Here is a 54,794-nt window from a genome sequence, read left to right as displayed (position 1 = left end):
ACCTGTGCCTGGTGCTGGAAGAAGACGGCCTGCTGTTCTCCGGCGACCACATCCTCAACGGCAGCACCACGGTGGTCGATCCGCCCGATGGCGACATGACGGCGTACCTCGATTCGCTCGACACGCTCGATGCGGCCTGCGAGGCCGGCGGGATCGACTTCATCCTGCCGGCGCATGGCTACGTGATCGGCTTTGCCCGCACCGCCATCGGCATGCTGAAGGCGCACCGCCTGAAGCGCGAAGCCAAGATCGCCGCCGCGATGCAGAAGCTGCCCGAAGGCACGCCCGAAGAATGGCTGCCGCTGGCCTACGACGACGTGCCCGAACGCATGTGGCCAGTGGCGGCCCGCTCGCTGGCCGCGCACGTGGCACGCATCCGCCAACTGGCGGCGCCCCGATGAACATGAAAACTGCTCCCGTCGAAGACGAAGGCATCCGCCTCGCCAAGCGCGTGGCCGCAATGGCTGGCGTGTCGCGCCGCGAAGCCGAGCTGCTGATAGAGAACGGCGCAGTGCGCGTCGATGGCGTGCCGCAGATGCTGCCGCAGTCGCGCGTGCTGCCGCACCAGCAGGTCGAGATCGAGGCGGGTGCCAAGCCCGAGCCGGTAGTGCCTGTCACATTGCTTCTGTACAAGCCTGCCGGCATGGCAACCGACACCGCGCACCGCCTGCTGGTGGCTGCGAATCATCACGAGCCCGAGCGCGCCGGACAGCGCTTTCTGCCGGCGCATGCAAAGGCGCAACGCTGCATGACGCCGCTCGAAACCGGCGCCAGCGGGCTGGTCGCGTACACGCAGGAATTCCGCATCGAACGCAAGCTGCAGGAAGACGCCGGCATCCTCGAACACGAGGTGATGGTGGACGTGGCCGGCCCGGTGAGCGCCGAAGTGCTGGCGCGGCTGGAACGCTCGCCCGCGCGCGTGAGCATCGGCCGCCAGAGCGACGAGCAGACGGGCCTGCGCTTTGCGCTCAAGGGCGCGCGGCCTGGGCAGATTGCCAACATCTGCGACGGCGTAGACCTGCGCATTCTGGCGATGCGGCGCATCCGCATCGGCCGTGTGCCGCTGGCGGGGCTGCAGCCCGGGCAGTGGCGCTACCTTGCACCCCACGAACGCTTCTGAAAAACAACAACGAAGAAATAAAGAAGAGAAGAGAAAGAGGACGACAACGACGATGCACCGCATGTTCGCGGCCTGCAATTTTCAGCCAGCGGCCCCGATGGGCCGCCGTCAGGGAGACTGAGCCATGAAGTTCGGACCACCGAGCACCGCCCTGGTCTGCACCGTGCCTTTGGCACTGGTAGCGGGCTGCACGCTTTTCGCGCCACCACCGCCGCCCGCGCCACCGGCACCACCGCCTGCCGTGGTCTCGAAGGACGGCCTGGCGCCCATCACAGAAGAACAGGTCGAGCGCATCCGCGAAGCCATCGGCGGCAAGCCGCCCAGCCCGGCCGTCGGCAAGGTAGTGCGCAGCGCCTCGCCGACCATCGAGTCCTTCGTGCGGACCGAGGGCTGCATCACCGCGCGCAACGGTGCGGTGCTCAACCCCTTTGCCGCGCCCGGCCGCCTGTTCGACGGCACGGGCTTCCAGGGCGGCCCGATGACGGAAATGCAGTACCACGACAAGACCGCCTGCGTGACCGTCAAGCGCATCCAGAACTGGAAGATGGTCACGCCGAAGCTGCTGCGCTTCGAGGTGGTCTACGTGGGCGACGACGGCGAGGAGCGCGCCGTGAAACGCCACGAGCTGATGCGCCAGCCCAAGGGGGGCTGGCTCTTCACGCGCTGACGTTTGCGGCTGCGCGCTTCTGCGCGCGCAGCGCCACCGCAAACGACAGCTGCGCCACGATGCCCGCCCCCGCCAGCACGATGGCCGATGCCAGCGCGGGGTTGCGGTGGCCCATGCCCGCGAGTGCCGTGCACAGCGCGCCCACGGCCATCTGCGTGAAGCCGTAAAGGCCCGAGGCCGAGCCGATGACCTGCGGGTTCACGCTGATTGCCTGCGTGAGCGCGGCCGGCGAGGCCATGCCGGCGCCAACGGTGAACAGGAACATGCAGGCGACGATGAGCGGCACTGAGAGGTAATCGGTCAGCGCCGCGCCCAGCAGCACGAAGGCCGCGGCCACGCTCAGCGCATTCGAGCGAACCATGAGACGGTCGACCCGCACGCGCGAGATCAGATGGCTGGTGAGGAAGCTGCCGAGCCACACGCCCGACACCAGGATGGCGAGGTAGATGCCCGCCTCGTGCGCCGGCCGGTGCAGCTGGTCCACGAAGATGAAGGGCGCCGAGGCAATGAAGGCATACATCGACGTGGTGGCGCAACCGCCGCCGACCGAGAAGCCGAGAAAGGCCGGCGAGGCCAGCAGCTTCCTGTAGTTGCGGGCGAGCTCACGCGCATTGACGGCCGCGCCGGGCGCGCCGGTTTCGGGCAGCAGGCGCCAGGTGAACAGGAAGCCGACGACGCCGAGGGCAAAGAGCGCGTAGAAGATCGAGCGCCAGCCCAATGCGGTGGCGAGCGCACCGCCGAGCAGCGGCGCGAGGCTCGGGCCGATGGTGACCATCAGGTTCATCAGCGCGAGGCGGCGCGTGGCCTCTTGCGGTTCGGCCGTGTCGCGCACGATGCTGCGGCCGAGCACGAGGCCGGCGCAGCCACCTACCGCCTGGAACAGGCGCGCCGCGATGAGCGAATGCACTTCAGGCGCGACCGCGGCCGCAAGCCCCGCCACGCAATACAGCCCCAGCCCGAACAGCAGCACCGGCCGCCGCCCGTAGCGGTCGGCCAGCGGGCCGTACACCAGCTGGCCCACTGCCAGGCCGAAGATGTAGAGGCTCACCGTCATCTGCATGGCGCCGATGCCGGCGCCAAGGCTCTTTGCGGCGATGGGCAGCGCGGGCACGAAGATGTGCATGGCGAGCGTGCCGCTGAAGGTGACCAGCGCCAGCAGCCACAGCGGCGCGTGCGGGCGGCGCTGCGGCGCGGAGGTGATGGCTGCGGTCATTGCTTGGTGGTGGTTGCGCCGCCGGTCAGGTTGCCTTGCGCAAGGTTCGTATCTTCAGGCTCCCAGCCGCCGCCCAGCGCCATGAAAAGCATGACCTGATCGTCGGACAGCTGCGCTTCGCTGGCGGCCAGCGCGGACTCGCTCGCGGCCAGCGCGCGCTCGGCGTCGAGCGAATCGAGGTAGCCGGTGCGGCCGTTCTGGTAGAGCTGGCGCGCCTGCCGCGCGACGATGGCGCTCTGGTCGCGCGAGGCTTCCAGCGCAGCGCGGCGGTCGAGTTCGCGGGCGTAGTTGCCGAGCGCGGTCTCGGTCTCGCGCAGCGCGGTGAGCACGGTGCCGTCGAACTTGGCGAGCGCGCCGCGCGTGCCGGCCTCGGCCTGCGCGATGCGCGACTGGACCACGCCGGTGTTCGGGATCGTCCACGAGATCAGCGGGCCGAGGCTGTAGCTCATGCTGTCCTTGCGCCCGAAATCGGCGGCGGTGCTGGCCGACATTGCCGACAGGCCGATCGACACGTGCGGGTACAGGTCGGCCGTGGCGACGCCGATGCGCGCGGTGGACGCGGCCAGCGTGCGCTCGGCCTGGCGGATGTCGGGCCGGCGGCGCAGCAGCTGCGCGCCGTCGCCCACGGGCAGCACGCCGGCCACACGCGGCGGCGTGGTGCAGCCGGCCACCTCGCGCGGAAAGTCTTGCGGCAGCGCGCCGGTGAGCGTGGCCAGGCGGTACAGCGCGGCCTGGCGGCTGGCCTGCAGCGGCGGCAGCGCGGCGTTGAGCGATTGCAGCTGCGCACGCGCGCGGCCCGCATCGATGGCGCCGGCGCGCCCGGCCTTTTGCAGGCGCTCGGTGACGTTCACCGCGTCTTTCTGCAGGTCGACGGACTTCTGCGCGATCTCCAGGCGCAAGCCGGTGGAACAGGCTTCGGCATAGGCGCGCGCAGTGCCCGCTGCGACGTTGACGCGCACCAGGTCGAGCGCGGCTTCGGCCGCTTCGGTGTTGGCGGCCGAGGCTTCGATGGCGCGGCGCAGCTGGCCGAACAGGTCGACCTGGTACGACAGCGAGGCGCCCAGGCCGTAGTTGAAGGTGCTCGGCGGCTCGTAGCCGCGCTGCAGCAACTGGATGCCCGACTGGTGGCCGAACGACGGGCCGCCGTTCACGCCGATGGTGGGGTACTTGCCGCCGGCCACCTCGTCGTCGATGGCGCGCTCGCGCTCGAGGTTGGCCACTGCCTGGCGCAGGTCGGTGTTGTGCGCGAGAGCCTGCTCGACGAGCCTGTCGAGCAGCGGGTCGTGGTACAGGCGCCACCAGTGCGCAGGCAGCGGCGCGGCGTTGGCGGGCGCCTCGGCAAAGGGCTTGCCGGCAGCGCTCTGGCTGGCGAGCGCCTCGGGCGGCTGCTTGTAGTCGGGGCCGACCGCCGCGCAGGCCGCGAGCCCGGCGGCGACGGCCAGCGATGCAAGGCGAAATGCGAAGCGGGTCATGCTGTTCATCCCTTCTGCGGCGCTGGGGTCGTTGCCGCCGTCTTCTGCGCCGCCTTGTTCTCCAGCACCTGCACCGTCACCGTCTGGCCCGCAACAAGGCGCGCGCCCTGCGGCAGCGGATCGAGCTTGATGCGCACCGGAATGCGCTGCGCGAGCCGCACCCAGTTGAAGGTCGGGTTCACGCTGGGCAGCAGGTTGGCGCTGGTGGAGCGGTCGTGGTCGGCGATGCCGGCAGCCACGCTGTCGACCGCGCCTTCGAACACCGCGCCGCCACCCATCGGCGTGACGCGCACGCGGTCGCCGAGGTGGATGCGGGGCAGCTTGGTTTCTTCGAAATAGCCTTCGACGTAGAACGACTGCGCATCGACCAGCGCGAGCACCGGGCGGCCCGCAGCGGCGTAGCTGCCCTGGCGCAGGTCGAGGTTGGTGACGAGGCCGTCAGTGGGCGCGCGCACCTCGGCGCGCTGCAGGTTGAGGCGGGCCGAATCGAGCGCCACTTCGGCCTGGGCGACGGCGGCCTGCATCTGCTCGACGCGCGAGCGGGTCTGTTCGCGCGACTCCTTCGAGATCAGGTCGTCGAGCCCGGTGTTGCGCGTGTTCTCGCGCTGCGCCTGGGCGCTCTGGGCGCGCTGCGCGGCGAGCACGGCCTGGGCCTGGCGCACGGCGAGGTCGTAGCGCGCGCGGTCCACCTCGAACAGCAGCGTGCCGGCGGCGACCGGCTGGTTGTCGCGGATCGGCACGGCGGTGACGAGGCCCGACACGTCGGGCGCGATCTGCACGACGTTGGCGCGTACGCGGCCGTCGCGCGTCCACGGTGCGAGTTCGTAGTGGTCCCACAGTCGCAGGCCGGCCCACACGGCGGCGGCCACCACGACCACGGTGAAAAGAACGCGCCCGAGGCGCTGGGCCCACGGGTTTTCTGCGGAAGGACTGGTGGCTTTCATGGAGATCTCGTTGTCTGTCTGTTTATTGGAGGTAGGAGGTGACGCGGCTCAGCGCATAGAGCAGCAGCAGGTAGAGCGCCATGTCGAACAGCGCCGGATGCCACACCCAGCGGTACACGCCGGTGGCCGCGAGCAGGCGGCGCACGCCCCACAGCGCGAGCAGCGCGCCGAGGGCCAGCACCATGATCCAGGGCAGGTAGAGGCCGTAGAAACTGGCTTCGCCGATCATGCGGAAGCTCCTTGCCTGGACGCGCCCAGCATCGGTGGCGCGTCGGGAAAAAGATTGCGGCGCAGGCCGACCAGTGCGGTAACGGCGGCGCGCGAAGTCGATGAAGCAGCGGTGTCGCGCGCTTCGAGCATTGCGTTCAGCGCCTCGTCGATCTGCGGCAGCAGGCCCGGCGGGCGCGGGTTCATGCGGCCTTCCGAACGCTGGCGGAAGAAGCGCGAGATGCCGCCCAGCAGCGCGGCCGATGTAGCCAGCGGCAGCTGGGCGCGCACGCGCTGCAGCACGGCGATGTCGGCTCCCATGCGCAGGTCGCGCAGCGCATCGTTGGCGGCCACGCCTTCGACGGTGCCGCCGGCCTGCGCGATGCGCGGCGCGAGCAGGCCGATGCGATCGAGCATGCGCACGGCATAAGCATCGCTCTGCGCGTACTGCGGTTGAGAAGACGCGGCCATGTCGCCGAGTTCGCGCCATGTGGCGCGCTGGATGCGGCGCGCGCTCCAGTCGGCGCCCACCGAACGCACCAGGCGGGTGACTCGCGCAGCAACGACCACGCCGACGATCTGGCCGATCATGCTGTTGAGGAAGCTCACGAGATCGGAGCTGGCCGTGTCGTGCAGCGCGAGCGTGCCGGCCACGCCGAAGATCAGCGCCATCGCGGGCATGAAATGCGTCGGGCGCGGCAGGTAGAGGCCCAGCAGCAGGAAGAGCGGCGCGCAGATGACCACGAGCATGCCGAAGTCCTGCACCGTGGGCATCAGCACCAGCACATAGAGCGCCGAGATCGGAATGGACAACAGCGTCCACTTCAGGAAGCCGTGGATCGCCGGCACGGGGTCGTCCATGGTGGCGAAGAAGCAGCAGAAGACGGCAGCCATCATGGTCGCGGCCGAGCCCATGGGCCAGCCGGTGACGATCCAGAACGCGCCGCACAGGCAGATGGCGATGACGGCCGCAAGCGCGGACAGCAGCGCCATGCCGTAGTCGCGGTGCAGCACTCGACTGCCGAGCGCTGCCGTGCGGCGCAGCGGCGCGGCGCCCTTCAGGCCTTCGTCGATGTCCAGGCGCAGCTGGGCGCAGGCGGTCCAGCCGTCGACGAGTTCTGCGAGACGGCCTGCGAGGCCGATGCGCAGGGCGCGGCCCCATGGAGTCTGTTGCTGCGCGCTCGCGGGTGTGGCGCTCAGTACGTCGATGGCGCGGCGCAGGGCTTGCAGGCGTTCGGCGCGGGTTGCTGCGTCGCCGGTGGGTTCGGCTTCTTCGCGCAGCCACTGAGCGGCCCGCGAGAGCACGGCAGCCACATCGGGTGCCAGCCGGCCTTCGGCCTGCTCCAGCGCCTGCAGGCGGTCTTCGACGGCCGACAGGGCCGGAGTGAGCGCGGCAACGCGGTCCTGCATGGCGCGGATGGCGCCCGCGGTCCAACGCAGGTGCGTGGTGTCGAAGGGCACATGGGTCGAGAGCAGGCGCAGCTGCGTGATGTCGCCGGCGAGGCGGCGGCGGTCGTCGTCGAGGCGTTTCGGATCGGCGTTGCTGCTGCGGCCGGCGGGCTGCAGCAGGTCGCCGAGCCACTTGCGCGCGTCCTGCAGCGTGCGGTCGAGCAGGCCCAGCACGGTCGGTGCAAGCCCCGCGGGCAGCACGAGGCTGTGGACCAGCGTGGCGCAGAAGATGCCGAGGCCGATTTCTTCCACGCGCGCCACGGCGGTGTCGAACAGCGCGAGCGGCGTCTGCACCGACGGAAAGCCGATCAATGCCGCCGTGTAGCCCGCGAGCATGAACACATACGAGCGCGGCGTGCGGTCGAGCAGCGAGATGCACAGGCACAGCCCGACCCACAGCGCGAGCACCAGCGTCAGCAGCTCGGGCGCGTTGGAAAGCGCGGGCACCAGCAGCACAGTGGCGGTGCTGCCGATGAGCGTGCCGAAGAAGCGGTACACCGCCTTCGAGCGCACGGCGCCGGCCAGCGGATGGGCAACGATGTAGGTGGTCATGAGCGCCCAGAACGGACGCGGCAGGCCGGCGCGGCTGGCAAGGTACATCGCCAGCATGGCCGCGGCGAAGCTCTTGCCGGAAAAGAGAAGCTCCGCGCGGCTGAAGCGCGGCAGGCTGAGCGCGGCCATTTACTTGCGCCCTTCTTGCGGTGGCTGCGCGGCGCGGCCCAGGCGCTCTTCGAGCACGGCAAACACGCGCAGGCAGGCGGCGATGTCTTCGTCCGGCACGCCTTCGAACATTGCGGTGCGCATCAGGCTCAGCGCGGCCTCGATGGGCGCGCAGGCGGCCTTGCCGGCTTCGGTGAGATGCAGGGTCTTGGCGCGGCGGTCGGACGGATCTTCGTGCCGCTCGACGAAACCGGCCTCGACCAGCTGATCGAGCGAGCGCACCAACGAAGGGCCTTCGATGCCCAGCGCCTCGGCCAGCACGCCCTGGCGCACTTCGCCGTTCATGCGGCCGAGCATCACGATCGGCCAAGCCAGCGATTGCGACACCCCGACGTGCGCCACCGCCTTGTCTGCATGGGCGCGGTAGCCGCGCTGCAGCACCGAAAGCGACATGCCGAGCCGCATCAGCGCGTTTTCGCGTGTCGGTTGGGAGTTGTCGGAGTCGGTCACGGTAGCCGCCTATTAATTAGCATGCTATCGATTGTACGGGTAACTACCAATCCCTGCTGGCGGCAAGGCTGTCGCCCGCCTTCAGGCCGAAGGCGCGAAAAAAGAAAAACGGGGAGAAGAAAAGTGTGAAGCCCGCCGATAAGCCGGATTCTGTGCATCGAGGGCCTCTTGCGAAGCCCTCGACGTGACCGCCATTACTCTGGGCCGCCTGTCGCCAGACGGCTCGATGCCACCTACCCGCCAGCTCAGCGGAACCACCTCAATACTGGCCTACTTGGTGTTGCTGCGCGCAGAGATTGCCCGTTTCACCCGAACTTAATCGGCTCGTCTCTGTTGCTCTGATCCTCACCTCACGGTGGAGAGTCGTTAACTCCTGCGCTGTCCTATGCAGTCCGGACGTTCCTCCAGTGCGCTCTTTCGAGACTTGCACCAGCGGCGGTCTGGCGTGCTTCACGGGGCGGATTATCGCCTCACGGGCGAAAGCGCCTTTTCAGGCGGTGCTGCGCCGCTATTTGTAACCCGCCGCCTCGTCGACCCGAACTAAGGGCATGACGCAAAACACCAGACGCCGCTTCGCCATTGCCGCCGGAACCTCCACGCTGGGGCTGGCCATTGCCCAGTTCTTCGGCTGGGGCACACGCCCTGCGCACGCAGCGGACAACGAGAAATTCGAAGTCACGCACACCGAGGCCGAATGGCGCAAGCTGCTCACCGCGAGCCAGTTCTCGGTGCTGCGCCAGGAAGGCACCGAGCGGCCCTACACGAGCCCGCTCAACGACGAGCACCGGGCCGGGCGCTTCAGCTGCGCGGGCTGCGCGCTCGACCTGTTCTCCTCGAAGACCAAGTTCGACAGCCGCACCGGCTGGCCGAGCTTCTGGCAGCCGCTCGACAAGGCCGTGGGCGAGCACCAGGACCGGTCTTTCGGCATGGCGCGCACGGAAGTGCACTGCCGCCGCTGCGGCGGCCACCTGGGTCATGTGTTCGACGACGGGCCCAAGCCCACCGGGCTGCGCTACTGCATGAACGGCGTGGCGATGACCTTCACGCCTGCAGCGGCATAGGGGCCGCAGGGGTCATGGGCTGGTCTCACAATGCGCGCTGTCCGTCCGACAAACGCATTGACCCAAGGAGACTCCGTCCATGAAGGCCCAGAACATCCTCGAGACCATCGGCAACACACCGCACATCCGCATCAACCGCCTGTTCGGCAATGCGAAGCAGCAGGTGTGGATCAAGTCGGAGCGCGCCAATCCCGGCGGCTCCATCAAGGACCGCATCGCGCTGTCGATGGTGGAAGACGCCGAGAAAAGCGGCGCGCTCAAGCCCGGCGGCACCATCGTCGAGCCCACCTCGGGCAACACCGGCATCGGCCTTGCCATGGTGGCGGCCGTCAAAGGCTACAAGCTGATCCTGGTGATGCCCGACAGCATGTCCATCGAGCGCCGCCGCCTGATGCTGGCTTACGGCGCCTCGTTCGACCTGACACCGCGCGCCAACGGCATGAAGGGCTCCATCGCCCGCGCCGAGGAAATCGTGGCCGGCACGCCCGGTGCGTGGATGCCGCAGCAGTTCAACAACCCCGCGAATGTCGAAGTGCACGTGCGCACCACGGCAGAGGAAATCGCGGCCGACTTTCCTGATGGCATCGACGTGCTGATCACCGGCGTGGGCACGGGCGGCCACATCACGGGCGTGGCGCAGGTGCTGAAGAAGAAGTGGCCGAAGCTGCAGGTGTTCGCGGTCGAGCCGGTGGCTTCGCCGGTCATTTCCGGCGGCGCGCCGGCGCCTCACCCCATCCAGGGCATCGGCGCGGGCTTCATTCCGAAGAACCTCGACACCTCGCTGCTCGACGGCGTGCTGCAGGTCGATGCCGAACCGGCGCGAGAAATGGCCCGCCGCTGCGCGCGCGAGGAAGGCATGCTGGTCGGCATTTCGTCGGGTGCCACGCTCGCTGCCATCGCGCAGAAGCTGCCCTCGCTGGCACCCGATGCGGTGGTGCTGGGCTTCAACTACGACACCGGCGAGCGCTATCTGTCGGTAGAGGGCTTCCTGCCCGCTTGATCTGGCTCGCCCCCAGGCTACGCGCACTTCGTGTCGCTTCGCCAACCCCCTACCGGGGGCAACACCAGCGGCCCGGCAAAGCCGGTTCCGCGGTGTTCCACGAACGACGAAGCTAAAATGGCCGGCTGCTTGATAGTCACAAGCCCCATGCCATGCTGAGAATCTCCGAACTCAAACTCCCGCTCGACCACGCGCCCGACGCGCTGGTCACCCTGATCGCCAGGACGCTCGACGTTCCGCTCGACGCGATCGCCTCCCACACCGTCTACAAGCGCAGCTTCGACGCGCGCAAGGTCGAACTGCTCACGGTCTACATCTGCGACGTGCAGCTGGCCGATGCCAAGCTGGAAGCCGCGCTGCTCGCCAAACACGCGGGCCATCCGCACATCCAGGCCGCTCCGGACATGCGCTACACGCCGCCGGCCAATGCGGCAGAAGGCACTGCCCGGCCGGTGGTGATCGGCTTCGGCCCCTGCGGCATCTTCGCGGCGCTGATGCTCGCGAAGATGGGCTTCAAGCCCATCGTGCTCGAGCGCGGCAAGACCGTGCGCCAGCGCACCCGCGACACCTGGGGCCTGTGGCGCAAGAGCGTGCTCAACCCCGAGTCGAACGTGCAGTTCGGCGAAGGCGGCGCCGGCACCTTCTCGGACGGCAAGCTCTACAGCCAGATCAAGGACCCGCGCTTCCTCGGCCGCAAGGTGATGGAAGAGTTCGTGAAGGCCGGTGCGCCGCCCGAAATCCTTTACGTCGCGCATCCGCACATCGGCACCTTCAAGCTGGTGAAGGTGGTCGAGAACATCCGCGAGCAGATCGTGGCGCTGGGCGGCGAGATCCGCTTCGAGCAGCGCGTGACCGACGTGCACATCGAAGACGGCCACCTTCGCGGCCTCACCGTGCTCGACCAGACGACCGGCCAAAGCAGCGAACTGCGCGCCGACCACGTCGTGATGGCGCTCGGCCACAGCTCGCGCGACACCTTCGAGATGCTGCACAAGCGCGGCGTGCACATCGAGGCCAAGCCCTTCTCCATCGGCTTCCGCGTGGAGCATCCGCAGGGCCTGATCGACCGCGCACGCTGGGGCCGCCATGCGGGCCACCCGCTGCTCGGCGCGGCCGACTACAAGCTGGTGCACCACGCGAGCAACGGCCGCTCGGTCTACAGCTTCTGCATGTGCCCCGGCGGCACCGTGGTCGCAGCCACCAGCGAGCCGGGCCGCGTGGTCACCAACGGCATGAGCCAGTACTCGCGCAACGAGCGCAATGCCAATGCGGGCATCGTGGTGGGCATCGACCCACGCGACTTCCCTGGTGACGCGCTCGCGGGCATCGCACTGCAGCGCGAACTCGAAAGCAACGCCTTCGTGCTCGGCGGCGGCGACTACCGCGCGCCCGGCCAGCTGGTGGGCGACTTCATCGCCGGCAAGCCCTCTACGGCGCTCGGCAGCGTGACGCCGTCGTACAAGCCGGGCGTGACACCGACCGACCTGCACAAGGCCCTGCCCGCCTACGCCATCGAGGCCATGCGCGAGGCCTTCCCCGCCTTCGGCCGCAAGATCAAGGGCTTCGACACGCACGACGCGGTCCTCACCGGCGTCGAGACGCGCACCTCGTCGCCCATCCGCATCACGCGCGGCGACGACTTCCAGAGCCTCAACGTGCGCGGCCTCTACCCTGCCGGCGAAGGCGCGAGCTACGCGGGTGGCATCCTGTCGGCCGGTGTCGATGGCATCAAGGTGGCCGAGGCCGTGGCGCACGGCGTGCTGGCCGAGGCCGAACGCGAACGCACCGCGAGCGTCTGATGCAAGTCATGCACTTCGAGCGCCCCACCCTCGGCCAGCTGACCGCCGCCACGTTCGCGATGGCAGCCGTGGTGCTGGCTTCCAACATCCTCGTGCAGTTCGCCATCAACGACTGGCTGACCTGGGGCGCCTTCACCTACCCGGTGGCGTACCTCGTGAGCGACCTCGTCAACCGGCGCTTCGGCCCCGGCATGGCGCGGCGCGTCGCATGGGTCGGCTTTGCCGTCGCCGTGGGCATCTCGCTGCTGCTCGCGCCGGTGCGCATCGCGGCCGCCTCGGGGCTGGCCTTCATCGCTTCGCAACTGCTCGACATCGGTGTGTTCGACCGGCTGCGGCGCGGCCTCTGGTGGCGTGCGCCGCTGGTGGCCACGGTGATCGCGGCGGTGCTCGACAGCATCGTGTTCTGGGGCATCGCCTTCGCGGGCACCGAAGGCCCATGGTTCACGTGGGCGCTGGGCGACCTCGCCGTGAAGCTCGCCGTCGGCGTGCTGATGCTGCTGCCGTTCCGGCTGCTGATCGGCCGGCAGGCGGCGCGGGCTTCGGCCCTGGGCCACTGAGGACATCGATGGCGAACGACGACTTCCACTTCTACGAGCCCACCAAGGGCCACGGCCTGCCGCACGACCCGTTCAACGCGATGGTCGGGCCGCGCCCCATCGGCTGGATTTCGTCGCAGGACGCGAACGGCGTGCTCAACCTCGCGCCCTACAGCTTCTTCAACGCCTTCAACTACACGCCGCCCATCGTCGGCTTCGCCAGCATCGGCGCCAAGGACAGCCTGCACAACATCCGCCAGACGCGCGAGTTCGGCTGGAACCTGGCGACCCGGCCGCTGGCCGAGCAGATGAACCGCTCGTGCGCCGCCGTGCCGCCCGATGTGAACGAGTTCGAGCTCGCCGGGCTCACGACCGCCGCCTCCAAAACCATCGCGGTGCCGCGCGTAGCCGAAAGCCCCGTGTCCTTCGAATGCAGGCTCACGCAGATCCTGCAGCTAGAAGGCGTGGACGGCACGCCCGTGCAAACCTGGCTGATCCTCGGCGAAGTGGTGGGCGTGCACATTGCGCGCCACCTGCTGAAGGACGGCATCTACGACACCGCCGCGGCGCAGCCCATCCTGCGCGGCGGCGGACCGGCGGACTATTTCGAAGTCAGCCCCGACAATCTCTTCAGGATGTTCCGGCCGCGCTGAAGGCGCCAAACCGGACTTCATTTCTTTCCCTTTCATTCCACCGCGACCCTCGCCGCGCCCCCCGCATGACCGACGCTTCCACCGCCACCCCGAAGACGAACGCGCGCCCGCCCCGGCGTCAGCAACTGGACATGGCCGATCAGCTGAAGCAGCTGCAGGCCGGCCCCGATGCGGATTCAGGCACGAGCAGCAGCGCGGAAACTCCCGCGCAGCAGCCTCGCCAGTCCCGCCCACCCCGCCAGAACAACCAGGGCGCAGGCAACCAGCGCCCGCAGCGGCAGCAACAGCAGCCGCGCAAGCAAGGTGCGCAAGGCCAGGCACAGGGCCAGGCAGCGGCTCAACCGCAGCGCGCACCGCGCAAGGTCAACCCGGTGCTCGAGCGCCTGTTCGAGCTGTACCCGCAGCTCTTCGGCGCGCGCTTCGTGCCGCTGAAGCTCGGCGTGTACGAGGAACTGCTCGCGCGCCACCCCGAAGACTTCAAGGCCGAAGACCTGAAGATCGCCATGGGCCAGCACGCGCGCTCCACGCGCTACCTGGAGGCCGTGGCCGCCGGCCTGGCGCGCCACGACCTCGACGGCAACGCGCTCGACCCGGTCGCGCCGGAGCACGTGCACCACGCCATCCTCGAGCTGCACCGCCGCCGCCTGCAACGTGCCAACGGCGAAGACCTGCGCCCGCAGCTGGTCGCGCGCATCGCCAAGGCCGTCGAGGCCTCGGGCCTGGATCGCGAGGCCTATGCAGTGCTGGTGCGCTCGCGTGACGAGAACAACAACGCCGTGGTGGACGAGGCCCTGGCCGAACTCGCCCAGCAGGCCGCCAAGCGCGAGGCGCTGCTGCGCGCCTTCGAGGCCAGCGGCCGCAGCGAGCAGGAGTTCGCCGACATGTACGGCATGAAGCACGGCGAGGTGACGCGCACGCTGCAACGCGCGCGCGCCGATCGCGAGGCACCTGCGGCGCCGGCCGTCGAAGCACCCGAAGCACCCGCAGCAGACTGAACACGCCACACAAACAAAAAAGCCGCCACAGCGATGTGGCGGCTTTTTTTCATGGCGCCGCGGACTTGCCGCGACCGACTCTGATCAGCGCTGCGCGTTCTGCAGCGCTGCAATGCGCTCTTCGATCGGCGGGTGTGTGGCAAACAGCTTGCCAATGCTGCCGGTGATGCCCATGGCTTCCACGGCCTTCGGCAGTTCGCCGGCCGGCAGGCCACCCAGGCGCGCGAGCGCGTTGATCATTGGCTGCTTCTGGCCCATCAGCGCGGCCGCACCGGCGTCGGCGCGGAACTCGCGATGGCGCGAGAACCAGGCCACCACCATCGCGGCGGCAAAGCCGAGCACGATGTCCAGCACGATGGTGCTCACGTAGTAGCCGATGCCGGGGCCCGACGAACGGTCGTCGCCGCGGCGCAGGAAGCTGTCGACCGCGTAGCCGATCACGCGCGACAGGAACACGACGAAGGTGTTCATCACGCCCTGAATGAGCGTCATCGTGACCATGTCGCCGTTGGCGATGTGGGCCACCTCGTGGCCGATGACGGCCTCGACCTCTTCGCGCGTCATGCCCTGCAGCAGGCCGGTGGACACCGCCACCAGCGACGAGTTCTTGAACGCGCCGGTCGCAAAGGCATTGGGCTCGCCTTCGAAGATGCCGACCTCGGGCATGCCGATGCCGGCCTTGTCGGCGAACTTGCGCACCGTGCCGACGATCCAGGCCTCGTCGGGCGACTGGGGGTTGTCGATCATGTGCAGGCCGGTGGTCCACTTGGCCATGGGCTTGCTGATGAGCAGCGAGATGATCGCGCCGCCGAAACCCATCACCAGCGCGAAGCCGAGCAGCGCGCCCAGGTTGAGCCCGTTGGCCGTGAGGAAGCGATTGACGCCGAGCAGGCTGGCGACCACGCCGAGCACCGCGACGACCATCACATTGGTCAAAACGAACAGAAGGATACGTTTCAAGTTGAATTCTCCGTGGGGAAATCTGCCACCTAGATGAGGACCCCGGGGCCCTCTTCAAGCCGTGCGCGGCATGGAGGCCCTGGGTGTTGTAGTGCGTCTGGGCGCTCCGGTCGGCGGCAGCCGGTAGAGCCATGATAGGAGCAAAAGTTCTATGCCCCTGGTATTCCCCGGCCCGGCAAGGGCCTGAAAACCTGCGGATCGGCATAGAACGCCGCCGCCTCGTTGCCGCTCCACCAGCCGGGCACGCCGAGCACCGGCAGAGGCACGAAGGGCTTGCGTTCGAGCTGCCGCGCGTCGAGCGCCTGCGCCATGCGCGCGTCATCGAACGCCGCCGGGCCGCTCGCGTCGTGCGTCAGCAGCACGTGCGCGGTGATCGGCTTACGCGGCGTGACCAGTTTTTCGAGCAGCGCATGGCCGAAGAGCAGCAGGCGGGCTTCGCTCCACAGCCCGCGTTGCGTGACGAACAGCGTGTGCCAGTCGCGCGCGATCAGCGCCTGCCAGAGCGCGGGTGGCGCATCGAGCACTGCGCCGTTCTCGTCGAGCAGCGTGAGCGCATCGCGCAGCGGGCCTCGCACGGCGGCAACGCCGCTTCGCGCGATCTCGGCCGCCTGCAGTTCGTTGAGCCGGCGCTTGGTCTGCGGAAAGGCGAGCCAGACGAGGCCGTTGAAGAAATCGTGCAGGTTGTCGCGCGTGGGGACGGTGCGGGTCTGGAAGATGTGGGCTTCGTAGGCCTGGCCTGCGGGCAGCGCGTCCTGATGTACGAAATCGGGCGCCTGGGCGGGCTTGACTGCCTGCAGGGCGGCAGCCACCCCGGCGTGCCGCGCGGCCTGCTCTACCGCGCCGCCGCTCGAACGATAGGGCGCCAGCCAGGGCTGCGCCCAATCAACCGCCGGCAGGGTCAAGGCGCGGACGCGCCCGTCCAGCGGATGCGGTCAGGGTGCTGCATCACGGCGAACTCCGACGTGAGTTTGTCGAAAAGCTTGAGCGAGCTGCCGTGCTTGCCAAGCAGGCCGGCCGTGCGCAGGGCCTTTGCCACGTCGTTGAGCGGCACGTCGTTGCCGCTGCGCAAGGCCGGTGCAGCCTGCAGGATGAATTCGGCCGCTTCGGAGATTTGCGGTTGCTGCTGCGGTGGCGGCGCGGCCTTGACGGCCTTCGCCGTCTTGCGGGCCGGCGTCTTGGCCGCGGCCTTCTTGGCAGCAGGCGTCGCCTTGGCCCGCGCGGTCTTCGCGGGTGCAGACTTGGCCGCAGCCGCCTTCTTCGCCGGCGCGGTGCGCACCGCGGGCTTCGTGCTGGCGTGGTGCGCGAGGTCCATGAAGGCGTCGTACACGCCGACCGTCTCTTCGCCCGTCTTGCCCTGCTGGCCGATGCCGCAGACGCGGCAGCCCTTTTCGCGCAGGCGGATCACGAGCGGCGCGAAGTCGGAGTCGGAAGACACCAGCACCACCACGTCGGGCCGCTCGTTGATGGCCAGGTCGATGGCGTCGACCGACAGCGCGATGTCGGTGCTGTTCTTGCCGGCCGACAGGTTCACCATCGGCCGCACCGACAGCCGCTTGAACATCGCCTGCCGGTTCACCGCCATCTCGGCGTTGCAATACGCGCGGCGCACGTGAATGGCGCCGTATTCATCCATCGTGCGCTGCACGGCCTGTTCGATCACATCGGCCGAGACGTTGTCGGCGTCGATCAGCAACATCACGCGCAGCGTCGGTGTCATGAGAGCTTCCAGTTGATCGTCTCGCCGCCGCGCAAGGGCTTGAGCGTGGCGTCGCCGTAGGGCACGGTCTCCGGCACGGTCCAGCTTTCGCGCTTGAGCGTGATGGTGTCGGTGTGGCGCGGCAGTTCGTAGAAGTCGGGGCCGTGGAAGCTCGCGAAGCCTTCGAGCTTGTCGAGCGCGTTCACGCTGTCGAAGGCCTCGGCGTACAGCTCGATGGCCGTGAGCGCGGTGTAGCAGCCGGCGCAACCCAGCGCATGCTCCTTCAGGTGCGCCGGGTGCGGTGCGCTGTCGGTGCCCAGGAAGAAACGGTCGCTGCCGCTGGTGGCTGCCTCGACCAGCGCCACGCGGTGCGTCTCGCGCTTGAGCACGGGCAGGCAGTAGTAGTGCGGGCGAATGCCGCCGGTGAAGATGGCGTTGCGGTTGTACAGCAGGTGGTGCGCCGTGATGGTGGCTGCCGTGAAGCGATCAGCGTCGCGCACGTAGTGGGCGCCTTCCTTCGTGGTCAGGTGCTCGAACACCACCTTCAGCTCGGGAAAGTCGCGGCGCAGCGGAATCATCACGCGGTCGACGAACACGGCTTCGCGGTCGAACAGGTCGATGGCGGGGTCGGTCACCTCACCGTGCACCAGCAGCAAGAGGCCGTGCTTCTGCATGGCTTCGAGCGTCTTGTAGGTCTTGCGGATGTCGGTCACACCGGCATCGCTGTTGGTGGTGGCGCCGGCCGGGTAGAGCTTGAGCGCGCGCACGCCGGCTTCGGCTGCCAGCGCGATCTCTTCGGGCGGCAGCTTGTCGGTGAGGTAGAGCGACATCACGGGCTCGAAGGCCGTGCCTTCGGGCACGGCGGCGCGGATGCGGTCGCGGTAGGCCACGGCCTGTGCGGCGGTGGTCACGGGCGGGCGAAGGTTGGGCATGATCAGCGCGCGGCCGAACTGGCGAGCGCTGTGGGGAACGACGGCTTCGAGGGCGGCGCCATCGCGCACGTGCAGGTGCCAGTCGTCGGGGCGGGTGATCGTGAGGGTGTCTGTCATGGCGCTGGGATTGTCGCATCGCCCCCCTGGCGCCCTCCCACCGGGCTACGGATGCGAGAACACGCGACAGGCGTTCCGGGGCACCTGCTGGCTCCACTTGACGTGGTTGACCGAACTGCGCGCCCCCTTGCCCGGCGGCCAGGGGTCGAAGATTCGCAGCGTGGTGCCGCGCCCGCCGGGATCGTCGTCGCCGCGAATACCCACGACAAGCACCATGTGGCCCGGACGGCCGACACCGGCGGCATACCCCCTCGCACCCCACGGCAGATCGAACATCAGCGGCCCGTGCTGCAGTGCGGCACGCAGCTGGCCGACCGACCAGGGCGCCGGCGGGCGCACCGCCAGGCCGTGCGCGGACGCAAAGAGCGCATCGGCCGTCATGGCGTCGTCGGCATTCGCGAAGGTGCGCAGGCCGCCGTCGTCGGCGATCAGCTCGGTGGGCGTGCGCGCTACCACCGCCTGCACGTTGGAGCGCGTGATCATTGCCGTGCAGGCGGCCCAGCACTGGCCGGGCGTGGGCTGCGGAATCAGCGCAACGGGGTGCAGGATCGGCGCGTGGCACTCATTGCCGAACACCAGGTTCTGCGTGCAGGGGCCGGCCTCGCCGTCTTCGGCGAGCCAGTTCGCGGCCTGCAGGCGGCGCACCGCAATCCGGGTAATCGGGCCGTAGTCGCCGTCGAGCACGAGCCCGGGGTTCGGCTGGAGCTTCCGGTTCAATGCCTCCTGCAATCTGCGAACGTCGGCGCCACGTGCACCCTGCGTCAGTGTTGTCATCGGTTCTGTTCCCTTCGCCCCACAGACTGTCGGTGCAAACGGTTGCATTGTCAAAAACGGGCTCCGCCGCGTCCATCGGTCGGACGGCATATACGGGATGGCGACCCCGCTTGGCCCGGGGCACGCCCGTTGCTTGACGTGCTGCGCCATTCGGCCGAAGGTTCGGCCGGCCCAGGCCTTGCGAGAACAAGAAAACAGGAAACCGCCATGCTGTCCACGGCAATGCTTTACTTTCGCGAGACCGCCAAGGCCGGCTCGCTGCGCCGCGCCGCGGAGCAACTGGGCGTGGCGCCGAGCGCCATCAGCCGCCAGATCGCCAAGCTCGAAGGCGAACTGCAGACCGCCCTGCTCGACCGCCGCGCCAACCGCACCACCCTCACGCCGGCCGGCGAGCTGGTGCTCGCACACGCCGACCAGGTGCTGCAGAACAGCGAGGCGCTGCGCGGCGCGTTGCAGGAGCTGATCGGCCAGCCCGTCGGCACAGTGCGCGTCGGCAGCATCGAGGGCATGGTCAGCCACTTCCTTGCGAACAACCTGGCGCGCTTCCAGAAGCGGCATCCGCAGGTGAAGCTGCAGGCCTCGGTGGTGGGCTCGCGCGCGGTGCTCGAAGCGCTGCAGGAAGGCCGCATCGACATCGCGCTGGCCTTCAACCTGCCCGAGCGCCATGCCTTCCGCGAACATGCGCGGCTGGAGCAGCCGCTGTGCGCCATCGTCGCGCCCACGCATGCGCTGGCGCGGCGGCGCAGCGTGTCGTTCCGCGAACTCGAAGGCCACCGCGTGGCGCTGCCCGACCGCTCGTTCCAGATCCGCCACCTGGTCGACCGCATCGCATCGAAGACGCAGGTGTCGCTCGACCTGGTGATCGAGACGAGCACGCTCGACATGGCCAAGGGCGTGGTGCGCAACAGCGATCTCATCACCTTCCTGCCGCGCTATGCGGCGCTGCACGAGGTGTCGAACGGAGACCTGTGCGCCGTGCCGCTGCAGGAGCGCGACTTTGCCGCCACCGCGACCAGCCTGCTCACGATGCCGGGGCAGCGCCAGTCGCCGGCGTCGCGCGCACTGCTCGAAATGCTGGCCACCAGCATGGGGCGCTACGGCTCCAACGCGGTGCCGCGTTCTGATTCCGGCAACACGCGCGTGCAGAAATGAGCCTTCCCGCCGGCCTCGTCGCTCCCTACATTGGGCGCTGACGAGGAAAGACGGCATGACAACCACAAGCACCGAAACCATTGCGTTCCCCGAAGGCGGCTACCGCTACGCGAAGGGCGTGTTCCAGTATTCCGCCGGCGTGGCGGCGCTGCCCGGCTTTGCCATCGAGCGGGTGCGCTTCCAGCAGGCCGTGCCGCTTGCCGACGGCTTCGACGCCATCGCGGCGCACCTGCGCGCCATCGGCCGGCCGCTCACCGCGCTGTGCGCCTGCGAACTGCGCTCGCCCGCGCCGTTCTCCGAACGCGGCTTTCACGACTTCAACCGCATCTATGCCGGCACGCTCGAGCGCTGGCAGCTGCTGCGCGGCGACCACAACCCGGTGGCGCGCACCAACGTGTGCCCGCGTGTCGGCGCACCGGCCACGCCGGCCTTCCAGGCCTTCTCGTACACCGTGCCGGCCGACGACGATGCCGGGCCGCCGAGCTTCGTGGTCTCGGGCGGCGGCGAAGCGCCCGACGGCCACGCCAGCTACCGCGAGGTGATGGTCCGCCTGGGCGACACCAGCCCCGACGGCCTGCGCGCCAAGCTCGGCTACGTGATGACTGAAATGGAACGCCGCCTGGCCGTGCTGGGCTTCGGCTGGCGCGATGCCGCGGCCGTGCAGGCCTACACGGTGCATGACATCGGCGCGCTGGTGTTCGACGAGATCGTGCAGCGCGGCGCACTCACCACCGGCCTGACCTGGCACCTCGCGCGCCCGCCGATCGTGGACATGGAAGTCGAGATGGACCTGCGCTGCGCAAGGCGCGAGATCGCGCTGTCATGGCCCTAGGCCCACAAGGGACTGATCGCCTGCTGGCACATGTCGTGCTTGAGAGTTTCCTTTCGTCCTTTTCGCCATTCCACCCAACGGAGTTCCATGTGAAGCGTGCTGCCCCTGCCCTGTTCCTGAAGCCCCTGGCCGCCTGCGCGGCACTCGCCGTCCTGGCCCTGGCCGCGCCCCATGCGATGGCCCAGGAAAAGACGCTGCGCATCGCCATGACGGCAGCCGACATTCCGCGCACGCTGGGCCAGCCCGACCAGGGCTTCGAGGGCAATCGCTTCACCGGCATTCCGATCTACGACTCGCTCACGCAGTGGGACCTGTCGAAGGCCGACGCACCGAGCGTGCTGATTCCCGGCCTCGCCACCTCGTGGGCGGTGGACGCCAAGGACAAGACCAAGTGGGTCTTCAAGCTGCGCCCCGGCGTGAAGTTCCACGACGGCTCGGCCTTCACCGCCGACGCCGTGGTGTGGAACGTGCAGAAGGTGCTCGACAAGGAAGCCGTGCAGTTCGACCCCAGCCAGGTCGGCGTGACGGCTTCGCGCATGCCCACGCTCAAGTCGGCGCGCAAGATCGACGACACGACGGTCGAGCTCACCACCAGCGAGCCCGACGCCTTCCTGCCGATCAATCTCACGAACCTGTTCATGGCCTCGCCCGCGCACTGGCAGAAGAAGTTCGACGCCGCCGCCGCCGCCACGCCCGCCGACAAGGCCAAGGCCGCCTGGACCGCCTTCGCCGCCGACCCCGCCGGCTCGGGCCCGTTCAAGGTCACGCGCTTCGTGGCGCGCGAGCGGCTGGAGCTGGCCGCCAACAAGACCTACTGGGACGCCAGGCGCGTGCCGAAGATCGACAAGGTCGTGATGCTGCCGATGCCCGAGGCCAACGCGCGCACCGCTGCGCTGCTGGGCGGCCAGGTCGACTGGATCGAGGCGCCCGCGCCCGACGCCATGGCGCAGATCACGCAGCGCGGCTTCAAGATCTATTCGAACGCCCAGCCCCACGTGTGGCCGTGGCAGCTCTCGTTCGCCGAAGGCTCGCCCTGGCTCGACAAGCGCGTGCGCCAGGCCGCCAACCTGTGCATCGACCGCGGCGGCATGAAGCAGCTGCTGGGCGGCATGATGGCCGAGCCCAAGGGCACGGTGCCGCCGGGCCACCCGTGGTTCGGCAAGCCCACCTTCGATATCAGGTACGACGTGAAGGCCGCGCAGGCACTGATGACGCAGGCCGGCTACTCGGCCGCCAAGCCGATCAAGGTGAAGGTGCAGATCTCGGCATCGGGCTCGGGCCAGATGCAGCCGCTGCCGATGAACGAGTTCGCGCAGCAGTCGCTCAAGCAGTGCTACTTCGACGTGCAGTTCGACGTGATCGAATGGAACACGCTGTTCACCAACTGGCGCAAGGGCGCGAAAGACCCGTCGGCCAACGGCGCCAATGCGGTCAACATCAGCTTCGCGGCCATGGACCCGTTCTTCGCGATGGTGCGCTTCGTGAGCACCAAGGCCTTCCCGCCGGTGTCGAACAACTGGGGCTACTACGGCAGCCCCGAGGTCGACAAGCTGGTGGCCGATGCGCGCACCAGCTTCGACGACAAGGCGCGCGACGTCGCGCTCGCGAAGCTGCACACGCACATCGTTGACGACGCGCCCTTCGTGTGGATCGCGCACGACGTCGGTCCGCGCGCCATGTCGGCCAAGGTCAAGAACGTGGTGCAGCCCAAGAGCTGGTTCATCGACATCGCCACGATGACGATGGACTGAGCGTTTTTTCCAGCCAGCCACGAGCCAGCCAATGTTCGCCTACCTCCTGCGCCGCGTGATCTACGCCGTGCCGATCATGATCGGCGTGGCCCTCGTGTGCTTCCTGCTCGTGCACATCGCGCCGGGCGATCCGCTGGTGTCGATATTGCCGCCCGACGCTTCGGCCGACCTGCAGGCGCAGCTGCGGGAGCTCTACGGCTTCAACCGCTCGCTGCCCGAGCAGTTCGTGATGTGGCTGTGGCGCGCAATGCACGGCGACCTGGGCGTGTCCATCGCCAGCAACCGCGCGGTGGCCGGCGAGGTGTTCACCGCCGTGGGCAACACGCTGCGGCTCGCGGTGGTGGCAACCTTCATCGGCTTCGTGCTGGGCTGCCTGTTCGGCTTTGTGGCGGGCTACTTCCGCAACTCGTGGGTCGACCGCCTGGCCTCGATGTTCTCGGTGCTGGGTGTGAGCGTGCCGCACTACTGGCTGGGCATGGTGATGGTGATCGTGTTCTCGTCGCAGCTCATGTGGCTGCCGGCCACCGGCGCGGGCCCCAGCGGCTCCGACGACTGGGCCTGGGACTGGGAGCACCTGCAGTTCCTGCTGCTGCCGGCGCTCACGATGTCTGTGATTCCCATGGGCATCATCGCGCGCACCGTGCGCGCACTGGTGGCCGATATCCTCGACCAGGAGTTCATTGTCGGCCTGCGCGCCAAGGGGCTCACGCACCTCGGTGTGTTCCGCCACATGGTGAAGAACGCGGCGCCCACGGCGCTGGCGGTGATGGGCCTGCAGCTGGGCTACCTGCTCGGCGGCTCGATCCTCATCGAGACCGTGTTCTCGTGGCCGGGTACCGGCTTCCTGCTGAACTCGGCCATCTTCCAGCGCGACCTGCCGCTGCTGCAGGGAACGATCCTGGTGCTGGCACTGTTCTTCGTGCTGCTGAACCTGCTGGTCGACGTGCTGCAGACCTTGCTCGATCCGCGCATCGCGCGCGCCTGAAGAAGAAAGCCGCCAAGCCATGTCCACCGTGCTTCCCGCCTCTTCATCTTCCGCCATTGCAGTCGAACCCTTGCCGGCCCAGCGCTCGCGCGGCTACTGGGCCTCGGTGTGGCTGCGCTTCCGGCGCGACCCGGTCGCCGTCGGCGCGGCCATCGTCGTTTTGCTGCTGATCGCGCTCGCAGTCTTCGGCCCCTGGCTCGCGCCGTCGGATCCATACCAGTCGTCGATGCTCAAGCGCCTGAAGCCCATCGGCACCGAAGGCCTGCCCTTCGGCAGCGACGAGCTGGGCCGCGACATGCTCTCGCGCCTCATCGTCGGCGCGCGGCTGTCGCTGTTCATCGGCATCACGCCGGTGCTGTGCGCCTTCGTGCTGGGCACGATCATCGGCATCGTCGCGGGCTACGCGGGCGGGCTGACCAACACGCTGATCATGCGCACCATCGACGTGTTCTACGCCTTCCCATCGGTGCTGCTGGCCATCGCGCTGTCGGGCACGCTGGGTGCGGGGGTGGTCAATTCGCTGATCTCGCTGACCATCGTGTTCATTCCGCAGATAGCGCGCGTGGCCGAGAGCGTGACCACGCAGGTGCGCACCCGCGACTACGTGGAAGCGGCGCGCGCTTCAGGCGCCAGCCCCTTCACCATCGTGCGCGTGCACGTGTTGGGCAATGTGCTCGGCCCGATCTTCGTGTACGCCACCAGCCTGATCGCGGTGTCGATGATCCTGGCTTCGGGCCTGTCGTTCCTCGGTCTCGGCGTGAAGCCGCCGGAGCCCGAGTGGGGGCTGATGCTCAACACGCTGCGCACCGCCATCTATGTGCAGCCATGGGTCGCTGCGCTGCCGGGCGCGATGATCTTCATCACTTCGATCTCTTTCAACATCTTGTCCGACGGGCTTCGGTCCGCCATGGACAACAAGGGGTGAGCATGGAAGTCTGTTCTTCGATGCAGTGCGTTTCAGGGCGCGCTCACGCCGACGGGGTACCTTGCTCCGCGAATGTCCCCCGGCCTTTGGCCTCCTCCTTTATTTCGCTGCGCAAGGCACCCCATCGGCGTGATCGTTGTTCGCAGCGGTGGTTGATCGGCCAGCACCACAGTCGCGCCCATGTGCGAATGGCACCGGGTGCTCCCCGCAGCGAAAAAAAGGAGGAGCCGAAGGCGGGGGACATTCGCGGAGGGGAGTACCCGGTGTCATTCGCACGCACCCCGAACGCAGTGGACAGGAGCTAACAAAAATGGACGCACCCAAAGACATCGGCGGCCCAGCCCAACCGCTCCTGACAATCAAAGGCCTGGTCAAGCACTTCCCCCTGAAGAAAGACCCACTGGGCCGCGGCGGCGGCGTTGTGCGCGCAGTCGACGGCGTGGACTTCGAAGTGCTCAAGGGCGAAACGCTAGGCGTGGTCGGCGAGTCGGGCTGCGGCAAGTCGACCACCGCCCGCCTGCTCATGCAGCTCATCGAACCCACACGCGGCGAAGTCGTGTTCGACGGCCGCGAAGTCGGCAGCCGCGACCTGCCGCTGAAAGAATTCCGCCGCCAGGTGCAGATGGTGTTCCAGGACAGCTACGCCTCGCTCAACCCGCGCCTCACCATCGAAGACTCGATCGCCTTCGGCCCGCAGGTGCACGGCGTATCGCGACGCGAATCGGTGGAACGGGCGCGCGACCTGCTGGCTCGCGTGGGCCTCTCGCCGCAGCGCTTTGCCGAACGCTACCCGCATGAGCTCTCGGGCGGCCAGCGGCAGCGCGTGAACATCGCGCGGGCACTGGCACTGCAGCCGCGCATGGTGATCCTCGACGAAGCCGTCTCCGCGCTCGACAAGTCGGTGGAAGCACAGGTCATCAACCTGCTGCTCGACCTGAAGACCGAGTTCGGGCTGACCTACGTGTTCATCAGCCACGACCTCAACGTGGTGCGCTACGTGAGCGACCGCGTCATGGTGATGTACCTGGGCCAGGTGGCCGAGATCGGCCCGGCCGATGCGCTGTACGACGCGCCCGCTCACCCCTACACGCGTGCGCTGCTGTCCTCCATGCCGTCGATGGACCCTGACCACCGCACCGAAGAAGCGGCGCTCGCGGGCGATCCGCCGAACCCCATCAACCCGCCCTCGGGCTGCCGCTTTCATCCGCGCTGCGCGCTGGCCGCGCCGGTGTGCGCCAAGGTCGTGCCCGAACGCATCGTCACCGGCTCGCAGCATGCGGTGAGCTGCCTGATCCACGAAGCCGGCAGCGGGCATCCGATGGCCATCGAAACGCAGAGGCAGGCAGCATGAGCGCCGCGCCGGGCCGCCCCAAGCAAGCTCGCACCGCAGTGCGAAGCACGAAGGTACCCCAATGAGCGACAACAACGAACCGATGGTCCGCCTGCGCGACCTCAGCGTTACCTTCAGCGGCGGACGCAAGCCGGTGCACGCCGTCAGCGGCGTGAGCCTCGAAGTGCAGCGCGGCGAGGTCGTCGCGCTGATCGGCGAATCCGGCTCGGGCAAGAGCGTGACCATGCGCACCCTGCTGCGCCTGCACCCCGAGCGCCGCACCCGCATGGGCGGCACGGTGCAGGTGGCCGGCCGCGACGTGCTCGCGATGTCGCAGCGCGAGCTGGCCGACTTCCGCGGCAAGGTCGCGTCGATGATCTTCCAGGAGCCGCTGCTGGCGCTCGACCCGGTGTATTCGGTAGGCGCGCAGATCGTCGAGTCGATCCGCCGGCACGAATCCGTCTCGCAGGCCGAGGCGCAACAACGTGCGCTGGCGCTGTTCGAGCGCGTGCGCATTCCAAGCCCCGAACGGCGCCTGCAGGCCTACCCGCACGAGATGTCGGGCGGCATGCGCCAGCGCGCCATGATTGCACTGGCACTCGCCTGCAAGCCCCAGCTGCTGCTGGCCGACGAGCCCACCACTGCGCTCGACGCCACGGTGCAAATTCAGATCCTGCTGCTGCTGCGCGAGCTGCAGCGCGACCTGGGGCTGTCGGTGATCTTCGTCACGCACGACATCGGCGCCGCCGTCGAGGTGGCCGACCGCATCGCGGTGATGTATGCCGGCCGCATCGTCGAGGAAGGCACTGCGCGCGAGCTGATCCGCTCGCCGCGCCATCCGTACACGATCGCGTTGCTCAAGAGCCGCGCGCACGGTGCGCTGGCGCGCGGCACGCGGCTCGAAACCATCGGCGGCGCGCCGCCCGACCTGTCCGCGCTGCCGCCCGGCTGCGCCTTTGCCGAACGCTGCGCGCTCGCAAGCGATGCCTGCCGCACCGCGCAACCACCGGTGGTCGAGCTCGCGCCGAACCACCGCGTGCGCTGCATCCACACCGATGCCGCGGCGGCCATTGCGCCGGTGCTCGTCGCCTGACTGACAACCTCCACAAACCGTTCACCGCCATGCCTCTGCAAGACCCCGCCCACGCCTTCGTTCCGTACCCCGATGCGCCGGTGCCGCGCGCTGCGACCGGTCCGCTGGCCGACCTGAGCTTTGCGGCGAAAGACCTGTTCGACGTGGCCGGCTACCCCACGGGCGGCGGCAATCCCATCGTGCTGGCGATGTCGGGCATCAAGACCCGCACCGCGCCGACCGTGCAGAAGCTGCTCGATGCCGGCGCCCGCTTTGCCGGCAAGACCGTGACCGACGAACTGGCGTTCTCGATGAACGGCAACAACGCGCATTTCGGCGCGCCGATCAACGGTGGAGCGCCGCTGCGCATCACTGGCGGTTCGTCATCAGGCTCGGCTTCGGCCGTGTCGTCGAACCTGTGCGACTTCGCGCTGGGCACAGACACCGGCGGTTCGGTGCGCGCGCCGGCCAACCACTGCGGCCTGTACGGCCTGCGCCCCACCCACGGCCGCGTGAGCCTCGAAGGCGCGCTCGACCTCGCACCCAGCTTCGACACCTGCGGCTGGTTCGCGCGCGACATCGGCACCTTCGCGCGCGTGGCCGATGTGCTGCTGGGCGCCGACGCCACGCCCCTGCCCGAACGCGTGCGGCTGCTGCGGCCCGACGACGTCTGGGCGCTGGCCGTGCCCGCCGCAATCGAAGCGCTGAAGGGCGCTGCCGACCGCGTGCAGGGCCTGCTCGGTGCCGCCAAGGGCACCACGGTGGCGCTGGAATCCTTCGACACGATGTACTGGAACTTCCGCTACCTGCAGTCGCGCGAGGCCTGGCTCACCGATGGCCCACTCATCGAACGCTACGCGCCGCCGCTCGGCCCGGGCGTGGCCGAACGCTTTGCGTGGTCGCGCGAAGTGACCGATGCGCAGGTTGCAGCGGGCCGCACCTTCCGCACCGCATTCCGTGAGCACCTGGCCGCGCTGCTCGGCACCGACGGCGTGCTGCTGATGCCGACCATGCCCGACATCGCACCGCTGCGCAGCGACAGCGAAGCCGCGCTGGAGGACTACCGCAACCGTGCGATCCGCATGCTGTGCATCGCGGGCCTGGCGGGCTTTCCGCAGCTCTCGATGCCGCTGGCTTCGCGCGACGGTGCGCCGCTGGGCATTTCGCTGCTCGGACCGGCGGGGTCGGACCGATCGCTGGTTGCGCTGGCGCAGCGCATCGTGGGCTGAGGCCGGGGCGGCATCTTTCGGCCACCGTTAAAGTCGCCCCGAAAGCCCACCTCGGGCTCGGGAGCATCCATGCTGAGCTGGCAAGAAGCCGACATCCTTTCCGTCCTCGACCAGTGTTGCGAGAACTATGTGTTCCCGATGCTGGACAACGGCTATGTCTATCTCGCGGCCACGCGCATGTCGCTGTACCGGTCGCCGCACGATTGGGCCATGGTCATCGAAGTGTTTGGCTTCTCGCCAAGGTCAGGTATTCCCGACACACACGTGCACACCTTCGCCAGCCGGCTGCACGACCGCGCCCCGGGGACGAACTACGTCAACCGAGAGGCCTACGACAACTATCTTGCGCACAACCCGCACAACGAATCACGCTTCGTCTACCCCATCGAGGAAGGCGGATGGCAGGATGCCGAGAACCTCGAATGGGTTGCCGCCGGTGACAGGCACGAATTGACCCTGCGAGGCCAGACGATTCCAACGCCATCTCTGGCGGATTGCCGCGCCCACCGAATCGTCCCGCTGGACGAGGGTCGGCTCCACACCTTCGAACTCTGCCGCATCCTCGCAGCCACCCACCGCGACGACGTGCTGGCCACCGCAGCGGAGCGCCGCGCCAACGTGCTGCCGGAGATGGCTCAGATCCTGCAGCTCGAAGAATGGCATCACCCCGATGTCGTCGATGCACAGCACCGGCCCAGCAACTCGGCAACTTTCCAGCGGCTGGTCAGGGCGCTGGTGACCGGCGACACCGCGCACTACGAGCCCACGCTCAATCCGAACACCCATTGGATCAACTGGCCAGAAGGTGGCACCCTCTAGCCAACTTCTGCGTCGTCGCCTAACCAGGCAGGCTCGCCAGTTGCACGCTGCCGCTCTGCCGAAGAAAGCAGACGTCGCAATCGACGCCGCCTCCCGCGCGCTCGATCACCACGAAGTCGCCCGCATCTACCGCCAGCAGCGCGTGATGCCAGGTGCCGGGCGCGAGCACCACGCCCTGGCGCCCGTCGGTGACGAAAGCCGCGAGTTGCTGTGCCGAGGTGGGCGCCTCGCCCGCGCGGGCGACCACGATCACGAAGCGCCTGTCGCCCAGCGGCACGAAGGTCTGGCTGCCGAGCGCGTGGCGCTCCATCTCCGACACCTCGTGCGGAAAGCGCCGCGCCTGCGCGCGGAACAGCGCGAGCATCGGCCGTCCGCCTTCGGCGTCTAGCCGCAGGTCGCCGAGCAGGTCGAAGCGCTGTGCATTGCCTCCGTTGATGGGCCGGCCCTCGCCGGTGGGTGCCTCGATCACGGTGCCATACGGGGCAAAGGCATGGGAAGTCAGCGGCTGCGCGACGAGCAACGCTGCGCTGGCGGGAGAAAAATCGTTCATGCCGCAATTGCAGCAGAAAGCATGCCTTCCGCCACGCGAGGGATACTGTTCGCCATGAGCACGACAGAGCCCCAGTTGATCGCCCCGGCGCTTGCCGACGGCGGCCTCGCCGCCATGTTCACGGCACCGGGCGGCGCCCAGGCCTTTGCCGTACGCTGGCAAGGCGGCGTGCACGGCTATCTCAACCAGTGCCCCCATGCAGGCGGGCCGCTTGATTTCGAAGGCCAGGTGCTGGAAAGTTCAGGCCGCTTCCTGATGTGCGCGCGGCACGGCGCCATCTTCGAGCCCGACACCGGCAAATGCGTCGGCGGCCCCTGCCGCGGCGCACGGCTCACGCCGCTGGCGGTGCATGAAAAAGCGGACGGCAGCGTGTGGCTCGGCCAGGCCGAATGAAGACGAAGACAACCCTCCAGGAGAAAAAGATATGCGCAGCAACAACAGGCTTCACCCCCTCACCCTGTCGGTCACGGCCCTCGCCTTCGCCGGCCTCATGGCGGGCTGCACCGGCATGTCGCCCGGCAGCGGCAAGGCCTTCACGGGCATGAAGGTCACGTCGAGCGCCTTCGGCGACAACGGCGTCATTCCGGCCGACTACGCCGGCGCGGGCGACTGCGGCGGCAAGAACGTGTCGCTGCCCGTGGCGTGGAGCAACCTGCCGGCCAAGACCAAGTCGGTCGCCGTGCTGGTGTTCGACCCCGACGGCGCGGCCGGCCTCGGTGTGTCGCACTGGGTGGCCTACAACATCGCGGCCGAGCGTGGCGAGCTCAAGGCGGGCGAAGGCCAGGCGGGCTCGAACTTCAACTTCACCATGGGCCCGAACGTGGCCGGTGCGCCTGCCTATCGCGGCATGTGCCCGCCGGTGGGCGACCGGCCGCATCACTACGTGATGACCGTGGTTGCCACCGACTTCGCACCGGGCAGCCTGCCGGCAGGCCTTGCGCGCGACGCCCTGCTGGCCGCGCTCAAGGGCCATGCACTGGGCGGGCAGAGCGTGGTGGGCCTCTACAGCCGCTGAATGCAGCGGGTGCGCGAGTAATAATTAAGGCTTCAGTTCGCCGGCATTCGTCAGCCATGGCTGCAGCCGCTTCTTCGAAAGCTTCATCGATGGCCCAGCCCGCTGCCGCGTCTTCCCCCTCTTCGGCCCCACCGTCCATCGGCGACCTCGACGCCATGTTCGACCTGGCGCCCGTCTCGCTCTGGATCGAAGACTACGGCGACCTCAAGCGCAAGCTCGACGGCTGGCGCGCCGAGGGCGTGACCAACCTGGTGGCGCACCTGCATGCAGACCCGCAGCGCGTGAGCGACTGCATGGCGCTGCTGAAGGTGCTGCGGGTCAACCAGCACACGCTGAAACTCTTTGCCGCCGACAGCCAGGAAACCCTGCTGGGCGCGCTGGACCGCGTGTTCCGCGGCGACATGTCGGCCACCGTGGTGCACGAGCTCGACCAGCTGTGGCACGGCCAGCTCACCTTCGAGAGCGAGACCGTCAACTACGCGCTCGACGGCCGGCGGCTCGACGTGCGCGTGCGTGCCCGTGTGCTGCCGGGGTACGAAGACAGCTGGAGCCGCGTGCTGGTGTCGCTCGACGACGTTACCGAGCGCGTGGCCGCGCAGCGCCTGCGCGACGAGAGCGCCATGTACGCGCGCAGCCTGTTCGACCGCTCGCCCGTGTCGCTGTGGGTGGAAGACTTCAGCGCGGTGCGCTCGCTGCTCGAGAGCATCCGCGCACGCGGCATCACCGACTTCGCCACCTTCATCAAGGTGCACCCCGACTTCGTCGCGCGCTGCATGCAGGAGATTCGCGTCATCGACGTGAACCACGAAACGCTGCGCATGTTCGGCGCGCCCGACCTGCCCACGCTGCTGGGCAGCATCTCGCGCATCTTCCGCGACGAGATGCGCGAATCGTTCGCCGAGCAATTGCAAGACCTGTGGAACGGCAAGACCGTGCAGCATCGCGAGGTGCTCAACTATTCGCTGTCGGGCGAGGTGCTGAACATCCACATGCAGTTCGCGGTGCAGGAAGACCGGCAGGGCACCTGGGACCTGGTGCTGGTGTCGCTGGTCGACATCACCGCGCGCAAGAAGGCCGAGGCCTATCTGGAGTACCTCGGCAAGCACGACGTGCTCACGCAGCTGTGCAACCGCACCTACTACACCGAGGAGCTGAACCGCCTGTCGCGCAAGGGCCCCTGGCCGGTGTCGATCGTGGCCATCGACCTCAATGGCCTGAAGCAGATCAACGACCATGAAGGCCACGCCGCCGGCGACTCGCTGCTGCGCCGCATGGGCGAGGTGCTCGACAAGGCCGTCGACCCGCCGGCCTGGCCCGCGCGCATCGGCGGCGACGAATTCGCGGTGCTGCTGCCGATGACCGACGAGCGCGGCGCCGAGGCAATGCGCGAGCGCATCCTCACGCTGCTCGAAATGAACAACCAGTTCCACGCGGGGCAAAGCGGCCACGCCTTGAGCCTGGCCATCGGGCTCGCAACCTGCCATGGAGACGAGTCGCTGGAGGTTGCGCTGCAGCGGGCGGACCGGGCGATGTATGTCGACAAGTCACGGCATTACGAGAGTACAGCGGCAGAGCGGCGACAGCTGTAGCCATCAACACCAGGATGGCCAGACCGACAGTGTGTGAAAGTTGCGATTGCTGAAAAGAACCGATGCCCATTGAAGGCCTTGCCGAAGCCCTGATCCGACCCGTGATCGAACTGGTGCTGCAGCCCGTCGCGGAGGCCGTACTGCACCTGGCCGGCTACGTCACCGGATTCATCGTCGTTCCGGTCGCCACACTGGGACTCGTTGTCGTCGAGCAGCCCGAGGAAGGCGTCGACGCGATGACCTCGCGCTGGCTCAGAGCGCCCAGCGGGCGCATCGTGCTCAGCATGGACTGGGGCAGCGTAGTCGGCTTTCTTACCTGGCTGTTGATCGGCGTAGTGGCTCTATTGATCTACTTCACGTCCGGGCCTTCATAGCCAGGCACCCGAACCCGCTCCAGAATGAAATCGATGAACGTCCGGATCGCCCGCGTGTGCTGGCGGTTCGGCATGTAGAGCATGAACATCTGCGTGCCGAAGATGCTCAGGCGCCAGTCGTCGAGCGTGGTCACGACGTCGCCTTTGCGCACGTCTTCCTGCACCACGTAGTCGGGCACGAGCCCGATGCCCAGCCCCGCGAGGATGGCCTGGCGCAGGAACAGGAAGTTTTCCGAGATCAGCGTCGGCTCCAGGATCACTTCGCGCCTCGTCTCGCCTTGGTAGGCCGACACGCGCAGCTGTCGCCCGATGACGGCGGCGGTGACCACCGGCGCGCCCTGCAGTGCGTCCAGCTGCACCGGCAGCGGGTTCTTCGCCGCGTAGTCGGTTGAAGCGCAGGCCACATAACGCACCGGCCCCATCTCGCGCGCCACCAGGTTCTGCGGCGGCTCGGGAATCACGCGGATCGCGATGTCGACTTCGTCGCGCAGCAGGTCTTCGATGCGGTTCTCGAACACCACGTCGAGCACGATGCCGGGGTACTGGCGCTTGAAGTCGATCAGCCAGTCGGCCATCACCAGCTGGCCGTAGCCGCTGGGCACGCTCAGGCGCACGCGGCCCTGCAGGCCCTGCCCCAGCGTCGTTACCGATTCGCGGGCCGCCAGCAGCTCGCCCTGGATGGCCACGCCGTGCTGGTAAAGCCGCAGGCCGATTTCGGTCGGCTCGGCGCGCCGGGTGGTGCGCCGCACCAGCTGCGCGCCCACCGAGCGCTCCAGCTGGTTCAGGTGATAGCTGACGTTGGCGCGGCTCATCTTGAGCCGGCGGGCCGCCGCGCTCAGGTTGCCGGCGTCAAGAATTTCCACCAACAAAGTGAGCGACTGGAGGTCCATGGGCCGATTGTGTCAAAAATTCTTTGACAGTCTGTCAACCGCCTATGCAATTGTCAAAGCGGCGCAGCGGGCAAAGAATGCTGGGTTCACCCCCAGAGCCTCGAACCACACGGTTCGCAACGCAAAGAGACAAGCAAGCACATGGCCACCACAACTCCCAGCCCCTCCACGTCCAACGGTCCCGTCACCTTCCAGCGTCGAGGCGACGTGTTCGTGGTCACCATCGACAACCCGCCCGTCAACGCCCTGGGCGTGGATGTGCGCCGCGGCCTCGTGGGCGCCATCGACGCGGCCGAGGCCGACAGTGCTGCCGCGGCGGTGCTGATCGTCGGCGCGGGCCGCAACTTCATCGCCGGTGCGGACATCCGCGAGTTCGGCAAGACGCCGCAGCCGCCGTCGCTGCCCGAGGTCTGCCTGAAGATCGAGAACTGCACAAAGCCGGTAGTCGCCGCCATCCACGGCGCCGCACTGGGTGGCGGACTCGAAGTGGCGCTGTCGGCGCACTACCGCCTCGCCTCGCCCACCGCCAAGCTCGGCCTGCCCGAAGTGGCACTGGGCCTCTTGCCCGGCTCGGGCGGCACGCAGCGTGCGCCGCGCCTCATCGGCGTGAAGCCCGCGCTCGAGCTGATGCTCAGCGGCCGCCATGCGGGCGCGAAGGAAGCGCTGTCGCTCGGCCTCGTCGACCGCCTCGGCACCGATGCCGACGCGCTGGCTGAAGGCCTTGCCTATGCGCAGGAGTTGATCGCCGCCAAGGCCCCGGTGCGCCGCACGCGCGAAGCCGGCGCGCTGGCCGACAAGGAAGCCAGCCGCGCCGCCCTAGAAGCCGCGCGCGCCGACACCGCGAAGAAGAGCCGCGGCCTGTTCTCGCCGATGAAGATCATCGAAGCCGTCGAGGCCGCGCTCACGCTGCCCTTCGACGAAGGCATGGCGCTGGAACGCAAGCTGTTCCTGCAGTGCATCGACAGCCCGCAGCGCGCCGGCCTGATCCACGCCTTCTTCGCCGAGCGCGAAGTGCTGAAGGCGCCCGAGACCAAGAGCGCGAAGCCGCGCGCGCTGGAGTCGGCCGGCATCATCGGCGGCGGCACCATGGGCGCGGGCATCGCGGTGGCGATGCTCGACGCGGGCATGCCAGTGACCATGATCGAGCGCGACGACGCCCAGCTCGCGCGCGGCCGAGCCAACGTGGAGAAGGTGTACGACGGCCTCATCAAGAAGGGCCGCATGACGCCCGAGGCCAAGGCCGCCGTCATGGCGCGCTTCTCGGGCTCCACGTCTTATGACGCGCTCGCGCAGGTCGACATCGTGGTCGAGGCCGTGTTCGAGGAAATGGGCGTCAAGAAGGCCGTGTTCGCCGAGCTCGACCGCGTGTGCAAGCGCGGCGCGGTGATCGCCACCAATACCTCGTACCTCGACATCGACCAGATCGCTGACAGCATCTCGCGCCCGCAGGACGTGGTGGGCCTGCACTTCTTCTCGCCCGCCAACATCATGAAGCTGCTGGAGATCGTGGTGCCCGCCAAGGTGAGCGCCGACGTGGTCGCCACCGGCTTCGAGCTTGCGAAGAAGCTCAAGAAGGTGCCGGTGCGCGCCGGCGTGTGCGACGGCTTCATCGGCAACCGCATCCTCGCGGTGTACCGCCAGGCCGCCGACCACATGATGGAAGACGGCGCCTCGCCCTATCAGATCGACGAAGCGGTGCGCAACTTCGGCTACCCGATGGGCCCGTTCCAGGTGTCCGACCTGGCCGGCGGCGACATCGGCTGGGCCACGCGCAAGCGCAAGGCCGCCACGCGCGACCCGCAAGCGCGCTACGTGCAGGTGGCCGACCGCATCTGCGAGCGCGGCTGGTTCGGCCAGAAGACGCAGCGCGGCTACTACCTGTACCCCGAAGGCGCGCGCACCGGCGTGCCCGACCCCGAGGTGCTGGCCATCATCGATGCCGAGCGCGAACGCGCGGGCATCAAGCCGCGCGCCTTCACCGAGGAAGAAATCATGCGCCGCTACATGGCCGCGATGGTCAACGAAGGCGCCAACGTCGTGCTCCAGCGCATCGCCCTGCGCCCGCTCGACGTGGACGTGACCTTCCTCTACGGCTACGGCTTTCCGCGCCACCGCGGCGGCCCGATGAAATACGCCGACACCGTGGGACTGCCCAAGGTGCTGGCCGACATCCGCGAGTTCGCCAAGGAAGACCCGATCTTCTGGAAGCCCTCGCCGCTGCTGGTCGAGCTGGTCGCGCAAGGCGCCGATTTCGCCAGCCTCAATCAATCCGAGTAATCAGAGTCCATTCCAGTCAGCCGTCCAGGAGACATTCCCATGCGTGAAGCCGTCATCGTTTCCACCGCCCGCACCCCGCTCACCAAGGCGCACCGCGGCGAATTCAACATCACCCCCGGCCCCACGCTGGCGGCCTTCGCGGTGAAGGCTGCGGTCGAGCGCTCCGGCCTCGATGCGGCGCTGATCGAGGACGCGATCCTCGGCTGCGGCTACCCCGAAGGCACCACCGGCCGCAACATCGCGCGCCAGGCCATCATCCGCGCGGGCCTGCCGATCAGCATCGCCGGCACCACGGTCAACCGCTTCTGCGCCTCGGGCCTGCAGGCGATTGCAATGGCCGCGGGCCGCATCGTGGTGGACGGCGCGCCGGCCATGATCGCGGGCGGCGTCGAAAGCATCTCGCAGATCCGCTCGCGCAGCGCCACCGACAGTGGCGACAGCGGCATGGACCCGTGGATCGTCGAGCACAAGCCCGAGCTGTACATGGCGATGATCGAAACCGCCGACATCGTGGCAAAGCGCTACGGCATTACCCGCGAGGCGCAGGACCGCTTCTCCGCCGAGAGCCAGCGCCGCACCGAAGAAGCGCAGATCGCCGGCCGCTACAAGGACGAGATCGTCGCCTGCACCACCACGATGGCCGTGACCGACAAGGAGACGAAGGAGGTCACCTACCGCGAAGTCACCGCCACCGAAGACAACTGCAACCGCCGCGGCACCACCTACGAGGCGCTCGCCAAGCTGAAGCCCGTGATGGGCGAGGACAAGTTCGTCACCGCAGGCAACGCCTCGCAGCTGTCGGACGGCGCATCGGCCTGCGTGCTGATGGAAGCCAAGGACGCCGAGCGCGCCAACATCAAGCCGCTGGGCGCCTTCCGCGGCCTCGCAGTTGCCGGTTGCGAGCCCGACGAAATGGGCATCGGTCCGGTGTTCGCAGTGCCCAAGCTGCTCGCGCGCCACGGCCTCAAGGTGCAGGACATCGGCCTGTGGGAGCTCAACGAAGCCTTCGCCTCGCAGTCGATCTACTGCCAGGACAAGCTGGGCATTCCGTCAGAGCTTCTGAACGTGAACGGCGGCGCAATCTCCATCGGCCACCCCTTCGGCATGACCGGTGCGCGCCTCACGGGCCACGTGCTCATCGAAGGCAAGCGCCGCGGCGCAAAGTACGCCGTGGTCACGATGTGCATCGCCGGCGGCATGGGCGCGGCCGGCCTGTTCGAAATCTATTGAGGAGCCTGCGATGGACCTGAACTTCACCCCCGAAGAAGAAGCCTTCCGCAGCGATGTGCGCGCCTTCCTGGCCGACAAGCTGCCCGTGCGGCTGTCGGAGAAAGTGCGCGGCGGCAAGATCCTTGAGAAGGCCGACATGCAGGAGTGGCACGCCATCCTCAACGAGCGCGACTGGCTGGCCAACCACTGGCCCGAGCAGTACGGCGGCCCGGGCTGGACGGCAGTAGAGAAGTTCATCTTCGAGAACGAATGCGCTCTGGCCTTCGCGCCGCGCATCGTGCCCTTCGGCGTGAACATGCTCGGCCCGGTGCTCATCAAGTACGGCAACGAGGCGCAGAAAAGCTACTGGCTGCCGCGCATCCTGAACGGTGCCGACTGGTGGTGCCAGGGCTATTCGGAACCCGGCGCAGGCTCCGACCTGGCAGCCGTGAAGACCTCGGCCGTGCGCGGCATCGACGCGCAAGGCGACCACTACATCGTGAACGGCCAGAAGACCTGGACCACGCTGGGCCAGCACGCCAACATGATCTTCTGCCTGGTGCGCACGAATCGCGAGGCGAAGAAGCAGGAAGGCATCAGCTTCCTGCTGATCGACATGAACTCGCCCGGCGTGGAAGTGCGCCCGATCATCACGCTCGACGGCGAGCATGAAGTCAACGAGGTGTTCTTCTCCGACGTGCGCGTGCCCGCCGAGAACCTCGTGGGCGAAGAGAACAAGGGCTGGACCTGCGCCAAGTACCTGCTGACCTACGAGCGCACCAACATCGCGGGCGTGGGCTTCTCGGTGGCCGCGCTCGAACAGCTCAAGGGCATTGCCGCCACGCAGACGAAAAACGGCAAGCCCCTGGCCGAAGACCCGGCCTTTGCAGCGCGCATGGCGCGCGTCGAGATCGACCTGGAGAACATGAAGACCACCAACCTGCGCGTGATCGCGGCGGTGGCCGGCGGCGGTGTGCCCGGCGCGGAAAGCTCGATGCTGAAGATCCGCGGCACCGAGATCCGCCAGGAAATCTCTTCGCTGGCCCGCCGCGCGATGGGCGTGTACGGCCGCCCCTTCATCGCAGAAGCGCTGAAGGACGGCTTCACGGGCGAGACCTTCGGACCAGCTTATGCATCGGCTGCCGCCTCGCGCTACTTCAACAACCGCAAGCTGTCGATCTTCGGCGGCTCGAACGAAATCCAGAAGAACATCATCAGCAAGATGATCCTGGGCCTGTAAGGAGACATGCAATGAACTTCGAACACACCGAAGACCGGCGCATGCTCGCCGACAGCCTGAACCGCTTCATCACCGAGCAGTACGCGTTCGACGCGCGCGACCGCATCGCGAAATCGGAGCACGGGTTCAGCAAGGAAATCTTCCAGCAGTTCGCCGAACTGGGCGTGATTGGCGCGCTGTTCAGCGAGGCCGATGGCGGCTTCGGCGGCGGCGGTTTCGACATCGCGGTGGTCTTCGAGGCACTGGGCCGCGGCCTGGTGGTAGAGCCGCTGCTGGGCGCGGTGATGGTCGGCGAGGCGATCAGCGCCACCGGCACCGACGCGCAGAAGGAAAAGCTCGGCGACATCATCAACGGCGTGACCGTGGCAGCCTTTGCGCACGACGAGGCCGACACGCACTACGAGCGCACGCGCGTGGCCACCAAGGCCGAGCGCAGTGGCGATGGCTGGGTGCTCCACGGCGCCAAGGCTGTCGTGCCGCAGGGCGAGCAGGCCGACCTGTTCCTCGTCTCCGCCCGAACCTCGGGCAAGGTGGACGACGAAGCCGGCATCTCGCTGTTCCTCGTGCCCGCGAAGACGGCAGGCCTCACGGTGCGCGGCTGCCCCGCCATCGACGGTGGCCGTGTCGCCGAACTCTCGTTCGACGGCGTGAAGCTGGGCGCCGATGCACTGCTGGGCACCGAAGGCCAGGGCCACGCTACGCTGGAACGCGCCATCGGCCGCGGCGTGCTCGCACTGTGCGCCGAAGCGCTGGGCGCGATGGAGGCGGCCAAGACCGCGACGCTGGAGTACCTGCGCACGCGCAAGCAGTTCGGCACGCTGATCGGCAGCTTCCAGGCCCTGCAGCACCGCATGGCCGACCTGCTGCTGGAGATCGAACAGGCCCGCTCGGCCGTCATCAACGCCGCGGCAGCCATCGACACCGGCGACCGCCTGACGCGCGAGCGTGCGCTGTCGGCCGCCAAGTTCAGCATCGGCCGCATCGGCGCGCTGGTGGCGGAAGAAAGCATCCAGATGCACGGCGGCATCGGCATGACGTGGGAGCTGCCGATGCCCCACTACGCCAAGCGCCTCGTGATGATCGACCACCAGCTGGGCGACGAAGACCATCATCTGCAGCGCTACATTGCCCTTGGCAAAGAGTCCGGCAAGGAGCTCGCGGCATGAGCGAAAACAAGACCGTGCTGATCTCGCAGGAAGGCGCCGTACGCATCCTGACCAACAGCAACCCCGGCGCACGCAACGCGATCACGCCGACGCTGTACGCCGAGCTGTCGGTCGCGCTTGCCGACGCACAGAACGACCCCGAGGTCGGCGCCATCGTCTTCACCGGCGCGGGCGACTTCTTCTGCTCAGGCGGCGACCTCAACCTGCTGGCCAAGCGCCGCGAGCTGCCCGCCTCGGAGCGCCGCGAGAAGCTCGAAGGCCTGCACGACCTGATCCGCGCGATCCGCGATTCCGGCAAGCCCGTGATCGCGGCGGTCGAAGGCGGCGCAGCCGGTGCTGGACTGTCTATGGCGCTGGCCTGCGACATGCTGGTGTCGGCGCGCGACGCCTTCTTCACCGTCGCCTACGTCAAGGTCGGCCTCACGCCGGACGGCGGCGCCACGGCCTTCCTCTCGGAGTTCGTCTCGCGCCAGGTGCTGACCGAGATGTGCCTCACCGGCGACCGCATGCCGGCCGAGCGCCTGCACGCGCTGGGCGCGGTCAACCGCCTGACCGACAAGGGCGCGGCGCTGGCCGAAGCCATCGCGCTCGCAGCCAAGGTGGCAAGCGGCCCGCAACGCGCGAGCGCCCGCATCAAGACGCTGTGCCGCCAGGCACACCGCGCCACGCTGGAAGAGCAGCTCGACGCCGAGGCCGTGTTCATGGTCGAGTCGCAGGCGGATGCTGAAGCGGCCGAAGGCATCGGCGCGTTCCTCGGCAAGCGCAAGGCCGACTTCGTCGCGCTGCGCCGACAGAAGCAGGACGCGTCCTGACACGCGCCGTGCTCACCCTTCCAACCTCTTGCACGCAGGTGCGGAGGTTTTTCGTCTTTCTGGAGCTGCCATGTCTTCGCTGAATTCCTCGCTGCCGCTTGCCGGCGTGCGCGTCCTCGATCTGTCCCGCATCCTCGCGGGCCCCTGGTGCGGCATGGTGCTGGCCGACATGGGTGCCGAAGTCATCAAGGTGGAGCACCCCGGCCGCGGCGACGACACGCGCGACTGGGGCCTGCGTGTCGGCAAGACCGAGACCGCCTACTTCAACAGCGTGAACCGCAACAAGCGCTCGGTCACGCTCGACCTGCAGACGCCCGAAGGCCAGCAGCTCGCGCGCGACCTCGCGAAGCAATGCGACGTGGTGATCCAGAACTTCAAGTTCGGCGGCATCGACAAGCTGGGCCTGGGCTACGAACAGCTGAGCAAGGAGCAGCCGGGCCTCATCTACTGCTCGATCTCGGGCTACGACCGCACCGGCCCCGAAGCCGCACGGCCGGGTTATGACCTCGTGGTGCAAGGCGAAGCCGGCCTGATGGCGCTGAACGGCGAAGCCAACCAGCCGCCGCTGAAGTTCGGCGTGGCTGCCGTCGACCTGTTCACCGGCATGTACTCGGCGCAGGCCATCCTGGCGGCGCTGTACCAGCGCGAGAAGACCGGCAAGGGCCGGCATGTCGAGATGGCGCTGTTCGACTGCGGCCTGATGATCACCGCCTACTACGGCCTCGAAGCGCTGCTGATGGGCGAAGACCCGCCGCGCTACGGCAACTCGCACCCGTCGATCGTGCCCTACGGCGTGTTCGATGCGGCCGACGGCCCGCTGGTCATCACGGTGGGCAACAACGCGCAGTTCGCACGCTTCTGCACCGACGTGATCGAACGGCCCGACCTCGCTGCCGACGAGCGCTTCAAGACCAACATCCTGCGTTCGGCCAACCGCGCGGTGCTGCTGCCCGAGCTGCACGCCGAGCTGGCGAAGCGCCAGCGCGCCGACCTGCTCGCGAAGCTCACCGCCTCGGGCATTCCGTGCGGCGAAGTGCTGGGCCTGCTCGAAGCGCTGCAATCGAAGCGGGCGACCGATGCCGGCCTGGTCACCACGCAGCCGCACCCGGTGGCCGGCACGGTCAACGTGCTGGCGCCGCCCTACCGTTTCGACGGCGAGCGCCTGCCAGTGCGCAGCGCGCCGCCCACACTGGGCGAAGGCACGCACGACGTGCTGCAGTCCCTGCTCGGCCTGTCGGATGAAAAGCTGGCCGCGCTCAAAACAAGTGGCGTCGTCTGAAGAAGACAGACGCCCGCATTTCCAAAGTAGACAAGACCCAATGGCATCCTTTTCTTCCCTTCGCAGTTCCCTTCGCAGTCCCGTTCGCCGCGCCCTTCTCGCACTCGCCTTGCCCCTGGTGGCCGGCACCGCCTTCGCGCAGGCCTGGCCCGCCAAGCCGATCACGCTGATCGTGCCCTTCCCGCCCGGCGGCCCGACCGACGTGGCCTCGCGCATCGTGGCGCAGAAGATGTCGGTCGCGCTCAAGCAGAGCATCGTGATCGACAACCGCAGCGGCGCATCGGGCACCGTGGGGGCTGCTGCCGCGGCCCGCGCCGCGCCCGATGGCTACACCTTCGTGATGCTGGCCACGCCCACGCTGCTGGCCTCGCACCTGTACGGCCCCACCGGCTACGACATCTTCAAGAACTTCACGCCCGTGGGCTCGGTGTACGACCTGCCGATCGTGCTGGTGGTCAACCCCAAGTCGCTGCCCGACGTGACCGGCGTGCAGGGCCTGATCGCCAAGGCCAAGGCCGAAGGCGGCAAGCTCAACTACACGAGCGCGGGCGCCGGTAGCTTCGGCCACCTGACGACCGAGCAGCTGAAGACCATCGGCAAGTTCGACATGCAGCACGTGCCCTACCGCGGCAGCGCGCCGGCCGTCACCGACCTGATCGGTGGCCAGGTGCCCGCGATGTTCTCCGACCTCGTGGGCGTGCTGCCGCACATCAAGGCCGGCAAGCTGCGCGCCATCGCGGTCGGCTCGGGCCAGCGCGTGAGCCTGCTGCCCGATGTGAAGACGGTGGCTGAGCAAGGATTCCCCGGCTTCGACGCAACCTCGTGGGGCGGCCTGCTGGCGCCGGCCGGCACGCCCAAGGACGTGATCGACCGCATGAGCGCCGAACTCAAGACCGCGCTGGCCGACAAGGAAGTGCAGGACAAGCTCCAGAGCGTCGGCACCTTCTCGGCCTACCGCACGCCCGAGCAGACGGGCGTGCGCATGCGCGAGGACTTCGAGCGCTGGGGCAAGGTCATTCGCGACAACCACATCACGAACCAGTAAAACTGGCCGGGCCGGCAGGGCGACAACACCAAGGAGACAAGACATGACAGACAAGCACGACAACAACTACAGCACCCCCGTCGGCGCGCCCTTCCGCCCCGCCCTTCCCGTTCGCAGCCTCGCCGACATCCGCAAGCTCGAAGAGACGCCGCTGGAGCAGGCGCTCACGGTGCGCAGCACCTACGAGATCTTCCGCAACGCGGGCCACGCCTTCGGCGACAAGACGGCGCTGACCTTCCTGCGCACCGGCAACCCGGCCGACGAACCCATTCGCTGGTCGTACGCCGAACTGCTCGCGCGCATCCACCAGACCGCGAACATGCTGCACACGCTGGGTGTGGGGCCTGACGACGCGGTGGCGGTGCTGCTGCCCGGTTGCCTGGAGTACCACCTCGCGCTGTGGGGCGGCGAGGCGGCCGGCATCGTGCAGCCGCTGAACCCGCTGCTCACCGACGAGAAGCTGGTCGCACTGATGACCGCGGGCCGCGCCAAGGTGCTGATCGCCTACGGCTCGGACAGCGAATCGGGCATGTGGTCGAAGGCGATGCGCCTGCGCGGCCAGGTGCCGACGCTGACCACGGTGCTGCGCGTGGCGCCGCACGACGAGGCACCCGGCACTGCCGGCACGCTGCCTGGAGCAGGATCGGACAGCGCGACCGCGCTGCCGGGCGTTGCCGAGTTCGACGTGCTGCGCGCCGCGCAACCCGACGACCGCCTCGTGAGCGGCCGCGACATCGCGCCTTCCGACATCGCCGCCTACTTCCACACCGGCGGCACCACGGGTGCTCCGAAGCTTGCGCGCCACAGCCACGGCGCGCAGGTGTTCACGGCCTGGGCCAGCGTGCAGGTCGCGGGCATGAACGAGAACGGCATCTCCATCAACGGCTATCCGCTGTTCCACGTGGCGGGCGTGCTGCCGGCCTCGCTGTCGTCGCTGTCGGCCGGTGTGGAAGTGATCATTCCGACGCCCTCGCTGCTGCGCAACAAGGAGGTGCTGGCCAACTACTGGAAGCTGGTGGCGAAGTACCGCCCGACCTCGCTGTCGGCCGTGCCTACCGTGCTCGCGGCGCTGGCCAACGTGCCGCTAGCCGGCGCGGACATTTCATCGATCACCTACTGCCGCACCGGCGCCGCCGTGCTCGCGCCCGAGCTGGCCGCGCGCTTCGAGCGCCTGTTCGGCCTGCACGTGCACGAGAGCCTGGGCATGACGGAGATGGCCGGCATCTCGACCATCACACCGCCGGGCGTCGACGGGCCCGCCGGCTGCGTGGGCTTTCGCCTGCCCTACATGCAGATGCGCGTGGTGGCGCTCGACGAGAACGGCAACGCCAGCGACCGCGAGGTGGCGCCCGGCGAACAGGGCATGGTGCTGTTCAAGTCGCCCAACGTGTTCTCCGGCTTCGTGGACCCGGCCGACAACGCCAAGGCCTTCACGGCCGACGGCTGGCTCGCGACCGGCGACCTGGGCTGGATCGACAGCGAAGAGCGGCTCAACCTCACGGGCCGCTCGAAGGACCTGATCATCCGCAGCGGCCACAACATCGACCCCAAGACCATCGAGGACGCGCTGGGCGCGCATCCGGCCGTGCAGCTGTGCGCCGCGGTCGGCGCGCCCGATGCCTATGCGGGCGAACTGCCGGTGATCTTCGCGACGCTGGTGCCCGGCGCCTCGGCAACGGAAGAAGAGCTGCTGGCCTTCACCGCCGAGCGCGTGGACGAAGCGCCCGCAAAGCCCAAGTGGGTGTCGGTGATCGAGACCATGCCGATGACCAACGTCGGAAAGATCTACAAGCCCGAGCTGCGCGCGATGGCCGCACGCCAGGTGGTGAGCGCGACAGTCGTCGAGGTGTGCGTTTCGCTCGGCCTGCCCGAGGCCGCGCGCCCCGTCGTCAAGACCGAAGGCGAGAGCCTCGTGCGCGTGCTGATCGACAACGCGGCAGCGGGCGCACTGGCCGCATCGCTTCAGGAGCGGCTGCAGAAGGCGCTGGAGCCGCTGCCCTTCAAGACGCGCATCGGGGCGCAGTGATTTTTGAAACCAAGACAGAGAGACAGAGACAAGCCATGACCATCCGCCTTCCGAACCGCCGCGCCCTGCTGTGCGCCGCCGCTTCCGTCGCCACGCTGTGCGCGCTGCCTGCGGCAAATGCCCAGACCGCCTACCCCAACAAGCCGATCCGCATGGTCGTGCCCTTCGCCGCCGGCGGCGCCACCGACGTGCTTGCGCGCGTGATCGGCCAGAAGATGTCGGCCGGCCTGGGCCAGCCCGTCATCATCGACAACAAGCCCGGCGCGGCCGGCATCATCGGCACCGACGCGGTCGCCAAGGCTGCGCCCGATGGCTACACCATCGTGCTGGGGCTGAGCAATTCGCTGATGACCAACGAGTTCTTGTACGAGAAGCTGCCCTACGACACACAGCGCGACCTCACGCTGGTCTACCAGATCGCGATGGCGCCGCTGGTGCTGGTGGTGCACCCGAGCGTTCCCGTGAAGACCGGCCCCGAGCTGCTGAAGTACGTCACCGCCAACAAGGGCAAAGTGGCCTACGGCTCGTACGGCGTGGGCGCATACCCGCACCTGGCTGGCGCGCACATGAGCCTGGCGACGCAGTCCGACATGAACCACGTCGCCTACAAGGGCGAGGCGCCGATGATGCAGGACCTGATCGGCGGCCAGATCCAGATGGCTTATGCCAGCGCGCTGGTGGCCAAGCCGCACATCGACTCCGGGAAGATCCGCGCCATCGGCGTGAGCGGCGAGCGCCGCATGAGCACGCTGCCCAACGTGCCTACGCTGGCAGAGCAGGGCCTGAAGGACGAGGCCTACCGCGTGACGGGCTGGCTCGCCATCGCAGCTCCTGCAAAGACACCGAAACCCATCGTGAACCGCATCGCCGAAGAAGTGCGCAAGGCCACGCAGCAGCCCGACGTGCGCGAACGCGTGGCAGCCATGGGCTTCGAGATCAAGGACAGCTCGCCCGAACTCTTCGCTACCGCCTGGAAGGCGGAGCGCCCGGTGTGGGAGCGCCTCATCAAACAGTCGGGCGCCAAGCTCGAGTAATCCATTTCTTCGTCATTCAAAGGAACAGCCATGAAAGTTCTTGTGCCCGTGAAACGGGTCGTCGACTACAACGTGAAAGTGCGCGTCAAGAGCGACGGCACCGGAGTGGACATTGCCAACGTCAAGATGAGCATGAACCCCTTCGACGAGATCGCCGTTGAAGAAGCCGTGCGCCTGAAGGAAAAGGGCGTGGTCACTGAAGTGATCGCAGTCTCCTGCGGTGATGCCAAGTGCCAGGAAACCCTGCGCACCGCCATGGCCATCGGTGCCGACCGCGGCATCCTCGTGGAAACCACCGAAGAACTGCAGCCCCTGGCCGTCGCCAAGTTGCTCAAGGCGCTGGTGGACAAGGAGCAGCCGTCTCTCATCATCCTGGGCAAGCAAGCCATCGACGACGACGCCAACCAGACCGGCCAGATGCTGGCGGCTCTTGCTGACCTGCCCCAGGCCACCTTCGCCTCCAAGGTCGAAGTCGCTGGCGACAAAGCCACCGTCACCCGCGAAGTCGACGGCGGCCTGGAAACCATCTCCCTCACGCTGCCGGCCGTCATCACCACCGACCTGCGCCTGAACGAGCCGCGCTACGTCACCTTGCCCAACATCATGAAGGCCAAGAAGAAGCAGCTCGACGTCTTCAAGCCCGAAGATCTGGGCGTCGATGTGAAACCCCGCCTGAAGACCCTGAAGGTCTCGGAGCCCCCGAAGCGCGGTGCCGGCATCAAGGTGCCTGACGTTGCAACGCTGGTGGACAAACTGAAGAACGAAGCGAAGGTGATCTGAACATGACCGCACTTGTTATTGCCGAACACGACCACGCGACCGTCAAGCCCGCGACCCTGAACACCGTGACCGCTGCACTCGCCTGCGGCGGCGATGTCCACGTGCTGGTGGCCGGCGCCAATGCCGCCGAAGCCGGCAAGGCCGCCGCGCAAATCGCCGGAGTCTCCAAAGTCATCGTGGCCGACAGCCCCAGCCTCGCTGAAAACCTGGCCGAGAACGTCGCCGCTCAAGTGCTGGCGATCGCATCCAACTACAGCCACATCCTGTTCCCCTCGACCGCCAACGGCAAGAACGTCGCTCCGCGCGTGGCTGCCAAGCTCGATGTGGCCCAGATCAGCGACATCACCAAGGTCGACAGCCCCGACACCTTCGAGCGCCCGATCTATGCAGGCAACGCCATTGCCACCGTGCAGAGCAGTGATGCAACCAAGGTGATCACGGTTCGCACGACCGGCTTCGACGCCGCAGCCGCCACGGGTGGCAGCGCTGCAGTTGAAACGGCCGAAGGCGTCGCAGACAGCGGCAAATCGAGCTTCGTGGGCCGTGAAGTCACCAAGAGCGAACGCCCCGAGCTGACCGCAGCCAAGATCATCGTCTCGGGTGGCCGAGCCCTGGGCAGCGCCGAGAAGTTCACCGAAGTGATGGCCCCTCTGGCCGACAAGCTCAACGCAGGCCTTGGCGCCAGCCGCGCAGCCGTCGACGCAGGCTACGCCCCCAACGACTGGCAAGTGGGCCAGACCGGCAAGATCGTCGCCCCGCAGCTGTACATCGCAGCAGGCATCTCCGGCGCCATCCAGCACTTGGCCGGCATGAAGGACTCCAAGGTGATCGTGGCGATCAACAAGGACGAAGAAGCCCCGATCTTCTCGGTGGCCGACTACGGCCTCGTGGCCGACCTGTTCACGGCTGTGCCGGAACTGGTGAAGGCGCTGTAAGGGGTCTTCGACGATGAAGACCCGCATCACCGAACTGCTCGGCATCCGCTACCCAATCATCCAGGGCGGCATGCAATGGGTGGGCCGCGCCGAGCTGGCCGCGGCCGTGTCGAACGCCGGGGGCCTCGGCATCGTTACCGCGCTGACGCAGCCCACGCCCGACGACCTGCGCAACGAAATCGCGCGCACCCGCACGTTGACCGAAAAGCCCTTCGGCGTGAACCTCACGATCCTGCCGGCGGTAAAGCCGCCGCCGTATGCCGAGTACGTGCAGGCCATCATCGACAGCGGCATCAAGATCGTGGAGACCGCGGGCAACAGCCCGAAGGACTTCATCGAGGCGTTGAAGCGCCATCACGTGAAGATCGTGCACAAGTGCACCTCCGTGCGCCATGCGCTGTCGGCAGAGCGCAATGGCGTCGATGCCGTATCGGTCGACGGCTTCGAATGCGCGGGCCATCCTGGCGAGGACGACGTGCCCGGCCTTGTGCTGCTGCCCGTGGCGGCGCGCAAGCTGCGCATTCCGATCATCGCGTCGGGTGGCATTGCCGACGGGCGCGGCATGGCGGCTGCGCTGGCGCTAGGCGCCGAGGGCGTGAACATGGGCACGCGCTTCTGCGTGACGAAGGAAGCGCCGATCCACGACAACATCAAGCAAGCGCTGGTCGCTGCAACCGAGCGCGACACGAAGCTGATGTTCCGCACCCTGCACAACACGGCGCGCGTGTTCCGCAACGCCATCTCCGAAGAGGTGGTGGCCACGGAGAACCGCCCGGGCGGCTGCGAGTTCGAGGACGTGCGCCCGCTGGTGGCTGGTGCGCGGGGCCGTGCGGCGCTGGAGTCTGGCGAGGTGCACAACGGCGTGGTCTCGGCCGGGCAGTGCATCGGGCTGATCGACGACATTCCGACTTGTGCCGAGCTGCTCGAGCGCATGGTGCGTGAGTGCCGGGAGCATCTGGAGCGGGCGCGGGCCTGGATGGACTGAAGCTTTTGGATTGCATCGGGGGGCGCTCACGCCGACGGGGTACCTTGCTCCGCGAATGTCCCCCGGCCTTCGGCCTCCTCCTTTATTTCGCTGCGCAAGGCACCCCGCCAGCGTGAGCGGTCAGTGCCGCTGCGGAAGCTGCATTTGTTGGCGGTCGCTGGGACTTCATGCTGCATTGAGCGGCTGCTTTGCCCAGTTCTTCTCTAGAGTGGATGCCCCTGTCACTCGATACCCCACCAAGGGAAGAAGAAAGGCGCAACACACCAAGCCACCACTGAGATGTTTGAAGGCTGCTTGCCTCGCGGCAGGTTGTCGGTGCGAAAGCAGCGATGCAAATGCGAGGTATCAAAAGGCGACGGCCAAGGTGTTACTAGCACCCCAGCCGTCTAACCAAGTTCGTGCACACCCCCTAAAGGAACCGCACAAAAATGGCTACCAAGACTATAGCCCGGCCTCACACGCCGGTAGCTTCCGAAGACAACGCCCAAGACCCGGCGGATCTTCTCGAAAACACCCTCTCTCAACTCGAAGCTCTACTGTGGGTCTGCCACGGGGAAGACATCGACTGGTGCAGCGGGGATGGGCCTCGACGATTGGACAACCTGCTTTGGCTTGCGGCTGAACTGGCTCGCAAGGCGGGGGAGCTGTTTCAGATGAGCGAGAAGGCGCGGCGCGGGGCGCTTGAGACCGGCAGTTAGTGGCTGGTCTGCGGGCTGCGGGTTCGCGGCCCGCCTAACGAACGAGGGCTTTGGGGTGCCACCCGAGGACGAAGTACTTCCCGCGGCGCTCGCGCGATCGGCACAATGCGGCCACAACAGGACTATTACGTTGTTCACGCTAGGAGCACTCATTGAGCCTGCCTGATACGAAAGAGGCCATTCGCCGTCGGCTCTTCATCGCAGCTGTTCGCAGCGGCAACCAGACGCCGCAGTTTGGCTTTCAGCTCTGCCCCAACTGCGGCGGCCGAGGCTCCATTTGCATGGAGCGAGAAGTGGGTGAGCGTTGGAGTGCGGCATTCGAGGAGTGCCCGGAATGCCAAGGTGAGACCATAGTCCCTACATAGCAACTCAAGTGATAGAGCCGATCTAAAAGCCCCGCGGCGCGTCTGCTTTTGAGTCGCTGCTACTTCCGCTCAGGGCCCTTCGCGACGACAACGCGTCCGGCTACAGTCGGCCAGAAGCGGACCTTCCAACGAACCTTGCCCAACCTAGCCTCTCGTAACGACCCTTCATCGAATGGAAAACATCACATCACTATCTCTGAAGAACATTTCTGAGTTCGTGCCGCTGTATCGCTCAGTGTTTAATGCGCCCCCTTGGAATGACGGCTGGACGGAGGAAGCAGTTGCAGAGCGGCTTACAAGTTTTGCGCAATCCCCCGCGTTTCAAGGCATGGGCCTGTCAATGCATGGAGAAGCCATCGGCCTTGTTCTCGGCTGGGGCGAGCGTTGGGTGCAGAGTTGGGTTTTTCACATCAAAGAGATGTGTATCCATGAACGTTACCAACAGCAAGGATTCGGAGCGAAGCTTATGCGCGGCTTCGAGGAACACCTTCAAGCGCGCGGATTCATGAGTGCGAATCTTCAAACAGGCGAATCAGCTCCTGCGAGGAAATTTTACGAAAGCCTCGGCTACAAGCAGTGCGGATACGTAAGCCTACTCAAGAAGCTCGGTTGAAGCTGTACGTCGGCACAGGGCCCGTTCTCGACGGTTGCGCGACCGGCTACAGTCGGCCAGAACCGGGCATTCACCGCGTCGGGCAAAATTCGGCCAGGAACAGTCGTTGAAGGCGGTGGCACTGATACTGGAGCAGTTGATTGCAAAAGCACCAGAGAAAGAAGCGCGGCATGCCACGTGATTTGGTTGCGGCTCTCGTCGTCGTCACATTTGGCTTAGCTGGCGTACTTTTCACCCTCTATGGCGACAAGTGGTTCGGCTCACCTGCGCAGCGATGCCATGATTCTTGTGCTACTCAAAACAAGGAGGGTGTGATGGCTCTTGTGTATCCAAGGACAATGACAGGCTCTAAGGATGGCCCTCGCGAATGCCATTGCCGTTGAGATCAACCGTAGCTGAGCCACTGCTTTCTGGTGTCGTTTCTCGCCGCGTCTGGTCCAACGCTCTGAGCACCTTTGCGGCTTCAGTCGGCCAGAAGCGGAAGTTCGGGACGGACCTTTAGTTTTCCCCCGAGAGCTCCTTGCGGGGCCTCTCCCTCTCTCCGACCGCCACGGTAGCCACGCTGCTACTATTTGAGCGAGGAGAGGACTCTGATGAGACTTAGGCTTTGGGGAACTGTGTTGTTCGCGACGTTGGTGGGATGTGCATCTGTGCCAGCCCCGCAGCCCACCTCCGCTAGAACGGCCAACCAGAGCAGAACGCCTCCGGCACACGCGGTCGACTTCAAGGTGAAGCGAGCAACAAGCGGTTTCGAGCCTCAGGACAAGGTCTTGAACATCGGGGCGAGCCGCCTCACTGACCGGAACGGGCGAAAGTGGACGGCCTACGATCCCGAGATACTGAACAGTCGTCACGTCGCATCTGCTGTCGTTGTCCCGCCGCTTCCGGAAGAAGGACGTTACGCTGAACCTCGCCTGAAGGTCGTGCTTAGTCCAGAAGGCCACGTAGCCCTCGAGAAGGCGACCGGTCAGATTGTCGGGCAGACCATTGTGGTTCTGATAGATGGCGAAATACGGTCTGTGGCGGTCGTCCGTAGTGCCATCACGAGTGGCTCGCTCCAACTGACCATTGACGGGGCCAAGCCGCGAGAGCTGGAGCTGCTCGCTCAGGGGCTTGGGGGCGTATGAAGTCAGAGGGGCAACTCGCGGCCACAAGCAGCCGGTCGCGTCACCGGCACAATCCGGCTAAACGGCGTCGTTCACAGCGGAGAGATGGCATGGTGTTTGGATGGTTCAGGAAGGACAAGAAGCCCACGCCGGCCCGAGCGGATGAAGCCGCCTCGCGGGCCGCTGCCGGACTGGAGCTCACTGACGAGATCCATGGCGAGATCAAGCGCCTGTGCGCGGTGGGCGATCAGCAGGCAAAGCGCGCTGAGTACGGCCTCGCCCTGACGTCTTACTGGGAAGCGTTTGACCTGGTGCCAGAACCCAAGACGGACTGGGACGCGAGCACATGGATCCTGGCCGCGATCGGCGACGCCAACTTTCTCGGTCACGACTTCACCGCAGGGCGAGACAACCTCTCGTTTGCGATGCGGTGTCCGGATGCGATTGGAAACCCGTTTCTGCACCTTCGACTTGGGCAGTGTCAGTTCGAGCTCGATGCACTGGACAGAGCCGCCGATGAACTGACGCGCGCATACATGGGCGGTGGACTAGGACTGTTCTCAGCGGAGGAGCCGAAGTACTTGGCATTCTTGAAGACCAGAATCACGATCTAGCGCTACAAACCTCGAAAACTCACGTCGACGACATTCGGCCAAGAGCCGACATTTGGCATCGCCCCTCCATCGCGCCGATAACCAACGCTCCAAGGCGAAAATCATGTCCAACGCTGACGACATGTGGCCCTTCGAAGACCCTCCGAACCTAGCATGTTTCACCGTGAGGTCGATCATGAATGGGGCCGCGCCAATCCTCTACGTTTCCCATGATGCAGACGATGGCGCTTGGCAGATGCTGACGAGCGATGCCGCTGATATGTCGCAAGCGATGCTTGTGGCTCTGGCGCAATTGGTAGCGCGCGACAGAACCCTAGTTGAACTGGCAGACCTGCCACTCGGATGGACCGCCTCGCGTGCGGACGCGGGCTCGCCTTGGGTGCGCCGGGCTGGAGCCAACTGAAGAGCGCTATTCGGCCAGAACCGGTCGTTCGACGGCGAGGCAGAATTTGCGCCGAAGAGCAACCACCCTCTATCGAATACGGAGAATCCCATTTCGTACCACGCCAAGGAATACGAAGTTTATGTCGTGCTCGGCGCACCTGGCGTGTTGCCATGGGCATGGTCGGTGTGGCGAGAGATTGCGCCGCTACTGTCCCCCTTTGTGGGCTCTCCTCGAGGAAAACCGTTTGTCCGTTCGAGCCAGACGATGGGCCTTGGAAAACAGCACCGGTCGGTGGCGTTCGGTCGAATGGGGTGGGACCAAAAGTCACACGCCAGTTGGACTCACGGTTCACCTACGAGCAGCCCCGACGCAGAGACTTGGAATTTCGTTGGAACCGAAGTCTGGGCGCCTTCTTGGAACGTGTGCGAGAAGAACCTCGAGGCTCCGGATTTCTACATGCACCTCCTTTGCGCGCCGCCCTGCAAGCAGGACCACTCACCTCAATTCAGCTCCATTCTCGTCGTCGCGTTCGCTGCGTCCTCCGCTGGTGCTCGCCGAGTCGAACTGCGTGCTGCGATGACCACCATTGCGAAGCTCCTGGACAGTCCCTTCTCGGTGTGGAAGCATCGCGCTTGGGGCATCCCGGTTGGCCTTTCCGGCGGCTTTCGGGACGCTGTGCAGGATTTCGGAGTCGGTTCCGGCCTCTTCAAGAATGCAGACCCTCACGAACGGCAGCTGGGCCTGGACACCTTCACCGAGACTTGGGCGACCCTCTACCAGAATTGAACAACCGGGACCTGCAACCGCGGACAGAATTCGGCCAGAACCGGCCGTTCGGCGACTGAGCTCAATTTTCCTCATCGCAGACCTTCGCGGCGCGCACACAACGAATTCTGTAGGGGTTGGGAGCTCCTCGCTCTGAAGCGTGTGCACACGAACCAACCTAGCATCAACAATCTGCAGGGCGCTAAGGGTCTGTCGCAACAATCAGCGTCAATCGAATCACGATGGGAATCTTCTCTCTATTTGCTGGTGCCAAGGCCGCACCAAAACTCGATCTCGAGGACCTCATCTACAACGTAGCGGAGTTCCAGCGCGACGAAGATTTCCAAGAGCTGTATCGTCGAATGAAGAACGGGGAGGTGTTTGTTCCTGTCGTTCAGTCTTCGCTTCCCCCCGATGCGCGGCCAGGGCAAAGGATCATCACGGATTCATCAAATTCCATTCGGATGCACTCAATGCGCGCCCCAGATGGTCAGTTATTGATTCCTTGCGCGACCCGGCAAGATTCGTCAATCCTGAAAGGCGGCTATGTCGGTATGCGCTGGGAAGGATTCCTAGAAATGTCGCTGAAGGTAGACCCACCACCATATGGTGTCCTCCTCCAGGGGCAGCGGTCTTGGATTGCATTTGATCTGGCCCGCGTTCGTCGCGTCCTTCAGGTGACCTCAAGAAAGTGATGTCAACGCGTGTGCGCTCTTCATTTGATCAGCCACAATGGGCCGACAGCCGTTGTCGGCCAGGAGCAGGCGCTGCACCATGCCATCAGATCCCGAGTTCATTCGCTTTCTACCGGCACTGGAGTCACCGTACTCGGTGTACTCCGGATTGATGCCAGCACGCGAGATTCTTCTCGGCGCTCTGAATTGCCCGACCGGCTACTGGCCGGCACTTGCTGTGGGGTGGCTCGAAGAAGGCGCTCCGGTCGACTCCGAAATCGCGGCGAGGCTCGAAGCTATCGGTCGGGGACGACAGTACGAGCAAAGAACCCGGCATCGTAGTGTCGCCCTGCACAAAAGGTGGGTAAAAGCTCAAGAGCAGTGACGCTGCGAAGTTGCCGGATGCCTGCTTTCGAGCAAGCCAAAATGACTGCTAGGCGCCCTTTGCACGGGCGACGTGCTTGGCTACAGTCGGCCAGAACCAGACATCGCCAATGACCATTCAGCTGCCCACCGCCTACCCCGTTTTCATCGATACGAACGGTTTGTTCGAGGGCTTCGCTGTCTTGGCGGGCGAAGAACACTACGTGGTCCTCTGGGGCGGAGATGAGATAGCTGCCTCCAACCCAGAAATGGAAGTAGATGTGTATGCGCCGGGCTTCGTCGCTTTCGCTGGGAACGGCGGCGGCGAAATTTATGCCTTCGATAAAGCGGGCGCCGTCTTCATGCTGCCGATGATCGGAATGGGGCCAGAGGCTGCAATCAAGGTGGCTGATGACTTCCTCGAATTTGCACGGGGCTTTCAGTGGGCAGTCGCACCGGGCAGCCCCCCGTAGACGCTTGTATACGGCCAGTGCCTGACAGCCGACCAAGCTTTTCAACTTTCCTATCCGACATTTTTTCCTCCGAACCATGTCCAAGGTTGCTTTCTTCCTCATTGACGCTGGGCCAAAGAAGACACAGGTCTTGAAGGCAATTCGGGACGTTTTTCAGCTGGGATATGCCGACATCCAAGAGAATGCATCCGCATCGACGCCGTTGGTCGTTCGTCCGCTCTTTGATCGAGCGAACCGCGACTTTCCCGAATTACTTCTCGGGCTTCTGCTGAAGTTGAACCAATTGGGTGCTGCCGTGGCGACCTACCAGTTGCTTGATCATCAGTGCTACGACGCTGAGATCAAGTACTACGAGATCACCGCAGATCGTCTCCGAAACGCCATCGTCGCCAACAGGCAATCGCTCGCCGAGCAGAGGTTTCTAGGCTCCCTGGAAGGCACTGACTGAGCGACACAGCTGAAGGCCCGCTACTGAGGAATCTGGACGACAGCTAAGGGCCCGAAGGCGACGGTCAGACGTCGTGACTCAAAGACAGCTCGCAGTCGAGGCTGTGTGGAAACAGCTGCATTGATGGGGCGCGCCAGATCCGTTGGGCCGGCGGACTCAGTTCCAACCGGAATTCTCGGCCGTCTCTACAAGACGCGAGTCGGCTCCTACGACTTCATCTCTGC

At 66.9% G+C, this 54,794-nt stretch carries 56 protein-coding genes and 1 other RNA gene (1 of these 57 running past the window's edge); 43 read left to right on the top strand and 14 right to left on the bottom strand.

The genetic code is table 11. From position 1 onward, the window contains the following. The 3 genes from ACZYSP_RS25555 to ACZYSP_RS25545 all read left to right on the top strand — a co-directional run. Positions 1 to 401: the 3' portion of an MBL fold metallo-hydrolase gene (locus ACZYSP_RS25555; RefSeq protein WP_489017312.1), read on the top strand. It extends 1,264 nt beyond the left edge of the window; the window shows 401 of its 1,665 coding nt (coding positions 1,265-1,665); the start codon falls outside the window, past its left edge; the stop codon is at positions 399 to 401. Between the two features lie 2 nt (positions 402 to 403). Beyond that, positions 404 to 1,120: an RNA pseudouridine synthase gene (locus tag ACZYSP_RS25550; RefSeq protein ID WP_307616407.1), complete on the top strand. Its 717-nt coding sequence runs from the start codon at positions 404 to 406 to the stop codon at positions 1,118 to 1,120. A 124-nt stretch (positions 1,121 to 1,244) separates the two neighbouring features. Beyond that, positions 1,245 to 1,787: a hypothetical protein gene (locus tag ACZYSP_RS25545; protein WP_489017310.1), complete on the top strand. Its 543-nt coding sequence runs from the start codon at positions 1,245 to 1,247 to the stop codon at positions 1,785 to 1,787. On the opposite strand, the gene ACZYSP_RS25540 is transcribed toward ACZYSP_RS25545, so the two are convergent. From ACZYSP_RS25540 to rnpB, 7 genes are all read right to left on the bottom strand, one after another. Further along, complete coding sequence (locus tag ACZYSP_RS25540) at positions 1,777 to 3,000, bottom strand: multidrug effflux MFS transporter (RefSeq protein ID WP_489017308.1); 1,224 nt, start codon at positions 2,998 to 3,000, stop codon at positions 1,777 to 1,779. The genes ACZYSP_RS25545 and ACZYSP_RS25540 overlap by 11 nt on opposite strands. Then, a complete protein-coding gene (locus ACZYSP_RS25535) occupies positions 2,997 to 4,481 on the bottom strand; it encodes an efflux transporter outer membrane subunit (protein ID WP_489017306.1) in 1,485 nt (494 codons plus the stop codon). Before ACZYSP_RS25535 ends, ACZYSP_RS25540 begins: the two co-directional genes overlap by 4 nt. Then, positions 4,478 to 5,416, bottom strand: coding sequence for an efflux RND transporter periplasmic adaptor subunit (locus ACZYSP_RS25530; RefSeq protein WP_093078550.1), 939 nt, complete (start codon positions 5,414 to 5,416; stop codon positions 4,478 to 4,480). Before ACZYSP_RS25530 ends, ACZYSP_RS25535 begins: the two co-directional genes overlap by 4 nt. A 22-nt stretch (positions 5,417 to 5,438) precedes the next feature. Next, positions 5,439 to 5,645, bottom strand: a complete 207-nt coding sequence (locus ACZYSP_RS25525) for a DUF1656 domain-containing protein (RefSeq protein ID WP_093056341.1) — start codon at positions 5,643 to 5,645, stop codon at positions 5,439 to 5,441. Then, complete coding sequence (locus tag ACZYSP_RS25520; RefSeq protein ID WP_093078549.1) at positions 5,642 to 7,753, bottom strand: FUSC family protein; 2,112 nt, start codon at positions 7,751 to 7,753, stop codon at positions 5,642 to 5,644. The genes ACZYSP_RS25525 and ACZYSP_RS25520 overlap by 4 nt, the downstream gene beginning before the upstream one ends. Continuing rightward, a complete protein-coding gene (locus ACZYSP_RS25515; protein WP_093056399.1) occupies positions 7,754 to 8,197 on the bottom strand; it encodes a MarR family winged helix-turn-helix transcriptional regulator in 444 nt (147 codons plus the stop codon). It lies immediately after the preceding gene. Positions 8,198 to 8,365: 168 nt separating this feature from the next. Then, positions 8,366 to 8,694, bottom strand: an RNA gene (gene rnpB, locus ACZYSP_RS25510) — RNase P RNA component class A. A 96-nt stretch (positions 8,695 to 8,790) separates the two neighbouring features. Here rnpB and msrB point away from each other — a divergent pair. From msrB to ACZYSP_RS25480, 6 genes are all read left to right on the top strand, one after another. Beyond that, complete coding sequence (gene msrB / locus ACZYSP_RS25505; protein ID WP_489017303.1) at positions 8,791 to 9,303, top strand: peptide-methionine (R)-S-oxide reductase MsrB; 513 nt, start codon at positions 8,791 to 8,793, stop codon at positions 9,301 to 9,303. A 79-nt stretch (positions 9,304 to 9,382) separates the two neighbouring features. After that, positions 9,383 to 10,303, top strand: a complete 921-nt coding sequence (gene cysK / locus ACZYSP_RS25500) for a cysteine synthase A (protein ID WP_093056344.1) — start codon at positions 9,383 to 9,385, stop codon at positions 10,301 to 10,303. Between the two features lie 152 nt (positions 10,304 to 10,455). Next, positions 10,456 to 12,102 carry an NAD(P)/FAD-dependent oxidoreductase gene (locus tag ACZYSP_RS25495; RefSeq protein ID WP_489017301.1) on the top strand — a complete coding sequence of 549 codons (1,647 nt, stop codon included), beginning with the start codon at positions 10,456 to 10,458 and terminating at the stop codon, positions 12,100 to 12,102. Next, a complete protein-coding gene (locus tag ACZYSP_RS25490) occupies positions 12,102 to 12,659 on the top strand; it encodes a VUT family protein (RefSeq protein ID WP_489017299.1) in 558 nt (185 codons plus the stop codon). The genes ACZYSP_RS25495 and ACZYSP_RS25490 overlap by 1 nt, the downstream gene beginning before the upstream one ends. A gap of 8 nt (positions 12,660 to 12,667) precedes the next feature. Next, positions 12,668 to 13,291 (top strand): flavin reductase family protein, encoded by a 624-nt coding sequence (locus tag ACZYSP_RS25485; RefSeq protein ID WP_489017297.1) that lies wholly within the window; start codon positions 12,668 to 12,670, stop codon positions 13,289 to 13,291. Positions 13,292 to 13,356: 65 nt separating this feature from the next. Then, a complete protein-coding gene (locus tag ACZYSP_RS25480) occupies positions 13,357 to 14,286 on the top strand; it encodes a ProQ/FinO family protein (RefSeq protein ID WP_093078540.1) in 930 nt (309 codons plus the stop codon). A gap of 84 nt (positions 14,287 to 14,370) precedes the next feature. Here the strand turns inward: ACZYSP_RS25480 and htpX are convergent, their stop codons facing one another. From htpX to ACZYSP_RS25455, 5 genes are all read right to left on the bottom strand, one after another. After that, positions 14,371 to 15,246, bottom strand: coding sequence for a protease HtpX (gene htpX, locus ACZYSP_RS25475; protein WP_093056349.1), 876 nt, complete (start codon positions 15,244 to 15,246; stop codon positions 14,371 to 14,373). 149 nt (positions 15,247 to 15,395) lie between these two features. Continuing rightward, positions 15,396 to 16,148 carry a DUF3025 domain-containing protein gene (locus ACZYSP_RS25470; protein WP_489017294.1) on the bottom strand — a complete coding sequence of 251 codons (753 nt, stop codon included), beginning with the start codon at positions 16,146 to 16,148 and terminating at the stop codon, positions 15,396 to 15,398. Beyond that, positions 16,145 to 16,963: an NYN domain-containing protein gene (locus ACZYSP_RS25465; protein ID WP_093078537.1), complete on the bottom strand. Its 819-nt coding sequence runs from the start codon at positions 16,961 to 16,963 to the stop codon at positions 16,145 to 16,147. The genes ACZYSP_RS25470 and ACZYSP_RS25465 overlap by 4 nt, the downstream gene beginning before the upstream one ends. Continuing rightward, complete coding sequence (pyrC, locus tag ACZYSP_RS25460; RefSeq protein WP_093078536.1) at positions 16,960 to 17,991, bottom strand: dihydroorotase; 1,032 nt, start codon at positions 17,989 to 17,991, stop codon at positions 16,960 to 16,962. The genes ACZYSP_RS25465 and pyrC overlap by 4 nt, the downstream gene beginning before the upstream one ends. A 45-nt stretch (positions 17,992 to 18,036) precedes the next feature. After that, complete coding sequence (locus ACZYSP_RS25455) at positions 18,037 to 18,765, bottom strand: peptidoglycan-binding protein (RefSeq protein WP_177142272.1); 729 nt, start codon at positions 18,763 to 18,765, stop codon at positions 18,037 to 18,039. Between the two features lie 207 nt (positions 18,766 to 18,972). On the opposite strand from ACZYSP_RS25455, the gene ACZYSP_RS25450 reads away from it, so the two are divergent. The 9 genes from ACZYSP_RS25450 to ACZYSP_RS25410 all read left to right on the top strand — a co-directional run bounded on the left by ACZYSP_RS25450 (position 18,973) and on the right by ACZYSP_RS25410 (position 28,860). Then, a complete protein-coding gene (locus ACZYSP_RS25450) occupies positions 18,973 to 19,917 on the top strand; it encodes a LysR family transcriptional regulator (protein WP_093056354.1) in 945 nt (314 codons plus the stop codon). 55 nt (positions 19,918 to 19,972) lie between these two features. Then, a complete protein-coding gene (gene cnbZ / locus ACZYSP_RS25445; protein ID WP_093078533.1) occupies positions 19,973 to 20,749 on the top strand; it encodes a 2-amino-5-chloromuconate deaminase CnbZ in 777 nt (258 codons plus the stop codon). 89 nt (positions 20,750 to 20,838) lie between these two features. After that, complete coding sequence (locus tag ACZYSP_RS25440; protein WP_489017291.1) at positions 20,839 to 22,500, top strand: ABC transporter substrate-binding protein; 1,662 nt, start codon at positions 20,839 to 20,841, stop codon at positions 22,498 to 22,500. Between the two features lie 31 nt (positions 22,501 to 22,531). Next, a complete protein-coding gene (locus tag ACZYSP_RS25435) occupies positions 22,532 to 23,485 on the top strand; it encodes an ABC transporter permease (RefSeq protein WP_489017289.1) in 954 nt (317 codons plus the stop codon). Between the two features lie 19 nt (positions 23,486 to 23,504). Beyond that, positions 23,505 to 24,410, top strand: coding sequence for an ABC transporter permease (locus ACZYSP_RS25430; protein ID WP_093056358.1), 906 nt, complete (start codon positions 23,505 to 23,507; stop codon positions 24,408 to 24,410). Between the two features lie 310 nt (positions 24,411 to 24,720). Beyond that, positions 24,721 to 25,761, top strand: coding sequence for an ABC transporter ATP-binding protein (locus ACZYSP_RS25425; protein WP_093056359.1), 1,041 nt, complete (start codon positions 24,721 to 24,723; stop codon positions 25,759 to 25,761). A 61-nt stretch (positions 25,762 to 25,822) separates the two neighbouring features. After that, positions 25,823 to 26,833: an ABC transporter ATP-binding protein gene (locus ACZYSP_RS25420; RefSeq protein ID WP_256216858.1), complete on the top strand. Its 1,011-nt coding sequence runs from the start codon at positions 25,823 to 25,825 to the stop codon at positions 26,831 to 26,833. A gap of 29 nt (positions 26,834 to 26,862) precedes the next feature. Beyond that, the gene (locus ACZYSP_RS25415; protein WP_093078529.1) at positions 26,863 to 28,041 is read left to right on the top strand and encodes an amidase; all 1,179 of its coding nucleotides are present in this window, start codon (positions 26,863 to 26,865) and stop codon (positions 28,039 to 28,041) included. Between the two features lie 69 nt (positions 28,042 to 28,110). Then, entirely contained in the window at positions 28,111 to 28,860 is a 750-nt protein-coding gene (locus ACZYSP_RS25410; protein WP_218149761.1) for a DUF7003 family protein, read from the top strand. A gap of 19 nt (positions 28,861 to 28,879) precedes the next feature. On the opposite strand, the gene ACZYSP_RS25405 is transcribed toward ACZYSP_RS25410, so the two are convergent. Next, positions 28,880 to 29,410 (bottom strand): ureidoglycolate lyase, encoded by a 531-nt coding sequence (locus tag ACZYSP_RS25405; RefSeq protein ID WP_093078527.1) that lies wholly within the window; start codon positions 29,408 to 29,410, stop codon positions 28,880 to 28,882. A gap of 54 nt (positions 29,411 to 29,464) precedes the next feature. Between ACZYSP_RS25405 and ACZYSP_RS25400 the strand changes: the two genes are divergently transcribed. The 4 genes from ACZYSP_RS25400 to ACZYSP_RS25385 all read left to right on the top strand — a co-directional run bounded on the left by ACZYSP_RS25400 (position 29,465) and on the right by ACZYSP_RS25385 (position 32,388). After that, positions 29,465 to 29,803, top strand: a complete 339-nt coding sequence (locus ACZYSP_RS25400; RefSeq protein ID WP_093078526.1) for a Rieske (2Fe-2S) protein — start codon at positions 29,465 to 29,467, stop codon at positions 29,801 to 29,803. A gap of 31 nt (positions 29,804 to 29,834) precedes the next feature. Continuing rightward, positions 29,835 to 30,425, top strand: coding sequence for a YbhB/YbcL family Raf kinase inhibitor-like protein (locus ACZYSP_RS25395; protein WP_093056363.1), 591 nt, complete (start codon positions 29,835 to 29,837; stop codon positions 30,423 to 30,425). Between the two features lie 89 nt (positions 30,426 to 30,514). Next, positions 30,515 to 32,014, top strand: a complete 1,500-nt coding sequence (locus tag ACZYSP_RS25390; RefSeq protein WP_176928814.1) for a sensor domain-containing diguanylate cyclase — start codon at positions 30,515 to 30,517, stop codon at positions 32,012 to 32,014. A 62-nt stretch (positions 32,015 to 32,076) separates the two neighbouring features. After that, positions 32,077 to 32,388, top strand: coding sequence for a hypothetical protein (locus ACZYSP_RS25385; protein WP_093078524.1), 312 nt, complete (start codon positions 32,077 to 32,079; stop codon positions 32,386 to 32,388). Here the strand turns inward: ACZYSP_RS25385 and ACZYSP_RS25380 are convergent. Then, positions 32,364 to 33,278, bottom strand: coding sequence for a LysR family transcriptional regulator (locus tag ACZYSP_RS25380; protein WP_093056366.1), 915 nt, complete (start codon positions 33,276 to 33,278; stop codon positions 32,364 to 32,366). The two genes, ACZYSP_RS25385 and ACZYSP_RS25380, sit on opposite strands and share 25 nt — an antisense overlap. A gap of 141 nt (positions 33,279 to 33,419) precedes the next feature. On the opposite strand from ACZYSP_RS25380, the gene ACZYSP_RS25375 reads away from it, so the two are divergent. The 21 genes from ACZYSP_RS25375 to ACZYSP_RS25275 all read left to right on the top strand — a co-directional run bounded on the left by ACZYSP_RS25375 (position 33,420) and on the right by ACZYSP_RS25275 (position 54,570). Further along, positions 33,420 to 35,555, top strand: coding sequence for a 3-hydroxyacyl-CoA dehydrogenase NAD-binding domain-containing protein (locus ACZYSP_RS25375; protein ID WP_093078523.1), 2,136 nt, complete (start codon positions 33,420 to 33,422; stop codon positions 35,553 to 35,555). A 39-nt stretch (positions 35,556 to 35,594) separates the two neighbouring features. Continuing rightward, entirely contained in the window at positions 35,595 to 36,785 is a 1,191-nt protein-coding gene (locus ACZYSP_RS25370) for an acetyl-CoA C-acyltransferase (RefSeq protein WP_093078521.1), read from the top strand. Positions 36,786 to 36,795: 10 nt separating this feature from the next. Then, on the top strand, positions 36,796 to 38,004 hold the full coding sequence (locus ACZYSP_RS25365; protein ID WP_093078519.1) for an acyl-CoA dehydrogenase family protein: 1,209 nt from the start codon (positions 36,796 to 36,798) through the stop codon (positions 38,002 to 38,004). An 11-nt stretch (positions 38,005 to 38,015) separates the two neighbouring features. After that, on the top strand, positions 38,016 to 39,170 hold the full coding sequence (locus tag ACZYSP_RS25360) for an acyl-CoA dehydrogenase family protein (protein ID WP_093078518.1): 1,155 nt from the start codon (positions 38,016 to 38,018) through the stop codon (positions 39,168 to 39,170). Further along, positions 39,167 to 39,982: an oxepin-CoA hydrolase, alternative type gene (locus ACZYSP_RS25355; protein WP_093078516.1), complete on the top strand. Its 816-nt coding sequence runs from the start codon at positions 39,167 to 39,169 to the stop codon at positions 39,980 to 39,982. The genes ACZYSP_RS25360 and ACZYSP_RS25355 overlap by 4 nt, the downstream gene beginning before the upstream one ends. A gap of 70 nt (positions 39,983 to 40,052) precedes the next feature. Continuing rightward, on the top strand, positions 40,053 to 41,261 hold the full coding sequence (locus tag ACZYSP_RS25350; RefSeq protein WP_093078515.1) for a CaiB/BaiF CoA transferase family protein: 1,209 nt from the start codon (positions 40,053 to 40,055) through the stop codon (positions 41,259 to 41,261). A gap of 40 nt (positions 41,262 to 41,301) precedes the next feature. Then, positions 41,302 to 42,306: a Bug family tripartite tricarboxylate transporter substrate binding protein gene (locus ACZYSP_RS25345; protein WP_093078513.1), complete on the top strand. Its 1,005-nt coding sequence runs from the start codon at positions 41,302 to 41,304 to the stop codon at positions 42,304 to 42,306. A 43-nt stretch (positions 42,307 to 42,349) separates the two neighbouring features. Further along, a complete protein-coding gene (locus tag ACZYSP_RS25340; RefSeq protein ID WP_354339499.1) occupies positions 42,350 to 44,332 on the top strand; it encodes an acyl-CoA synthetase in 1,983 nt (660 codons plus the stop codon). A 35-nt stretch (positions 44,333 to 44,367) separates the two neighbouring features. Further along, positions 44,368 to 45,366, top strand: a complete 999-nt coding sequence (locus ACZYSP_RS25335; RefSeq protein ID WP_093078511.1) for a Bug family tripartite tricarboxylate transporter substrate binding protein — start codon at positions 44,368 to 44,370, stop codon at positions 45,364 to 45,366. 30 nt (positions 45,367 to 45,396) lie between these two features. After that, entirely contained in the window at positions 45,397 to 46,146 is a 750-nt protein-coding gene (locus tag ACZYSP_RS25330; RefSeq protein WP_440533432.1) for an electron transfer flavoprotein subunit beta/FixA family protein, read from the top strand. A 2-nt stretch (positions 46,147 to 46,148) separates the two neighbouring features. Continuing rightward, entirely contained in the window at positions 46,149 to 47,081 is a 933-nt protein-coding gene (locus tag ACZYSP_RS25325; protein WP_489017279.1) for an electron transfer flavoprotein subunit alpha/FixB family protein, read from the top strand. 13 nt (positions 47,082 to 47,094) lie between these two features. Beyond that, the gene (locus ACZYSP_RS25320; RefSeq protein ID WP_093078506.1) at positions 47,095 to 48,066 is read left to right on the top strand and encodes an NAD(P)H-dependent flavin oxidoreductase; all 972 of its coding nucleotides are present in this window, start codon (positions 47,095 to 47,097) and stop codon (positions 48,064 to 48,066) included. Positions 48,067 to 48,494: 428 nt separating this feature from the next. Next, positions 48,495 to 48,764, top strand: a complete 270-nt coding sequence (locus ACZYSP_RS25315; RefSeq protein WP_093078505.1) for a hypothetical protein — start codon at positions 48,495 to 48,497, stop codon at positions 48,762 to 48,764. Positions 48,765 to 49,301: 537 nt separating this feature from the next. Then, positions 49,302 to 49,742, top strand: a complete 441-nt coding sequence (locus tag ACZYSP_RS25310; protein WP_354339565.1) for a GNAT family N-acetyltransferase — start codon at positions 49,302 to 49,304, stop codon at positions 49,740 to 49,742. A gap of 593 nt (positions 49,743 to 50,335) precedes the next feature. Then, entirely contained in the window at positions 50,336 to 50,869 is a 534-nt protein-coding gene (locus ACZYSP_RS25305; RefSeq protein WP_489017276.1) for a SecDF P1 head subdomain-containing protein, read from the top strand. An 89-nt stretch (positions 50,870 to 50,958) separates the two neighbouring features. Next, positions 50,959 to 51,462: a tetratricopeptide repeat protein gene (locus tag ACZYSP_RS25300; RefSeq protein WP_489017274.1), complete on the top strand. Its 504-nt coding sequence runs from the start codon at positions 50,959 to 50,961 to the stop codon at positions 51,460 to 51,462. A gap of 103 nt (positions 51,463 to 51,565) precedes the next feature. Further along, on the top strand, positions 51,566 to 51,865 hold the full coding sequence (locus ACZYSP_RS25295; protein WP_093176407.1) for a hypothetical protein: 300 nt from the start codon (positions 51,566 to 51,568) through the stop codon (positions 51,863 to 51,865). 402 nt (positions 51,866 to 52,267) lie between these two features. Further along, entirely contained in the window at positions 52,268 to 52,633 is a 366-nt protein-coding gene (locus tag ACZYSP_RS25290) for a hypothetical protein (protein WP_489017272.1), read from the top strand. 221 nt (positions 52,634 to 52,854) lie between these two features. Next, entirely contained in the window at positions 52,855 to 53,307 is a 453-nt protein-coding gene (locus ACZYSP_RS25285; RefSeq protein ID WP_489017270.1) for an SseB family protein, read from the top strand. 473 nt (positions 53,308 to 53,780) lie between these two features. Further along, positions 53,781 to 54,122, top strand: a complete 342-nt coding sequence (locus ACZYSP_RS25280; protein WP_489017268.1) for an SMI1/KNR4 family protein — start codon at positions 53,781 to 53,783, stop codon at positions 54,120 to 54,122. A gap of 76 nt (positions 54,123 to 54,198) precedes the next feature. Beyond that, positions 54,199 to 54,570 carry a hypothetical protein gene (locus tag ACZYSP_RS25275; RefSeq protein WP_489017266.1) on the top strand — a complete coding sequence of 124 codons (372 nt, stop codon included), beginning with the start codon at positions 54,199 to 54,201 and terminating at the stop codon, positions 54,568 to 54,570. Positions 54,571 to 54,794: the final 224 nt, after the last annotated feature.

It is taken from the genome of Variovorax sp. F042 (genome assembly GCF_057814215.1).
This window is presented reverse-complemented; position numbering and strand designations above follow the sequence as displayed.

What these genes read in the sequence shown, in the direction of transcription:
- ACZYSP_RS25550 (WP_307616407.1), top strand. Translation starts at nt 404, where the DNA reads ATGAAAACTGCTCCCGTCGAAGACGAAGGCATCCGCCTCGCCAAGCGC.
- ACZYSP_RS25545 (WP_489017310.1), top strand. Translation starts at nt 1,245, where the DNA reads ATGAAGTTCGGACCACCGAGCACCGCCCTGGTCTGCACCGTGCCTTTG.
- ACZYSP_RS25540 (WP_489017308.1), bottom strand. Translation starts at nt 3,000, where the DNA reads ATGACCGCAGCCATCACCTCCGCGCCGCAGCGCCGCCCGCACGCGCCG.
- ACZYSP_RS25535 (WP_489017306.1), bottom strand. Translation starts at nt 4,481, where the DNA reads ATGAACAGCATGACCCGCTTCGCATTTCGCCTTGCATCGCTGGCCGTC.
- ACZYSP_RS25530 (WP_093078550.1), bottom strand. Translation starts at nt 5,416, where the DNA reads ATGAAAGCCACCAGTCCTTCCGCAGAAAACCCGTGGGCCCAGCGCCTC.
- ACZYSP_RS25525 (WP_093056341.1), bottom strand. Translation starts at nt 5,645, where the DNA reads ATGATCGGCGAAGCCAGTTTCTACGGCCTCTACCTGCCCTGGATCATG.
- ACZYSP_RS25520 (WP_093078549.1), bottom strand. Translation starts at nt 7,753, where the DNA reads ATGGCCGCGCTCAGCCTGCCGCGCTTCAGCCGCGCGGAGCTTCTCTTT.
- ACZYSP_RS25515 (WP_093056399.1), bottom strand. Translation starts at nt 8,197, where the DNA reads ATGCGGCTCGGCATGTCGCTTTCGGTGCTGCAGCGCGGCTACCGCGCC.
- msrB (WP_489017303.1), top strand. Translation starts at nt 8,791, where the DNA reads ATGACGCAAAACACCAGACGCCGCTTCGCCATTGCCGCCGGAACCTCC.
- cysK (WP_093056344.1), top strand. Translation starts at nt 9,383, where the DNA reads ATGAAGGCCCAGAACATCCTCGAGACCATCGGCAACACACCGCACATC.
- ACZYSP_RS25495 (WP_489017301.1), top strand. Translation starts at nt 10,456, where the DNA reads ATGCTGAGAATCTCCGAACTCAAACTCCCGCTCGACCACGCGCCCGAC.
- ACZYSP_RS25490 (WP_489017299.1), top strand. Translation starts at nt 12,102, where the DNA reads ATGCAAGTCATGCACTTCGAGCGCCCCACCCTCGGCCAGCTGACCGCC.
- ACZYSP_RS25485 (WP_489017297.1), top strand. Translation starts at nt 12,668, where the DNA reads ATGGCGAACGACGACTTCCACTTCTACGAGCCCACCAAGGGCCACGGC.
- ACZYSP_RS25480 (WP_093078540.1), top strand. Translation starts at nt 13,357, where the DNA reads ATGACCGACGCTTCCACCGCCACCCCGAAGACGAACGCGCGCCCGCCC.
- ACZYSP_RS25465 (WP_093078537.1), bottom strand. Translation starts at nt 16,963, where the DNA reads ATGACACCGACGCTGCGCGTGATGTTGCTGATCGACGCCGACAACGTC.
- pyrC (WP_093078536.1), bottom strand. Translation starts at nt 17,991, where the DNA reads ATGACAGACACCCTCACGATCACCCGCCCCGACGACTGGCACCTGCAC.
- ACZYSP_RS25455 (WP_177142272.1), bottom strand. Translation starts at nt 18,765, where the DNA reads ATGACAACACTGACGCAGGGTGCACGTGGCGCCGACGTTCGCAGATTG.
- ACZYSP_RS25450 (WP_093056354.1), top strand. Translation starts at nt 18,973, where the DNA reads ATGCTGTCCACGGCAATGCTTTACTTTCGCGAGACCGCCAAGGCCGGC.
- cnbZ (WP_093078533.1), top strand. Translation starts at nt 19,973, where the DNA reads ATGACAACCACAAGCACCGAAACCATTGCGTTCCCCGAAGGCGGCTAC.
- ACZYSP_RS25435 (WP_489017289.1), top strand. Translation starts at nt 22,532, where the DNA reads ATGTTCGCCTACCTCCTGCGCCGCGTGATCTACGCCGTGCCGATCATG.
- ACZYSP_RS25430 (WP_093056358.1), top strand. Translation starts at nt 23,505, where the DNA reads ATGTCCACCGTGCTTCCCGCCTCTTCATCTTCCGCCATTGCAGTCGAA.
- ACZYSP_RS25425 (WP_093056359.1), top strand. Translation starts at nt 24,721, where the DNA reads ATGGACGCACCCAAAGACATCGGCGGCCCAGCCCAACCGCTCCTGACA.
- ACZYSP_RS25420 (WP_256216858.1), top strand. Translation starts at nt 25,823, where the DNA reads ATGAGCGACAACAACGAACCGATGGTCCGCCTGCGCGACCTCAGCGTT.
- ACZYSP_RS25415 (WP_093078529.1), top strand. Translation starts at nt 26,863, where the DNA reads ATGCCTCTGCAAGACCCCGCCCACGCCTTCGTTCCGTACCCCGATGCG.
- ACZYSP_RS25410 (WP_218149761.1), top strand. Translation starts at nt 28,111, where the DNA reads ATGCTGAGCTGGCAAGAAGCCGACATCCTTTCCGTCCTCGACCAGTGT.
- ACZYSP_RS25405 (WP_093078527.1), bottom strand. Translation starts at nt 29,410, where the DNA reads ATGAACGATTTTTCTCCCGCCAGCGCAGCGTTGCTCGTCGCGCAGCCG.
- ACZYSP_RS25400 (WP_093078526.1), top strand. Translation starts at nt 29,465, where the DNA reads ATGAGCACGACAGAGCCCCAGTTGATCGCCCCGGCGCTTGCCGACGGC.
- ACZYSP_RS25395 (WP_093056363.1), top strand. Translation starts at nt 29,835, where the DNA reads ATGCGCAGCAACAACAGGCTTCACCCCCTCACCCTGTCGGTCACGGCC.
- ACZYSP_RS25390 (WP_176928814.1), top strand. Translation starts at nt 30,515, where the DNA reads ATGGCCCAGCCCGCTGCCGCGTCTTCCCCCTCTTCGGCCCCACCGTCC.
- ACZYSP_RS25385 (WP_093078524.1), top strand. Translation starts at nt 32,077, where the DNA reads ATGCCCATTGAAGGCCTTGCCGAAGCCCTGATCCGACCCGTGATCGAA.
- ACZYSP_RS25380 (WP_093056366.1), bottom strand. Translation starts at nt 33,278, where the DNA reads ATGGACCTCCAGTCGCTCACTTTGTTGGTGGAAATTCTTGACGCCGGC.
- ACZYSP_RS25375 (WP_093078523.1), top strand. Translation starts at nt 33,420, where the DNA reads ATGGCCACCACAACTCCCAGCCCCTCCACGTCCAACGGTCCCGTCACC.
- ACZYSP_RS25370 (WP_093078521.1), top strand. Translation starts at nt 35,595, where the DNA reads ATGCGTGAAGCCGTCATCGTTTCCACCGCCCGCACCCCGCTCACCAAG.
- ACZYSP_RS25365 (WP_093078519.1), top strand. Translation starts at nt 36,796, where the DNA reads ATGGACCTGAACTTCACCCCCGAAGAAGAAGCCTTCCGCAGCGATGTG.
- ACZYSP_RS25360 (WP_093078518.1), top strand. Translation starts at nt 38,016, where the DNA reads ATGAACTTCGAACACACCGAAGACCGGCGCATGCTCGCCGACAGCCTG.
- ACZYSP_RS25355 (WP_093078516.1), top strand. Translation starts at nt 39,167, where the DNA reads ATGAGCGAAAACAAGACCGTGCTGATCTCGCAGGAAGGCGCCGTACGC.
- ACZYSP_RS25350 (WP_093078515.1), top strand. Translation starts at nt 40,053, where the DNA reads ATGTCTTCGCTGAATTCCTCGCTGCCGCTTGCCGGCGTGCGCGTCCTC.
- ACZYSP_RS25345 (WP_093078513.1), top strand. Translation starts at nt 41,302, where the DNA reads ATGGCATCCTTTTCTTCCCTTCGCAGTTCCCTTCGCAGTCCCGTTCGC.
- ACZYSP_RS25340 (WP_354339499.1), top strand. Translation starts at nt 42,350, where the DNA reads ATGACAGACAAGCACGACAACAACTACAGCACCCCCGTCGGCGCGCCC.
- ACZYSP_RS25335 (WP_093078511.1), top strand. Translation starts at nt 44,368, where the DNA reads ATGACCATCCGCCTTCCGAACCGCCGCGCCCTGCTGTGCGCCGCCGCT.
- ACZYSP_RS25330 (WP_440533432.1), top strand. Translation starts at nt 45,397, where the DNA reads ATGAAAGTTCTTGTGCCCGTGAAACGGGTCGTCGACTACAACGTGAAA.
- ACZYSP_RS25325 (WP_489017279.1), top strand. Translation starts at nt 46,149, where the DNA reads ATGACCGCACTTGTTATTGCCGAACACGACCACGCGACCGTCAAGCCC.
- ACZYSP_RS25320 (WP_093078506.1), top strand. Translation starts at nt 47,095, where the DNA reads ATGAAGACCCGCATCACCGAACTGCTCGGCATCCGCTACCCAATCATC.
- ACZYSP_RS25315 (WP_093078505.1), top strand. Translation starts at nt 48,495, where the DNA reads ATGGCTACCAAGACTATAGCCCGGCCTCACACGCCGGTAGCTTCCGAA.
- ACZYSP_RS25310 (WP_354339565.1), top strand. Translation starts at nt 49,302, where the DNA reads ATGGAAAACATCACATCACTATCTCTGAAGAACATTTCTGAGTTCGTG.
- ACZYSP_RS25305 (WP_489017276.1), top strand. Translation starts at nt 50,336, where the DNA reads ATGAGACTTAGGCTTTGGGGAACTGTGTTGTTCGCGACGTTGGTGGGA.
- ACZYSP_RS25300 (WP_489017274.1), top strand. Translation starts at nt 50,959, where the DNA reads ATGGTGTTTGGATGGTTCAGGAAGGACAAGAAGCCCACGCCGGCCCGA.
- ACZYSP_RS25295 (WP_093176407.1), top strand. Translation starts at nt 51,566, where the DNA reads ATGTCCAACGCTGACGACATGTGGCCCTTCGAAGACCCTCCGAACCTA.
- ACZYSP_RS25285 (WP_489017270.1), top strand. Translation starts at nt 52,855, where the DNA reads ATGGGAATCTTCTCTCTATTTGCTGGTGCCAAGGCCGCACCAAAACTC.
- ACZYSP_RS25280 (WP_489017268.1), top strand. Translation starts at nt 53,781, where the DNA reads ATGACCATTCAGCTGCCCACCGCCTACCCCGTTTTCATCGATACGAAC.
- ACZYSP_RS25275 (WP_489017266.1), top strand. Translation starts at nt 54,199, where the DNA reads ATGTCCAAGGTTGCTTTCTTCCTCATTGACGCTGGGCCAAAGAAGACA.